At 70.7% G+C, this 57371-nt stretch carries 53 protein-coding genes (2 of these 53 cut by a window edge); 26 read left to right on the top strand and 27 right to left on the bottom strand.

Features of this window, described 5'->3' with window-relative positions; translation table 11 throughout:
* The 6 genes from IF54_RS0102260 to IF54_RS0102235 form a co-directional block, all read left to right on the top strand.
* Positions 1-100 carry the 3' end of an ROK family transcriptional regulator gene (locus IF54_RS0102260; RefSeq protein WP_030313856.1) on the top strand. 1100 nt of this gene lie to the left of the window's left edge, so only the last 100 of its 1200 coding nucleotides appear in the window; its start codon lies beyond the left edge, outside the window; it ends in the stop codon at positions 98-100.
* 133 nt (positions 101-233) lie between these two features.
* Complete coding sequence (locus IF54_RS0102255; protein ID WP_030313854.1) at positions 234-1322, top strand: sugar ABC transporter substrate-binding protein; 1089 nt, start codon at positions 234-236, stop codon at positions 1320-1322.
* Positions 1323-1597: 275 nt separating this feature from the next.
* The gene (locus tag IF54_RS0102250; protein WP_030313847.1) at positions 1598-2389 is read left to right on the top strand and encodes an ATP-binding cassette domain-containing protein; all 792 of its coding nucleotides are present in this window, start codon (positions 1598-1600) and stop codon (positions 2387-2389) included.
* Positions 2386-3705 carry a sugar ABC transporter permease gene (locus IF54_RS0102245; RefSeq protein WP_030313845.1) on the top strand — a complete coding sequence of 440 codons (1320 nt, stop codon included), beginning with the start codon at positions 2386-2388 and terminating at the stop codon, positions 3703-3705. Before IF54_RS0102250 ends, IF54_RS0102245 begins: the two co-directional genes overlap by 4 nt.
* A 130-nt stretch (positions 3706-3835) precedes the next feature.
* Positions 3836-5755: a 1-deoxy-D-xylulose-5-phosphate synthase gene (dxs, locus tag IF54_RS0102240; RefSeq protein WP_030313843.1), complete on the top strand. Its 1920-nt coding sequence runs from the start codon at positions 3836-3838 to the stop codon at positions 5753-5755.
* Positions 5756-5890: 135 nt separating this feature from the next.
* Complete coding sequence (locus tag IF54_RS0102235; RefSeq protein ID WP_030313840.1) at positions 5891-7384, top strand: amino acid permease; 1494 nt, start codon at positions 5891-5893, stop codon at positions 7382-7384.
* A 178-nt stretch (positions 7385-7562) separates the two neighbouring features.
* Here the strand turns inward: IF54_RS0102235 and IF54_RS0102230 are convergent, their stop codons facing one another.
* Positions 7563-7931, bottom strand: coding sequence for a hypothetical protein (locus tag IF54_RS0102230; RefSeq protein ID WP_030313837.1), 369 nt, complete (start codon positions 7929-7931; stop codon positions 7563-7565).
* Positions 7932-8001: 70 nt separating this feature from the next.
* Here IF54_RS0102230 and IF54_RS0102225 point away from each other — a divergent pair, with 70 nt between their 5' ends.
* Positions 8002-9030, top strand: coding sequence for a hypothetical protein (locus IF54_RS0102225; RefSeq protein WP_078851843.1), 1029 nt, complete (start codon positions 8002-8004; stop codon positions 9028-9030).
* Positions 9031-9186: 156 nt separating this feature from the next.
* Here the strand turns inward: IF54_RS0102225 and IF54_RS0102220 are convergent, their stop codons facing one another.
* From IF54_RS0102220 to IF54_RS0102205, 4 genes are all read right to left on the bottom strand, one after another.
* The gene (locus tag IF54_RS0102220; protein ID WP_030313835.1) at positions 9187-11313 is read right to left on the bottom strand and encodes a 3-hydroxyacyl-CoA dehydrogenase NAD-binding domain-containing protein; all 2127 of its coding nucleotides are present in this window, start codon (positions 11311-11313) and stop codon (positions 9187-9189) included.
* Positions 11310-12536: a thiolase family protein gene (locus IF54_RS0102215; protein WP_030313834.1), complete on the bottom strand. Its 1227-nt coding sequence runs from the start codon at positions 12534-12536 to the stop codon at positions 11310-11312. The genes IF54_RS0102220 and IF54_RS0102215 overlap by 4 nt, the downstream gene beginning before the upstream one ends.
* 118 nt (positions 12537-12654) lie before the next feature.
* Complete coding sequence (locus IF54_RS0102210; protein ID WP_030313832.1) at positions 12655-13692, bottom strand: LacI family DNA-binding transcriptional regulator; 1038 nt, start codon at positions 13690-13692, stop codon at positions 12655-12657.
* Positions 13689-16046 carry a glycoside hydrolase family 2 protein gene (locus tag IF54_RS0102205; RefSeq protein WP_030313830.1) on the bottom strand — a complete coding sequence of 786 codons (2358 nt, stop codon included), beginning with the start codon at positions 16044-16046 and terminating at the stop codon, positions 13689-13691. The genes IF54_RS0102210 and IF54_RS0102205 overlap by 4 nt, the downstream gene beginning before the upstream one ends.
* 163 nt (positions 16047-16209) lie before the next feature.
* Here IF54_RS0102205 and IF54_RS0102200 point away from each other — a divergent pair, with 163 nt between their 5' ends.
* Genes IF54_RS0102200 through IF54_RS0102190 form a run of 3 tightly spaced genes read left to right on the top strand, consistent with a single transcriptional unit; the run spans position 16210 to position 19297 of the window.
* Positions 16210-17529, top strand: a complete 1320-nt coding sequence (locus tag IF54_RS0102200; RefSeq protein ID WP_030313829.1) for an ABC transporter substrate-binding protein — start codon at positions 16210-16212, stop codon at positions 17527-17529.
* Positions 17529-18470, top strand: a complete 942-nt coding sequence (locus tag IF54_RS0102195) for a carbohydrate ABC transporter permease (protein ID WP_030313828.1) — start codon at positions 17529-17531, stop codon at positions 18468-18470. The genes IF54_RS0102200 and IF54_RS0102195 overlap by 1 nt, the downstream gene beginning before the upstream one ends.
* Positions 18467-19297, top strand: a complete 831-nt coding sequence (locus IF54_RS0102190; RefSeq protein WP_030313827.1) for a carbohydrate ABC transporter permease — start codon at positions 18467-18469, stop codon at positions 19295-19297. The genes IF54_RS0102195 and IF54_RS0102190 overlap by 4 nt, the downstream gene beginning before the upstream one ends.
* A gap of 79 nt (positions 19298-19376) precedes the next feature.
* Here IF54_RS0102190 and IF54_RS0102185 read toward each other — a convergent pair whose 3' ends face one another.
* The 3 genes from IF54_RS0102185 to IF54_RS0102175 form a co-directional block, all read right to left on the bottom strand.
* Positions 19377-20657 (bottom strand): ribonuclease D, encoded by a 1281-nt coding sequence (locus tag IF54_RS0102185; protein WP_078851842.1) that lies wholly within the window; start codon positions 20655-20657, stop codon positions 19377-19379.
* A gap of 155 nt (positions 20658-20812) precedes the next feature.
* A complete protein-coding gene (locus IF54_RS0102180) occupies positions 20813-21475 on the bottom strand; it encodes a response regulator transcription factor (protein ID WP_007385400.1) in 663 nt (220 codons plus the stop codon).
* Positions 21476-21710: 235 nt separating this feature from the next.
* Complete coding sequence (locus IF54_RS0102175; RefSeq protein WP_107047776.1) at positions 21711-22379, bottom strand: DUF3000 domain-containing protein; 669 nt, start codon at positions 22377-22379, stop codon at positions 21711-21713.
* 116 nt (positions 22380-22495) lie between these two features.
* On the opposite strand from IF54_RS0102175, the gene hemE reads away from it, so the two are divergent.
* Positions 22496-23551 (top strand): uroporphyrinogen decarboxylase, encoded by a 1056-nt coding sequence (gene hemE, locus IF54_RS0102170; protein WP_030313821.1) that lies wholly within the window; start codon positions 22496-22498, stop codon positions 23549-23551.
* Positions 23552-23557: 6 nt separating this feature from the next.
* On the opposite strand, the gene IF54_RS0102165 is transcribed toward hemE, so the two are convergent.
* Positions 23558-24385 carry a rhomboid family intramembrane serine protease gene (locus IF54_RS0102165; RefSeq protein WP_030313820.1) on the bottom strand — a complete coding sequence of 276 codons (828 nt, stop codon included), beginning with the start codon at positions 24383-24385 and terminating at the stop codon, positions 23558-23560.
* Positions 24386-24520: 135 nt separating this feature from the next.
* Here IF54_RS0102165 and IF54_RS0102160 point away from each other — a divergent pair, with 135 nt between their 5' ends.
* Positions 24521-24847 carry a hypothetical protein gene (locus tag IF54_RS0102160; protein WP_028808988.1) on the top strand — a complete coding sequence of 109 codons (327 nt, stop codon included), beginning with the start codon at positions 24521-24523 and terminating at the stop codon, positions 24845-24847.
* Between the two features lie 24 nt (positions 24848-24871).
* Here IF54_RS0102160 and IF54_RS0102155 read toward each other — a convergent pair whose 3' ends face one another.
* Complete coding sequence (locus tag IF54_RS0102155; RefSeq protein WP_030313819.1) at positions 24872-26266, bottom strand: FAD-dependent oxidoreductase; 1395 nt, start codon at positions 26264-26266, stop codon at positions 24872-24874.
* Between the two features lie 67 nt (positions 26267-26333).
* A complete protein-coding gene (locus IF54_RS0102150; protein WP_030313818.1) occupies positions 26334-27338 on the bottom strand; it encodes a DUF4349 domain-containing protein in 1005 nt (334 codons plus the stop codon).
* Between the two features lie 157 nt (positions 27339-27495).
* On the opposite strand from IF54_RS0102150, the gene hemG reads away from it, so the two are divergent.
* Together hemG and hemQ are read left to right on the top strand one after the other, a co-directional pair.
* On the top strand, positions 27496-28935 hold the full coding sequence (hemG, locus tag IF54_RS0102145) for a protoporphyrinogen oxidase (RefSeq protein ID WP_030313817.1): 1440 nt from the start codon (positions 27496-27498) through the stop codon (positions 28933-28935).
* Positions 28936-28940: 5 nt separating this feature from the next.
* On the top strand, positions 28941-29672 hold the full coding sequence (gene hemQ / locus IF54_RS0102140; RefSeq protein ID WP_030313815.1) for a hydrogen peroxide-dependent heme synthase: 732 nt from the start codon (positions 28941-28943) through the stop codon (positions 29670-29672).
* Here the strand turns inward: hemQ and IF54_RS0102135 are convergent, their stop codons facing one another.
* The 15 genes from IF54_RS0102135 to zapE all read right to left on the bottom strand — a co-directional run bounded on the left by IF54_RS0102135 (position 29673) and on the right by zapE (position 45523).
* Positions 29673-31373: an alpha/beta hydrolase gene (locus IF54_RS0102135; protein WP_234438898.1), complete on the bottom strand. Its 1701-nt coding sequence runs from the start codon at positions 31371-31373 to the stop codon at positions 29673-29675.
* A gap of 116 nt (positions 31374-31489) precedes the next feature.
* The gene (locus IF54_RS0102130; protein WP_030313812.1) at positions 31490-32281 is read right to left on the bottom strand and encodes a TIGR04222 domain-containing membrane protein; all 792 of its coding nucleotides are present in this window, start codon (positions 32279-32281) and stop codon (positions 31490-31492) included.
* Positions 32282-32413: 132 nt separating this feature from the next.
* A complete protein-coding gene (locus tag IF54_RS0102125) occupies positions 32414-33202 on the bottom strand; it encodes a DUF4142 domain-containing protein (RefSeq protein WP_030313810.1) in 789 nt (262 codons plus the stop codon).
* A 125-nt stretch (positions 33203-33327) separates the two neighbouring features.
* Positions 33328-34659 (bottom strand): DUF692 domain-containing protein, encoded by a 1332-nt coding sequence (locus IF54_RS0102120; RefSeq protein ID WP_030313808.1) that lies wholly within the window; start codon positions 34657-34659, stop codon positions 33328-33330.
* A gap of 185 nt (positions 34660-34844) precedes the next feature.
* Entirely contained in the window at positions 34845-35561 is a 717-nt protein-coding gene (locus IF54_RS0102115) for an aminoacyl-tRNA hydrolase (protein ID WP_030313805.1), read from the bottom strand.
* A gap of 16 nt (positions 35562-35577) precedes the next feature.
* Positions 35578-35757 (bottom strand): hypothetical protein, encoded by a 180-nt coding sequence (locus IF54_RS0102110; RefSeq protein WP_030313803.1) that lies wholly within the window; start codon positions 35755-35757, stop codon positions 35578-35580.
* Positions 35758-35766: 9 nt separating this feature from the next.
* Positions 35767-36618 (bottom strand): polysaccharide deacetylase family protein, encoded by an 852-nt coding sequence (locus tag IF54_RS0102105; RefSeq protein WP_030313801.1) that lies wholly within the window; start codon positions 36616-36618, stop codon positions 35767-35769.
* A 61-nt stretch (positions 36619-36679) separates the two neighbouring features.
* Positions 36680-38197 carry an FAD-dependent oxidoreductase gene (locus tag IF54_RS0102100; RefSeq protein WP_030313798.1) on the bottom strand — a complete coding sequence of 506 codons (1518 nt, stop codon included), beginning with the start codon at positions 38195-38197 and terminating at the stop codon, positions 36680-36682.
* A 21-nt stretch (positions 38198-38218) separates the two neighbouring features.
* Positions 38219-39115 carry a PPK2 family polyphosphate kinase gene (locus tag IF54_RS0102095; protein ID WP_030313795.1) on the bottom strand — a complete coding sequence of 299 codons (897 nt, stop codon included), beginning with the start codon at positions 39113-39115 and terminating at the stop codon, positions 38219-38221.
* An 81-nt stretch (positions 39116-39196) separates the two neighbouring features.
* On the bottom strand, positions 39197-40564 hold the full coding sequence (locus tag IF54_RS0102090; protein ID WP_030313793.1) for a PhoX family protein: 1368 nt from the start codon (positions 40562-40564) through the stop codon (positions 39197-39199).
* 101 nt (positions 40565-40665) lie between these two features.
* Positions 40666-41442: a slipin family protein gene (locus IF54_RS0102085; protein ID WP_030313791.1), complete on the bottom strand. Its 777-nt coding sequence runs from the start codon at positions 41440-41442 to the stop codon at positions 40666-40668.
* A 132-nt stretch (positions 41443-41574) separates the two neighbouring features.
* Positions 41575-43065, bottom strand: coding sequence for a SulP family inorganic anion transporter (locus IF54_RS0102075; protein WP_030313789.1), 1491 nt, complete (start codon positions 43063-43065; stop codon positions 41575-41577).
* Positions 43062-43640: a carbonic anhydrase gene (locus IF54_RS0102070; RefSeq protein ID WP_020133754.1), complete on the bottom strand. Its 579-nt coding sequence runs from the start codon at positions 43638-43640 to the stop codon at positions 43062-43064. The genes IF54_RS0102075 and IF54_RS0102070 overlap by 4 nt, the downstream gene beginning before the upstream one ends.
* A 211-nt stretch (positions 43641-43851) precedes the next feature.
* The gene (locus IF54_RS0102065; RefSeq protein WP_030313786.1) at positions 43852-44247 is read right to left on the bottom strand and encodes a hypothetical protein; all 396 of its coding nucleotides are present in this window, start codon (positions 44245-44247) and stop codon (positions 43852-43854) included.
* A gap of 199 nt (positions 44248-44446) precedes the next feature.
* Positions 44447-45523, bottom strand: coding sequence for a cell division protein ZapE (zapE, locus tag IF54_RS0102060; RefSeq protein ID WP_078851841.1), 1077 nt, complete (start codon positions 45521-45523; stop codon positions 44447-44449).
* 73 nt (positions 45524-45596) lie between these two features.
* Here zapE and IF54_RS0102055 point away from each other — a divergent pair, with 73 nt between their 5' ends.
* From IF54_RS0102055 to IF54_RS0102035, 5 genes are all read left to right on the top strand, one after another.
* Positions 45597-46484, top strand: a complete 888-nt coding sequence (locus tag IF54_RS0102055) for a pyrimidine reductase family protein (protein ID WP_234438897.1) — start codon at positions 45597-45599, stop codon at positions 46482-46484.
* A 180-nt stretch (positions 46485-46664) separates the two neighbouring features.
* Entirely contained in the window at positions 46665-47120 is a 456-nt protein-coding gene (locus tag IF54_RS0102050; RefSeq protein WP_020133750.1) for a hypothetical protein, read from the top strand.
* Between the two features lie 45 nt (positions 47121-47165).
* Positions 47166-48557 carry a UDP-N-acetylmuramate--L-alanine ligase gene (gene murC, locus IF54_RS0102045; RefSeq protein WP_030313780.1) on the top strand — a complete coding sequence of 464 codons (1392 nt, stop codon included), beginning with the start codon at positions 47166-47168 and terminating at the stop codon, positions 48555-48557.
* Positions 48558-48570: 13 nt separating this feature from the next.
* Positions 48571-48978 carry a peptide-methionine (R)-S-oxide reductase MsrB gene (msrB, locus tag IF54_RS0102040; RefSeq protein WP_020133748.1) on the top strand — a complete coding sequence of 136 codons (408 nt, stop codon included), beginning with the start codon at positions 48571-48573 and terminating at the stop codon, positions 48976-48978.
* Positions 48979-49088: 110 nt separating this feature from the next.
* Complete coding sequence (locus IF54_RS0102035) at positions 49089-50561, top strand: glycoside hydrolase family 3 N-terminal domain-containing protein (RefSeq protein WP_030313778.1); 1473 nt, start codon at positions 49089-49091, stop codon at positions 50559-50561.
* Positions 50562-50690: 129 nt separating this feature from the next.
* Here the strand turns inward: IF54_RS0102035 and IF54_RS0102030 are convergent, their stop codons facing one another.
* Positions 50691-50915: a hypothetical protein gene (locus tag IF54_RS0102030; protein WP_030313776.1), complete on the bottom strand. Its 225-nt coding sequence runs from the start codon at positions 50913-50915 to the stop codon at positions 50691-50693.
* Between the two features lie 556 nt (positions 50916-51471).
* Here IF54_RS0102030 and IF54_RS0102025 point away from each other — a divergent pair.
* The 7 genes from IF54_RS0102025 to IF54_RS39335 form a co-directional block, all read left to right on the top strand.
* Complete coding sequence (locus IF54_RS0102025) at positions 51472-52305, top strand: hypothetical protein (protein ID WP_030313773.1); 834 nt, start codon at positions 51472-51474, stop codon at positions 52303-52305.
* A 337-nt stretch (positions 52306-52642) separates the two neighbouring features.
* Positions 52643-53653, top strand: coding sequence for a peptidoglycan-binding domain-containing protein (locus tag IF54_RS0102020; protein ID WP_234438896.1), 1011 nt, complete (start codon positions 52643-52645; stop codon positions 53651-53653).
* On the top strand, positions 53650-54369 hold the full coding sequence (locus IF54_RS0102015; protein WP_030313768.1) for an ABC transporter ATP-binding protein: 720 nt from the start codon (positions 53650-53652) through the stop codon (positions 54367-54369). Before IF54_RS0102020 ends, IF54_RS0102015 begins: the two co-directional genes overlap by 4 nt.
* Positions 54370-54419: 50 nt before the next feature.
* On the top strand, positions 54420-55628 hold the full coding sequence (locus IF54_RS0102010) for an ABC transporter permease (protein WP_078851859.1): 1209 nt from the start codon (positions 54420-54422) through the stop codon (positions 55626-55628).
* 329 nt (positions 55629-55957) lie between these two features.
* Positions 55958-56245, top strand: coding sequence for a hypothetical protein (locus IF54_RS42630; protein WP_159002056.1), 288 nt, complete (start codon positions 55958-55960; stop codon positions 56243-56245).
* 116 nt (positions 56246-56361) lie between these two features.
* Positions 56362-56814, top strand: a complete 453-nt coding sequence (locus IF54_RS39340) for a peptidase inhibitor family I36 protein (protein ID WP_051735289.1) — start codon at positions 56362-56364, stop codon at positions 56812-56814.
* A gap of 299 nt (positions 56815-57113) precedes the next feature.
* On the top strand, positions 57114-57371 hold the 5' portion of the coding sequence (locus IF54_RS39335; RefSeq protein WP_051735288.1) for a hypothetical protein. 3960 nt of this gene lie beyond the right edge of the window; 258 of the gene's 4218 nt are visible here — the first part of the coding sequence; it begins with the start codon at positions 57114-57116; the stop codon falls past the right edge of the window.

Genomic DNA, 57371 nt, shown 5'->3' with positions numbered 1-57371 from the left:
TGCGGAGGTGCTCGGAGCACTCGCCCTCGCGCTCAGCGAGATGGGTGATTCGACCCTTTTGGACAGCACGCTGCACGCGGCGTCACCTGCGTTCACTTAGAGAACGCAGGAGGTCGTTGCCATCTCGTTAAGTATTTACTTCTTGACGTCGCACGTGTGGCCGAGTTGACTTCCAGCCACCTCGGCCGCAACGACGCGGCCTCGTCAGGGAGGTTTCTCAAGTGAACACGCTCATGCGTCGTGTGGCCGTATCCGTCGCCATCTCCGGGCTCGCCGTCTCGGTCGCCGCCTGTGGCAAGGCCGGCGACGACAAGACCAGCGACAGCAGCAGCTCGGGCTCCGGCGGCAAGTCGATCGGTCTGCTCCTGCCCGACAACGTCACCGCGCGGTACGAGAAGTTCGACAAGCCGTACTTCGAGGCCAAGGTCAAGGAGCTGTGCAGCGACTGCACCGTCTCCTACGCCAACGCCGCGGCCGACCCGGCCAAGCAGGCCCAGCAGATGAGCAGCATGGTCACCAAGGGCGTCAAGGTGATCGTCATCTCGGCGCAGGACTCCGCCGCCATCAAGTCCTCCATCGCCTCCGCGGTGAGCAAGGGCGTCAAGGTCGTCGCGTACGACCGTCTGGCCCAGGGCCCGGTCTCCGCGTACGTCTCCTTCGACAACGTCAAGGTCGGCGAGCTCCAGGGCCAGGCCCTGCTCGACGCCCTCGGCTCCAAGGCGACCCCCAAGGCCAACGTCGTCATGATCAACGGTGACGACGCCGACCCGAACGCCGCGCAGTTCAAGGAAGGCGCGCACAAGGTCCTCGACGGCAAGGTCAAGATCGCCTACGAGCAGTCCGGCCTCTGGAAGGACACCGTCGCCGCGCAGAAGATGTCGGCCGCCATCACCCAGCTGGGCGCCAAGAACATCGCGGGCGTCTACGCCGCCAACGACGGCATGGCCGGTGGTATCGCCAACACCCTCAAGGGCGCGGGCATCAGCAGCATCCCGCTGACCGGTCAGGACGCCGAGCTCGCCGCCATCCAGCGGATCGTCGCCGGCACCCAGTCCGCCACGGTCTACAAGGCCTACAAGCCCGAGGCCGACAACGCCGCCGAGCTCGCGGTCAACCTCCTCCAGGGCAAGGACATCAAGTCCCTGGCCGACACCGAGGTCACCAGCGGCTCCGGCGACAAGGTCCAGGCGAAGCTGCTGACCCCCGTCTCCGTGACCGTCAAGAACATCAAGGACACGGTCGTCAAGGACGGTCTCTACACCGTCGCCCAGATCTGCACCGCGGACTACGCCGCCGCGTGCAAGAAGGCCGGCCTTCAGTAGGACGCCCTGAGCCCTCGGGGCGCGTCCCGCACGGGACCCGCCCCGGCGGCAGGCACAGAGCCTGTCCGGTGCCCGCTCCGCCTTCATACCCCGCTGCGGGGCGGGCACCGGACGGAAGCATGGCGGACGCAGCCGTTGCCAAAGGGCACCGGCCGCGCGCATGTTCGACTTGTTAATCGGTGCTTACGGCGCGACTCGTCCCACGAGTGCCGAAAGCGCAACCTTCCGCGCATTACCCCAAGCGCGGCATCCCCGCCGGTCAGGCGGCGAAGGAGATGGTTCACGTGTCCGCTACGCCCGTGCTGGCGTTGCGCGGAGTCTCCAAGCGGTTCGGTGCGGTTCAGGCCCTCACCGACGTAGAGCTGGAGGTCCACGCCGGAGAAGTGGTCGCCCTGGTGGGCGACAACGGCGCAGGAAAGTCCACGCTGGTCAAGACGATCGCCGGCGTGCACCCCATCGATGAGGGCGTCATCGAGTGGGACGGCAAGCCGGTCAGCATCAACAAGCCCCACGACGCCCAGGGACTCGGCGTCGCGACGGTCTACCAGGACCTCGCCCTGTGCGACAACCTCGACGTGGTCGGCAACCTGTACCTCGGACGCGAGCTGCTGCGCCGCGGCGTCATCGACGAGGTCACGATGGAGAAGAACTCGCGTGAGCTGCTGAACACGCTCTCCATCCGCATCCCGAGCGTCCGCATCCCGATCGCGAGCCTCTCCGGTGGTCAGCGTCAGGTCGTCGCCATCGCGCGCGCCCTGATCGGTGACCCCAAGGTCGTCATCCTCGACGAGCCCACGGCCGCGCTCGGCGTCGAGCAGACCGCGCAGGTCCTCGACCTGGTCGAGCGGCTGCGCGAGCGCAACCTCGCCGTGATCCTCATCAGCCACAACATGGCCGACGTGAAGGCGGTCGCCGACACCGTCGCCGTGCTGCGCCTGGGCAAGAACAACGGCTCCTTCTCGGTGAAGGACACCAGTCAGGAAGAAATCATCTCCGCGATCACAGGTGCCACGGACAACGCCGTCACCCGTCGTGCGGGACGTCGCAACGCGGAGGCGGCAAAGTGAGCGACACGTCGAAGGTTTCCAAGGCGGAGACGGCGGAGGACCAGACCACGGTCGCTCCCGCCGACGACCCCACCGCCGCGCCGGTCTCGGTCGTCGACCCCCGGCTGCTGGTCCGCGAAGAGGGCCTCAAGGGCTACTGGACCGAGTTCACCCGCAAGGTCAAGGGCGGTGAGCTGGGCTCGCTGCCGGTCGTCGTCGGTCTGATCGTCATCTGGGCGATCTTCCAGTTCAAGAACGACCGCTTCCTGAGCGCCGACAACCTCTCCAACATCAGCTACTACCTCTCGGCCACCGGCATGATCGCCATCGGCCTGGTGTTCGTGCTGCTGCTCGGCGAGATCGACCTGTCGGTCGGTTCCGTCAGCGGTCTGGCCTCCACCCTGTTCGCGGTGTGGGTGGTCAACCACGGCATGAACGTCTGGCTGGCCCTCGTCCTGGCGATCGTCACCGGTGTCGCCATCGGTGCGCTGCACGGCTGGTTCTTCGCCAAGGTCGGTGTACCGGCGTTCGTCGTCACCCTGGCGGGTCTGCTGGGCTGGAACGGTCTGATGCTGTGGCTGCTGGGCTCCAGCGGCACCATCAACATCCCGTCCGACTCGGGTCCGATCCACCTGTTCGGCCAGAGCTCGTTCTTCATGGACCAGGCCATCATCGGCGCCTACCTGCTGGCCGGCCTCGCCGTCGTGCTGACCCTCGTCGGCAACTTCAGCGAGCAGCGGCGCCGCAAGGCCGCGGGTGTGCCCTTCCGGCCGACCGTCGAGATCCTGGTGCGCGTCGGCGCGCTCGCCGTCGCGGCCTTCGCGGCCGCCGCCGTGCTGAACAACGCCTCGGGTGTCTCCAACTCGCTGGTGATCTTCCTGGCGGCGCTGGTGGTCGTCGACTTCGTGCTCCGCCGCACCACGTACGGCCGTCAGGTCTTCGCGGTGGGCGGCGGCATCGAGGCCGCGCGTCGTGCCGGTATCAGTGTGCCGATGGTCCGCATCACCGTCTTTGCCATCTCCGGCGGTTTCGCGGCGATCGGCGGTATGTTCTTCGCCGGCCAGACCGCGAGCGCCACGCTCAGCGCCGGCGGCGGCAACACCCTGATGCTCGCCATCGCGGCGGCCGTCATCGGTGGTACCAGCCTCTTCGGTGGCCGCGGTTCGGTGTGGTCCGCCCTCCTGGGCATGCTGGTCATCCAGTCCATCACGACCGGTCTCGACCTGCTGAACATGAACGCCTCCATCCAGTACATGATCACCGGCGGCGTGCTGCTCGGCGCGGTCGTCATCGACTCCGTGTCGCGCAGGTCCCAGAAGGCCGCCGGTCGCGGCTGACGCCGTACGGACCTTCCGGAAAGATCCACTTGCCCGGCACCCAAAAGGTGCCGGGCAAGTTCGTTGTCGGAGAACATTAGACTCGACACGCCCGGCAAAGCTCGATCAGCTCTAATGCAAGGAGGCACGGGTGCAGCTGCTGACCCGTATCAGGGGACCGCGCGATCTGGACCGGCTCAGCCTTGAGGAGCTGGACCAGCTGGCGGAGGAGATCAGGAGCTTCCTCGTCGGTGCCGTCTCCAAGACCGGCGGCCACCTCGGCCCCAACCTCGGTGTGGTCGAGCTGACCATCGCGCTGCACCGGGTCTTCGACTCGCCCAAGGACCGGGTGCTCTTCGACACAGGGCACCAGTCCTACGTGCACAAGCTGCTCACCGGCCGCCACGACTTCTCGAAGCTGCGCTCCAAGGGCGGCCTCTCGGGCTACCCCTCGCGCGCCGAGTCCGAGCACGACGTCATCGAGAACAGCCACGCCTCGACCGTCCTCGGCTGGGCCGACGGCCTCGCCAAGGCCAACCAGGTGCTGAAACGGGACGACCACGTCGTCGCCGTCATCGGTGACGGCGCCCTGACCGGCGGCATGGCCTGGGAGGCGCTGAACAACATCGCCGACGCCAAGGACCGCCCGCTGGTCATCGTCGTCAACGACAACGAGCGCTCCTACGCGCCCACCATCGGCGGCCTCGCGAACCACCTGGCGACCCTGCGCACCACAGACGGCTACGAGCGCTTCCTGGCCCGCGGCAAGGACCTCCTGGAGCGCACCCCGGTCGTCGGCCGGCCCCTCTACGAGACCCTGCACGGCGCCAAGAAGGGCCTCAAGGACTTCATCGCGCCCCAGGGCATGTTCGAGGACCTCGGTCTGAAGTACGTCGGCCCCATCGACGGCCACGACATCGAGGCGCTCGAGTCGGCGCTGGCCCGCGCCAAGCGGTTCAACGGCCCGGTGATCGTGCACTGCCTCACCGAGAAGGGCCGCGGCTACAAGCCCGCCGAGCAGGACGAGGCCGACCGCTTCCACGGCATCGGCCCCATCCACCCCGACACCGGCCTGCCCATCAAGGCCGCCGCCGCCAGCTGGACGTCCGTCTTCGGCGACGAGATGGTCAGGCTCGGCCAGGAGCGGGAGGACATCGTCGCCATCACCGCGGCCATGCTCCAGCCGGTCGGCCTGAAGAAGTTCGCGGACGCCTTCCCGGACCGCATCTACGACGTCGGCATCGCCGAGCAGCACGCGGCCGTCTCCGCGGCGGGCCTGGCCACCGGGGGAGTGCACCCCGTCTTCGCCGTGTACGCCACCTTCCTCAACCGCGCCTTCGACCAGGTCCTCATGGACGTCGCCCTGCACAAGTGCGGGGTGACCTTCGTCCTCGACCGGGCCGGCGTCACCGGCGACGACGGCGCCTCCCACAACGGCATGTGGGACATGTCCATGCTCCAGGTCGTCCCCACGCTCCGGCTCGCCGCCCCGCGCGACGCCGAGCAGCTGCGCGCCCAGCTCCGCGAGGCCGTCCAGGTCGACGACGCGCCGACCGTGCTGCGCTACTCCAAGGGCGTCGTCGGCCCCGCCGTACCCGCCGTGGGCACGGTGGGCGGCATGGACGTCCTGCGCGAGCCCGGCACCGACACCCCGGACGTCCTCCTGGTCTCGGTGGGCGCCCTGGCCCCCATGTGCCTGGAGATCGCCTCGCTCCTCGACCGGCAGGGCATCTCCACCACCGTCGTCGACCCGCGCTGGGTCAAGCCGGTGGACGAGGCCATGGCCCCGCTCGCCGAGCGGCACCGCGTGGTCGTCACCGTCGAGGACAACTCCCGCGTCGGCGGCGTCGGCTCGGCGATCGCACAGGCCCTGCGCGACGCGGGCGTGGACGTCCCGCTGCGCGACTTCGGCATCCCGCCGCGCTTCCTCGACCACGCCTCCCGCGCCGAGATCATGGCCGAGATCGGGCTCACCGCGCCCGACATCGCCCGCCAGGTCACCGGCCTGGTCTCCAAGCTGGACGGCCGCTACGACGACGCCCGCACCGAAGTGGAATCCGCCCGGGACTGACCACCCGTATGGGCCGGTCCCGCCACTCTTGACAGTGGTGGGACCGGCCCATTCGCGTGAATCCCGCTGTGCCGGGGCATACGACCTACGCCCCCTCTCGATCATGTCGAGGACGACACAGCGTGGGAGGTCATCGTGAGCAGCACCCTCTTCCGGACGAAGAAGGTCGAACAATCAATCCAAGACACCGAGGAGCCGGAGCACGCGCTCAAGAAATCCTTGTCCGCGCTGGATCTGACCGTCTTCGGTGTCGGCGTCATCATCGGTACCGGCATCTTCGTCCTGACCGGCACCGTCGCCAAGAACAACGCCGGTCCGGCGACCGCCCTGGCCTTCGTGGTCGCCGGCGTCGTCTGCGCGCTCGCCGCGCTCTGCTACGCCGAGTTCGCCTCCACCGTCCCGGTGGCCGGATCGGCGTACACCTTCTCCTACGCCTCCCTCGGCGAACTGCCCGCCTGGATCATCGGCTGGGACCTCGTCCTGGAGTTCGCGCTCGGCACCGCGGTGGTCGCCGTCGGCTGGTCCGGCTACATCGCCTCCCTGCTCGACAACGTCGGCATCCATCTGCCGGAGGCACTCAGCGGGCGGGACGGCGCCCACGGCTTCGGCTTCGACATCCTCGCCGCGCTGCTGGTCCTGGTCCTCACCGGGATCCTCGTGCTCGGTACCAAGCTCTCCGCGCGGGTGACCTCGATCGTCGTCGCCATCAAGGTGACGGTCGTCCTGACCGTGATCGTCGCCGGCGCCTTCTTCATCAAGGGTGACAACTACAAGCCGTTCATCCCGAAGTCCCAGGCGGTCGAGGCGGGCGGCAGTCTCCAGTCCCCGCTCATCCAGCTGATGTTCGGCTGGGCGCCCTCCAACTTCGGCGTGATGGGCATCTTCACGGCCGCCTCGGTCGTCTTCTTCGCCTTCATCGGCTTCGACGTGGTCGCCACGGCCGCGGAGGAGACCCGCAACCCGCAACGGGACATGCCGCGGGGCATCCTGGGCTCCCTGCTCATCTGCACGACCCTCTACGTGGCCGTGTCGATCGTGGTGACCGGCATGCAGAAGTACACCGACCTGTCCGTCACTGCGCCGCTCGCGGACGCGTTCAAGGCCACCGGGCACCCGTGGTTCGCGGGCTTCATCAGCTTCGGCGCCGCGGTCGGCCTGACGACCGTCTGCATGATCCTGCTCCTCGGCCAGACCCGGGTGTTCTTCGCGATGAGCCGCGACGGCCTGCTGCCGACGTTCTTCTCCCACGTCCACCCGAAGTTCCGCACCCCGCACCGCCCGACCATCCTGCTCGGCGTGATCATCGCGATCGTCGCCGGCTTCACGCCGCTCAGCGAACTCGCCGAACTGGTCAACATCGGCACGCTGTTCGCGTTCGTGGTGGTGGCGATCGGCGTGATCATCCTCCGCAAGTCCCGCCCCGACCTGCCGCGCGCCTTCCGCACCCCGTGGGTCCCGGTCATCCCGATCCTGTCGGTCCTGGCCTCCCTCTGGCTGATGCTCAACCTGCCGGCGGAGACGTGGCTGCGGTTCGCGATCTGGATGGTGCTCGGGTTCGCGGTGTACTTCCTGTACGGCCGCACCCACAGCCGTCTGAACCGGCGGGCCGAGACGGAGGAGGCTGCGTAGGGTTCGTCGTCGGCTGCGGGGGCGCTGTGGCCGGTCGCGCAGTTCCCCGCGCCCTTGAGTGGATGCAGTGAGGGTCCGCCTGCCTGCACCCACCGCCTTTAGGGGCGCGGGGAACTGCGCGACCGGTCCCCACCGACCCGCAGCCGCCCGACGACCGGACGCGGCACTTCCCTGGGCGCTACGGCCGTACCGCCCGCGGCCCCGCCACCTCCGCCCCCAACTCCCCAACCCTCCGCCGCAGTTCACGATCCGCCGTGACCACCAGCACCGGCCGCTCACGGCCGGCCCGCGCCACCAGTTCCACCATGTGGTCGTCCCCGCTCCCCGGCGCCGACTCCACCCGCACCCCCGGCACCGAGGACACCCCCCGAGCCGCTCCCTCCACCACCAGCACGATCTCCACCGGCCCGGCCCGCCCCGGCACCCCGTCCGCCGCCAGCCGGTCCCGCAGTCGCTCCGCCGCGCCCCGCCGGTCCCGCCACCACCCGTCCGGCACCGAGCCGACGACATTCGCGGCGTCCACGACCACCAGCAGCACGTCACTCATGGCCCCAGCGTCCCATGCCCGGCCCGCCCGAACTCCTGACCGACTCCCGGATTAGAGTGGTCCCGTGTCGATGGTCCGTACAGTGAACGGCAACTGGCTCATCCGCGCCCGCGACGGCCGGCTCGGCGTCTACGTCACCCATGACGACGAAGTCCGGTGCCGGTCCGAGCGCGGCCCCGGCAGCGACACATGGTCGCCGTGGCGCAAGGTCGGCGGCGAGCAGCGCCTGCAACCGGGACTCGCCGTCGGACAGGGCGTCGACGGCTACGCACACCTCGTGTCCTGGCGCCCCACCAAGGCCGCCGAGGCGGGCCTCGTCCACTCCACCCACTTCCGCGTCCACCTCGCACCCCTCGACTGGACCCCGCTCGGCCACCCCGACAGGACGGGCGCGCGGACCGGTCTGCCCGCCGTGGCCGTCGACGCGGAGGGCCGGGCCCATGTCTTCGTCCGCAACCGCGGCAACGGCGTGCACGCCCTCGTGCAGAAGGAGCGCGGCGGCTGGAACGCCTGGGCGGATCTGAACGGGGCGGACGTCCATGAGCAACTGACCGCCGTGACGGGGGAGTCGGGACGGGTGGAGCTGTACGCCACCCAACCCACCGGCATCCTGCGCTGGGCTCAGGAGGAGGCCGGCGCGCCTCCCGTACCGGACGACCCGCTGCCGGGCCGCGTCGAACCGGGCACCCTGAGCGCGCTGCCCACCTCCAAGGAGCACGTCACGCTGTTCTTCGCGGATCCCGAGGGCATGCTCCACGCCTGGCGGCGGGGGACCGAGCCCGTTCCTCTGCTCGCCGCGGCCGGCCCCGGCCCGGTCGCCCTGCTGCGCTGCACGCTGGAGGGCCACGACTGCACGCTGCTCGCCCAGCGTTCGGCCTCCGGCCGAGTCGCCTTCGCCGCCTGCCCCACCGAGCAGGAGGCGGCGGGCCTGTGGTGGACGGAGTCCGGGCCGCAGCTGCCGGTGGGCACGGAAGTAGCCCTCGCCGAGGATGCGGACGGCCGTATCGTCGCGGCCACGATCACTCCCGACGGCGTTCTGCGGATCGCCCGGCAGAAGGACGAGCCGGGGCTGGCCCTGGCGGCCTGGCAGGAGGTCTGACGCCCCACCGGGGCGCGGGAGAACACGGTCCCGGAGCCTGTCCGGACCTGAGACCGGAGCCCGTCCGGACCTGAGACCGGAGCCCGTCCGGACCCGAGACGTGACAAGGGGCCCCCGCCGCAGCGGAGGCCCCCATCACGGCCGTACGAAAGTCACTTACGCGGGAACCGAAGCAAGGCCCGGGGCCAGGAACTTCTTGCCGTTCACGCGCTCGGAGACGCCCTCGCGGTCCAGGTACGGCGTGATGCCGCCCAGGTGGAAGGGCCAGCCGGCGCCCGTGATCAGGCAGAGGTCGATGTCCTGGGCCTCGGCGACGACACCCTCGTCGAGCATGAGCCCGATCTCCTGGGCGACGGCGTCCAGGACGCGGTCACGGACCTGCTCCTCGGACAGGACGACATCGCCCTGCTTGAGGAGCGCGGCGACCTCGGGGTCCAGCTCCGGCTTGCCGGAGTCGTAGACGTAGAAGCCGCGCTTGCCCGCCTTGACGACGGCCGCGAGGTTCGGGGAGACCGTGAAGCGGTCCGGGAAGGCCCGGTTGAGGGTCTCCGAGACGTGCAGACCGATCGCGGGACCGACCAGCTCCAGAAGGACCAGCGGGGACATCGGCAGGCCGAGCGGCTCCACCGCCTTCTCCGCGACGGCGACCGGCGTGCCCTCGTCGATGACGTTCTGGATCTCGCCCATGAAGCGGGTGAGGATGCGGTTCACGACGAACGCCGGGGCGTCCTTGACCAGCACCGCGGTCTTCTTCAGCTTCTTGGCCACCGCGAAGGCGGTCGCCAGCGAGGCGTCGTCGGTCTGCTCGCCGCGGACGATCTCCAGGAGCGGCAGGATCGCGACCGGGTTGAAGAAGTGGAAGCCCACGACCCGCTCGGGGTTCTTCAGCTTCGACGCCATCTCCGTGACGGAGAGGGAGGAGGTGTTGGTCGCCAGGATCGCGTGCGCCGGGGCGACCGCCTCGACCTCCGCGAACACCTGCTGCTTGACGCCGATCTCCTCGAACACGGCCTCGATGATGAAGTCCGCGTCGGAGAAGCCCTCGGCCTTGTCCAGCACACCGGTGACCAGGGCCTTGAGGCGGTTCGCCTTGTCCTGGTTGATACGGCCCTTGCCGAGCAGCTTCTCGATCTCGGCGTGGACGTAGCCCACGCCCTTGTCGACGCGCTCCTGGTCGATGTCGGTCAGGACGACCGGCACCTCCAGGCGGCGCAGGAAGAGGAGCGCCAGCTGCGAGGCCATCAGGCCCGCGCCGACCACGCCCACCTTGGTGACCGGGCGGGCCAGGTTCTTGTCCGGGGCACCGGCAGGGCGCTTGCCGCGCTTCTGCACCAGGTTGAACGCGTAGATGCCGGAGCGCAGTTCGCCGCCCATGATGAGGTCGGCGAGGGCCTGGTCCTCGGCGTCGAAGCCCTGCTGGAGGTCGCCGTTCTTGGCGGCCTCGATGATGTCCAGGGCGCGGTAGGCGGCCGGGGCGGCCCCGTGCACCTTGGAGTCCGCGACGAAGCGGCCCTTGGCGACGGCCTGGTCCCAGGCCTCACCGCGGTCGATCGCCGGACGCTCGACGACGATCTCGCCCTTGAGGACGGACGCCGTCCACAGCAGGGACTGCTCCAGGAAGTCCGCGCCCTCGAACAGGGCGTCGGCGATGCCCAGTTCGTAGACCTGCGCGCCCTTGAGCTGCTTGTTCTGGTTGAGGGAGTTCTCGATGATGACCGAGACGGCCTTCTCGGCGCCGATCAGGTTCGGCAGCAGCGTGCAGCCGCCCCAGCCGGGCACCAGACCGAGGAAGACCTCGGGCAGCGAGAAGGCGGGCAGGGCCGCGGACACCGTGCGGTACTGGCAGTGCAGACCGACCTCGACGCCACCGCCCATCGCGGCACCGTTGTAGTACGCGAAGGCCGGCACCGCGATACCGGCGAGGCGCTTGAAGACCTCGTGGCCGCCCTTGCCGATGGCCAGCGCGTCCTTGTGCTCCTTGAGCAGCTCGACGCCCTTGAGGTCGGCGCCCACGGCGAAGATGAACGGCTTGCCGGTGATGCCGACACCGACGATCTCGCCGGCCGAGGCCTCCTTCTCGACCTGGTCGATGGCGGTGTTCAGGTTCGCCAGCGACGCCGGGCCGAAGGTGGTCGGCTTGGTGTGGTCGAAGCCGTTGTCCAGCGTGATGAGCGCGAAGCGCCCCGCGTTGAACGGCAGGTCCAGGTGGCGTACGTGCGCCTGGGTGACGACCTCGTCCGGGAACAGCTCGGCCGCACCCTTCAAGAGCTCAGTGGTGCTCACTTGCTGCCTCCGGCGTCCTTGTGGTTCGGGTTCTCCCAGATGACCGTCGCGCCCATGCCGAAGCCGACGCACATGGTGGTCAGGCCGTAGCGGACCTCGGGCTGCTCCTCGAACTGACGGGCGAGCTGCGTCATCAGACGCACACCCGAGGAGGCCAGGGGGTGACCGAAGGCGATGGCGCCGCCGTACTGGTTGACGCGCTCGTCGTCGTCCGCGATGCCGTAGTGCTCCAGGAACGCGAGGACCTGGACCGCGAAGGCCTCGTTGATCTCGAACAGGCCGATGTCGGAGATCGACAGACCCGCCTGGGCGAGGGCTTTCTCGGTGGCCGGGATCGGGCCGTAGCCCATGACCTCCGGCTCGACGCCCGCGAAGGAGTACGAGATCAGGCGCATCTTGACCGGGAGGTCGTTCTCGCGCGCGAAGTCCTCGGAGGCGATCAGGGAGGCGGTGGCGCCGTCGTTCAGACCGGCCGCGTTGCCGGCGGTGACCCGGCCGTGCACGCGGAACGGGGTCTTGAGGCCGGAGAGGTTCTCCAGGGTGGTGCCCGGGCGCATCGGCTCGTCGGCGGTGACCAGGCCCCAGCCCGTCTCACCGGCCTCCGGGTTGGTGCGGCGCACCGAGATCGGGACCAGGTCGGCCTGGATCTTGCCGTTGGCGTACGCCTTGGCGGCCTTCTCCTGGGAGCGCACGGCGTACTCGTCGGCGCGCTGCTTGGTGATCGTCGGGTACCGGTCGTGCAGGTTCTCGGCGGTCATGCCCATGAACAGCGCGGACTCGTCGACCAGCTTCTCGCTGACGAACCGCGGGTTCGGGTCCACGCCCTCGCCCATGGGGTGGCGGCCCATGTGCTCGACACCACCGGCGACGGCGATGTCGTACGCACCGAAGGCGACCGAACCGGCCACCGTGGTGACGGCGGTCAGCGCACCGGCGCACATGCGGTCGATGGAGTAACCGGGCACCGACTGCGGCAGCCCGGCGAGGATGCCCGCGGTGCGGCCGATGGTCAGGCCCTGGTCACCGATCTGCGTGGTCGCGGCGATGGCGACCTCGTCGATCTTCTTCGGGTCCAGACCCGGGTTGCGGCGCAGCAGCTCCCGGATCGCCTTCACGACGAGGTCGTCGGCGCGGGTCTCGTGGTAGATACCCTTCGGGCCCGCCTTGCCGAACGGGGTGCGGACGCCGTCGACGAAGACGACGTCCCTGACGGTACGAGGCACGATGGCTCTCCTCCAGATGCGGGATCTGCACTGCTGCGATGCGCTGAGCGCGCGCTCAGGGCCCATGCTACTTATGAGTAACGTGACTGCCCACCCCTGGAGGCCGGAGCGGCGAAGGTCACACCCCGGGCGGCGCCGTGGAACCCCGGGGGGTCAGTACCGGAGTGGGCACCGGATGCGAGCCGGGCCCCTCCCCGGTGATCACCCCGAACAGCGTACGCGCCGCCTCCGCGCCGAATCCGTGCACGTCGTGGCTCATCGCGGAGAGTGTCGGGTGGGTGAGCCGGCACAGCTGGGAGTCGTCCCAGGCGAGCAGCGAGACGTCGTGCGGAACGCCCAGGCCCATCTCGGCCGCGACCGACAGGCCCGCGACCGCCATGATGTCGTTGTCGTAGACGATCGCCGTCGGCCGGTCCGGCGGGGCGGCCGTCAGCAGGGAGCGCGTGGCCCGCGCCCCGGCCTCGCCCGAGTAGTCGGTGGTGACCTGCCAGGCCCCGGCGAGCTCCAGCGTCCGCGCGGCCTCGTCGAAGGCTGCCGTGCGCATGGCCGTGTGACCGAGGGCCGCCGCGCCGCCCACCCGGGCGATCCGCCGGTGCCCGAGCGCCGCGAGATACCGCACGGCCTCCGTCACGGCGGTCGCGTCATCCGTCCACACCGAGGTCAGCGTGCCGGTGAGCGAGGGATGCCCCACGGCCACCACCGGCATCCCCAGCCGCTCGACGGCGGCGACCCGCGGATCGTCCGCCCGGAAGTCGACCAGGATCGAGCCGCCGATCTGCCGGCCGCGCCACCACGCCTCCTGGAGCCCGGCCTCCTCCTCCACATTCCGCACGAGCCGCAGCAGCAGCGAGCAGTTCCGCTCGATCAGCACGCTCTCCACGCCCGACACGAAGTCCATGTAGAACGGTTCGAGCCCCAGCAGCCGGGCCGGCCGGCAGACCGCGAGCCCCACCACGTCCACCCGCGACCCGGCCAGCGTCCGCGCGGTGGGGTTCGGCGCCCAGCCCAGCTCCCGCGCGGCCCGGAAGATCCGGTCCCGGGTCGCCTCCGACAGCCCCGGCTTGTGGTTGAAGGCCAGTGACACGGCCCCCTTGGACACCCCGGCGCGCGCGGCGACCTCCTTGATGGTGACGCGGGCGGCCGGCTGGGCTGTCATCGACTGGGCTCCATGCAGTACAGGGCGGAGCGGGCGGCGTCCGCGTCAGGAGTCTCCCAGCCGCTCACCCCGATGGTCACCCGCTCCCCGGGCAGCAGGGTGACGAGCCCGCGATCGGCCCGCGCGTCCGGGTGCAGCCGGTCGGCCTGGAGCAGCAGGTCCCGTACCAGGGTGCGGGCCGTCACGGTGACGGCACCCGGCGCCACGGCGACATCGAACTCGGGCCGGGGATAGGGGATGTCACGGTCGGGCGAGGGGAAGCGCAGGGCCCGCAGCCCGTCCGCGTCGGCCACCAGGAACTCCTTCGGGCCGGCGGGCTCCAGCTCGTCCGGCACCGGCACCTCGGCCACGGCCCGCCGCCCCGCCCGGAACTCCAGGCCCGCCTCGCCGAGCACCGCCCCCTCGACCGACACCCGCCGCAGCCGCAGGACACCCGTCCACTCCTCGCCCGCCTGGTTGACCACGGCCACCACCCGCTCGCGGACCGTCAGCAGCCGGTCCGCGTACAGCCGCCGCAGCTCGTGGTAGAGCGGCTTCTCCCGGCCGTCCCCGTCCACCGCCGCCCAACTCGTCACCGGCCAGCAGTCGTTGAGCTGCCACACCACCGTCCCCGCACACACCGGCCAGTGCGACCGCCAGTGCTCGATCCCGGCCGCCACCGCCCGTGCCTGGTTGACCTGCGTGAGGTAGTGCCAGCGGTCGAAGTCCCCCTCGGGAAAGGCGAAGTGCCGCTCCAGGCCGCGCCGCAGCTTGCTGTTCCCGTCCTCCGCCTTCTGGTGGTGCAGCATGCCGGGCGAGTCCGCAGCGAGCTCCTCCCCGGCCAGCGCCCGCCTCAGCGTGGCGTGTGCGGGCGGTGCCTGCCAGCCGAACTCGGCCACGAAACGCGGCACTTCACTGCGGTACGCGGCGTAGTCGAGCCGGTTCCACACCTCCCACGAGTGATGCGTCCCGTGCGCCGGGTCGTTCGGGTGGTGCTCCCAGGACCCGGACCAGGGACTGCCCGCCGTGTACGGCCGCGTCGGGTCCGACTCGGCCACCACCCGCGGCAGCAGGCCCAGGTAGTACCCCTCACCCCAGGAGTCCCCGGCGAGCCGCCCCTCCCAGCCCCAGTCCCGGAACCCCCACAGGTTCTCGTTGTTGCCGTTCCACAGCACCAGCGAGGGATGCGGCATCAGCCGTACGACGTTCTCCCGGGCCTCCGCCTCCACCTCGCCCCTGAGCGGCTGCTCCTCCGGATAGGCCGCACAGGCGAACGGGAAGTCCTGCCACACCAGCAGCCCCAACTCGTCGCAGGCGTCGTAGAAGTCCTCGCTCTCGTAGATCCCGCCACCCCAGACCCGCACCAGGTCCACCCCGGCGGCGGCGGCCTGCCCGAGCCGCTCCCGGTACCGCTCGCGGGTGATCCGGGAGGGGAACACGTCGTCCGGGATCCAGTTCACGCCGCGTGCGAAGAGCCGCTCACCGTTGACGACCAGACAGAAGCCGGTGCCGTGCTCATCGGCCGACCGGTCCAGCTCGACGGTCCGGAAGCCGATCCGGCGCCGCCACACGTCCAGCGGCCGGTCCTCGTGAAGCAGGGTCAACTCGACGTCGTACAGCGGTTGTTCACCGTAGCCGCGCGGCCACCACAGGCGCGCTTCCGGGACTTCGAGCCGTACCGTCCCCGAGGCCCTGTCGATCGCCGCGCGGGCTCGCACCCCGCCCACCACGGCCTCCACCGCCAGCGGCGCCTCCACCCGGGCCCGCTCCACCTCGACCGCCAACTCCACCACGCCCACGCCCTGTTCGACGCTCACCAGCGGCCGCACCCGGGCGATCCTGGCCGTCGACCAGCGCTCGATCCGCACCGGCCGCCAGATCCCGGCCGTCACCAGGGTGGGCCCCCAGTCCCAGCCGAACGAGCAGGCCATCTTGCGGAGGTACTGATAGGGCTCGGCGTACGCGCCCGGCCGCTCGCCCAGCTGCCCGCGCACCGCCTCGGCCTCGGCGTAGGCGGAGGCGAACCGCACGCTCAGCCGCCCGGACATCCCGGTCACGTCGAAGCGGTAGGAGCGGTGCATGTTCCGTGTCCGGCCGACGAGTTGGCCGTCCAGGCGGATCTCGGCCACGGTGTCCAGGCCGTCGAAGACGAGGTCGATCTGCTCGTGCCCGTTGCTCGGCGTGAGGTCCCGCTCGTACGTCCACTCCCGCCGCCCCACCCACGCGACCTCCCTCTCGCCCAGGCCGAGGAAGGGATCCGGGATCACCCCGGCCGCCAGCAGATCGGTGTGCACACAGCCCGGCACGACGGCGGGCAGCGTCCCGCCCTCGTGCCGCAGGATCCAGCCCTCGGTGAGCGGTGTGGCCTGAAGCATGTACACACTCCCTAAACCGATCAAGTCCCTTACTGCGGACACCTTTTGCCATGACGGCCATCCTTGGCGAGATAGCGACTTTACCGGTTAAGAAAACGTTGTCAGAGTTCCGAACCAGCCAACCCGCTCGTGCTCGTCCGTCCCGTGAACGGAGCTGATGCACATGAACCGCCGTACAGCCGTGTCCCTGGCCGTGGTCGCGAGTGCCGCCCTGCTGCTCCCGGGCTGCACCGGAACCGGGGGATCCGCGAAGGGCGCCGACGCCAAGGCCCCTGACGACCCGTCGAAGGTCACCGGCACCATCAAGGTCCTCACCGTCCGCACCGACCTCGTGCAGGACGGCACCCTGAAGAAGTACGCAGCCGAGTTCAGCAAGACCTATCCGAAGGTCAAGGTCGAGTTCGAGGGCCTCACCAACTACGAGGCCGAGGTCAAGATCCGGATGAACACCGAGAACTACGGTGACGTCCTGCTGATCCCCGCGGTCATCAAGAAGGCCGACTACCCGAGGTTCTTCGCCTCGCTGGGCACCCGGGCCGAGCGCGCCGAGAAGTACCGCTTCACCGACTACACCACCGTCGACGGCAAGGTCTACGGCCAGAGCCCGGCCGGCGTGGCCCCCGGGTTCGTCTACAACAAGCGGATCTGGAAGCAGGCCGGGGTCACCGAATGGCCCACCACCCCGGCCGAGTTCATCGCCGACCTCAAGGCCATCAAGGCGAAGACCGCCGCGATCCCGTACTACACCAACTTCGCGGCGGGCTGGACGCTCACCTCGTGGACGTACGTCGACGGCGCCGTCAGCTGCGACCCCGAGGCCACCACCAAGCTCGCCGAGGGCGACCCGTGGGCCAAGGGCGCCGACCTGCGCGTCGGCGACACCCTGCTCCACGACATCGTGAAACAGGGCCTGGTCGAGAAGGACCCGACGACCAGCAACTGGGAGGAGTCCAAGCCCCGTACCGCCAAGGGCGAGATCGCCACTCAGTGGCTCGGCACCTGGGCGATCGTGCAGTTCCGGGACGCGGCGAAGAAGGCCGGGGCCGACCCCGACGACATCGGCTTCATGCCCTTCCCGGCGCAGACCGGCGGCAGGTTCTGCGCGACCGTCTCGCCGGACTACAACCAGGCCGTCAACGTCCACTCCAAGTACAAGGAGGCCGCCCGCGCCTGGATCGACTGGTTCACCGACAAGTCCGGCTACGTCGAGGACAACCTGTCCATCTCCCCCCTCAAGGACGCGCCGATGCCCTCGGTTCTCAAGCCGTACGAGGACCGGGGCGTGAAGCTCATCGAGGTGGACGACACCCAGGGCGCCCGGGTCAAGCAGCTCGACAGCGATTCGGAGGTCGGCATCTACGCCCCCGAGTACCGCCAGAACCTCGTCGACCTCGCCCGTGGCGCACGCAAGGGCACCCTCGACAGCTTCCTCGGCGACCTCAGCAAGCGCTGGACGGATGCCCGGAAGAACCTGGGGTCGTGATGACGGACACCACCGAGAAGGCGGCCGTGGCGGTGAGCCCGGCCGCCCCCGTCCCGGCGCCCGCCTCGCGCCGCACCCGGGCGTGGCGGGGTGTCACCCCCTGGCTCTTCCTGATCGCCCCGCTCGCCCTGCTGATCACGTTCACGTACGCGCCGATCGTCAACATGCTGGCCTACAGCTTCACCGACTGGGACGGCGTGAGCCCCGTGCTGCACTACACGGGCGCGGCCAACTACCAGGAGGTCCTCACCCGCCCGGACCTCTTCGAGGTTTTCTGGGTGAGCGGCTACTACCTCGCCGCCTCCGCGGTCCAGATCGTGCTGGCCCTCTACTTCGCGACCGTGCTGAGTTTCAACGTCCGCTTCCGGAACTTCTTCAAGGGCGTGCTCTTCTTCCCGTACCTGATCAACGGGGTCGCCATCGGCTTCGTGTTCCTGTACTTCTTCCAGGACGGCGGCACCCTCGACTCGGTGCTGAGCCTGCTGGGCGTGCACACCGACCACGCCTGGCTCGGCACCCCTGTCTCCGCGAACACCTCACTGGCCGGCGTCTCGGTCTGGCGCTACCTGGGCCTGAACTTCGTGCTCTTCCTGGGCGCGATCCAGTCGATCCCGGGTGAGCTGTACGAGGCCGCCGAACTGGACGGAGCCAACCGCTGGCACCAGTTCCGCCACATCATCGCGCCGGGCATCAAGCCGGTCCTGACCCTGACCGTGATCCTGTCGATCTCCGGCTCCCTGTCGGTCTTCGAGATCCCGTACATCATGACCGGCGGCGCGACCGGCACCGAGACCTTCGTGATCCAGACGGTCAACCTGGCCTTCCGCTTCAACAAGACGGGCCTGGCCTCGGCGGCCGCCGTGGTCCTCCTGCTGATCATCCTGCTGGTGACCTGGGTGCAGCGGCGCCTGGTCCCCGACGACAAGGTGGACCTCGTATGACACGCCGTGGGATCGCCCGCACCCTGGTCCACCTGTCGCTGATCGCCGCGACCCTCGTCGTCCTGCTCCCGCTCGTCGTCGTCCTGCTGACCTCCCTCAAGTCGGAGAAGGAGATGGCGGACACGAGCGGTGCGCTGGAACTACCGCACGACCTGCTGAACTTCCACAACTACGGGGTGGCGTTCCGGGACGGCGAGATGCTCTCCGCCTTCACCAACACCACGATCATCCTGCTGGTCTCGGTCACCGGCACGGTCCTGATCGGCTCGATGACGGCCTACGCCATCGACCGCTTCACCTTCCGCTTCAAGAAGCTGGTGGTGGCGCTCTTCCTGACGGCCGCCCTGGTGCCCGGTGTGACGACCCAGGTGGCCACGTTCCAGATCGTCAACAGCTTCGGCATGTTCGACTCGCTGTGGGCCCCGATCGCCCTCTACATGGGCACCGACATCGTCTCGATCTACATCTTCCTCCAGTTCGTCCGCTCGATCCCGGTCTCCCTGGACGAATCGGCCCGCCTGGACGGCGCCAACGCCTTCACGATCTACCGCAAGATCATCTTCCCGCTGCTGAAGCCCGCGACAGCCACCGTGGTGATCGTGAAAGGCATCACCGTCTACAACGACTTCTACATCCCCTTCCTCTACATGCCCTCGGAAGATCTTGGCGTGATCTCGACGTCCCTGTTCCGCTTCAAGGGGCCCTACGCGGCCCACTGGGAGGTCATCTCAGCAGGCACGGTCCTGGTCATCCTGCCGACGCTGATCGTCTTCCTGGGCTTGCAGAGGTTCATCTACAACGGCTTCGTGCGAGGAGCGACGAGATGACTCCCCAGGGGCGCGGGGAACTGCGCGACCAGCCACAACGCGCCCGCAGCCGCCGTACACCGAGGAACCCCCGCGGCGGCTACGCGGACAGCGCAGCCACCAACACGGGAGTCACCTGCTCGACCTGCCAGGCACGCGCACCGAGCCCCGCCAACGCCGCCCCCACGGACTCGGCGCTCACGACACTCGGCGGCTCCCAGCAAACCCTCCGCACCGTGTCCGGAGTGATCAGGTTCTCCTGCGGCATGTTCAGTGACTCGGCCAGCGCCGACACCGCCGCTCGGGCCGCAGACAAGCGAGCCGCAGCGGCAGGGTCCTTGTCGGCCCAGGCGCGCGGCGGCGGAGGCCCGGTCACGGGCTGTCCCGGCTGCGGCAGCTGCACCTCGGCAAGGCCCCTGGCCCGGTCGACGGCGGCCTGCCACTGCTCCAGCTGCCGCCGCCCCATCCGATGCCCGAACCCGTTCAGTGCGGCGAGCGCGTGCACGTTCACCGGAAGCGCGAGCGCGGCTTCGACGATCGCCGCGTCGGACAGCACCTTGCCCGGCGACACGTCCCGGCGCTGGGCGATCCGGTCCCGCGCCTCCCACAGCTCCTTGACGACGGCCAGCTGCCGACGCCGCCGTACCTTGTGCATCCCGGAGGTCCGGCGCCACGGGTCCTTGCGCGGCTCGGCCGGCGGAGCGGAGGCGATCGCGTCGAACTCCTGAAGCGCCCACTCCAGCTTGCCCTGCCGGTCGAGCTCCTTCTCCAGGGCGTCCCGCAGGTCGACGAGGAGCTCCACGTCGAGGGCGGCGTAACGCAGCCATGGCTCGGGCAGCGGGCGGGTCGACCAGTCGACGGCGGAGTGCCCCTTCTCCAGGACGAAGCCCAGCACGCCCTCGACCATCGCGCCGAGCCCCACCCGGGGGAACCCGGCGATCCGCCCGGCCAGCTCGGTGTCGAAGAGCCGGGAGGGGATCATGCCTATCTCGCGCAGGCAGGGAAGGTCCTGGGTGGCGGCGTGCAGCACCCATTCGACACCGGAGAGCGCCTCGCCGAGCCCGGACAGGTCGGGACAGGCCACGGGGTCGATCAGCGCGGTGCCCGCGCCTGCACGGCGCAGCTGGACGAGGTAGGCGCGCTGTCCGTAGCGGTAGCCGGACGCCCGTTCGGCGTCGACGGCGACGGGCCCGGTGCCCGCGGCGAACGCGGCGATCACCTCGGCGAGCGCGGCCTCGTCGGCGATCACGGGCGGAATGCCCTCACGGGGCTCCAGCAGAGGGATCGGCGCCTCCGCGCCAGAGGATCCACCATCGTCCGGAGGGCCGCCTCCGGTGGTTCGCAGTGAAACGTCTGCTGCGGTCTCTTGGGCGTCGGTCACATGTCAAGGGTATCCGTGTATGGACAGCGCCTGCCGACGGAACGTTCCGTCGGCAGGCGCCTGAGGGTCGTAAACCAGTCAGCCCGGTGAAAGCTCTGGTTCACGTCCGTGAACAGCGAGGCTCGCAAGAGCCCCGGGTGAGGCGGGGGAGAGCCTCAGTGGATGATGCCGGTGCGCAGGGCCACCGCCACCATGCCGGCCCGGTCGCCCGTGCCCAGCTTGCGGGCGATGCGGGCGAGGTGGCTCTTGACGGTCAGTGCGGACAGGCCCATCGAGACGCCGATGGCCTTGTTCGACTGGCCCTCGGCCACCAGCCGGAGCACCTCGACCTCACGGCCGGAGAGCTCGCGGTAGCCGCCCGGGTGGCTCGGGGCACCCGGGGGGCGGCGGTGCATACGGGCGGCGGCGGCGCCGATGGGGGCGGCGCCCGGTCGGGTGGGGAGCCCGAGGTTGGTGCGGGTGCCGGTGACGACGTAGCCCTTGACGCCGCCCGCGAGGGCGTTGCGCACGGCGCCGATGTCGTCGGCCGCGGAGAGGGCGAGGCCGTTGGGCCAGCCCGCGGCGCGGGTCTCGGACAGCAGCGTCAGGCCGGAGCCGTCGGGAAGGTGGACGTCGGCGACGCAGATGTCTCTGGGGCTGCCGATGCGGGGACGGGCCTCCGCCACCGACGAGGCCTCGATGACATCGCGCACACCGAGCGCCCAGAGGTGACGGGTGACGGTGGAGCGGACACGCGGGTCGGCCACGACCACCATGGCGGTGGGCTTGTTGGGGCGGTAGGCGACCAGGCTTGCGGGCTGCTCGAGGAGAACGGACACCGGGCCTCCTGGGGTGCGGGACGGCTTGGAAGGTCACAGACGTCTTCGGCACCGAACCCGGCGTCCTTTAGAGAATGATCACGATCTAGTGAGTAACAATTAGTGCAATTCGGACGTGCGATCGATCGTTCGGTGAGCACATCGGGTCGTTCGATGACTCACTCCTGACTGAAAGTGGCCGTATCGACAAATTGATGCGCCATGTGGGTGGACGGTTCCGCTGGTCGGCGGGGGGTCAGCGGGCCTGGGGGTCCCGACGCTGTGGCAACGTCACCACCGACGCGTCACCCGGCCCGGCCGGCGGCAGGCCGGCGACCTGGGCCAGCAGATCGCACCAGGACGCCAGATGCGCCGCCGCGTCCGGCACCCCGCCCAGACCCTCACGGGGCGTCCAGGACGCGCGGATCTCGATCTGCGAGGCCGCTGGGCGCTCCGACAGCCCGCCGAAGTAGTGCGAGCTCGCGCGCGTGACGGTGCCGCTCGGTTCGCCGTACGACAGCCCGCGCCCCCCGAGCGCCCCGGTCAGCCACGACCAGCAGACCTCGGGCAGCAGCGGATCGGCCGCCATCTCCGGCTCCAGCTCCGCGCGCACCAGCGTCACCAGCCGGAAGGTGCCCCGCCAGGCGTCGTGCCCGTCCGGGTCGTGCAGCAGCACCAGACGGCCGTCGGCGAGGTCCTGGTCGCCGTCGACGACGGTGGCCTCCACCGCGTACGCGTAGGGCGCGAGCCGCTGCGGAGCCCGGGTCGGCTCCATCTCGATCTGCGGCCTCAGCCGACTGCCGCGCAGGGCCTGGACCGCGGCCTGGAAGGCCGGCGGAGCCGCACCGCTCCCCACCCGGTCCCCTTCCTTCGCCTCGTCCATCCCACCAGCGCCGTCCGACATTCGTCCCTGAGCCGCAGCCATGCGGGAAGGTTAAGGGGAAGGGCGGTGTGGTGCCGTCCTAGACACCCGGTCTCGGCGTCATGCACACACGGACACCGCGCACTCGGCACACGGCGCACCGTGCGAGACTTTCCGTCGTGAGTGCACTCGAGACGCCGCCCCCCGCCACGTACGACTCCGCCTTCCTCAAGGCATGCCGGCGCGAACCCGTGCCGCACACCCCCGTCTGGTTCATGCGGCAGGCCGGGCGCTCGCTGCCGGAGTACCGCAAGGTCCGCGAGGGCATCCCGATGCTCGAGTCCTGCGCCCGGCCCGAGCTGGTCACCGAGATCACCCTCCAGCCGGTGCGCCGGCACAACGTGGACGCGGCGATCTACTACAGCGACATCGTCGTCCCGCTCAAGGCCATCGGCGTCGACCTCGACATCAAGCCCGGCGTCGGACCGGTCGTCGAGCACCCGATCCGCACCCGCGCCGACCTGGCCCAGCTGCGCGACCTCACCCCCGAGGACGTCACCTACGTCACCGAGGCCATCGGGCTGCTCACCCGCGAGCTCGGCTCCACCCCGCTGATCGGTTTCGCCGGCGCGCCTTTCACCCTCGCGAGCTACCTCGTGGAGGGCGGCCCGTCCCGCACCTACGAGAACGCCAAGTCGATGATGTACGGCGACCCCGAGCTCTGGGCCGACCTGCTCGACCGCCTCGCCGAGATCACCGCCGCCTTCCTGAAGGTCCAGATCGAGGCCGGCGCCTCCGCCGTCCAGCTCTTCGACTCCTGGGCCGGCGCCCTCGCCCCCGCCGACTACCGCCGCTCGGTGCTGCCCGCCTCCGCGAAGGTCTTCCAGGCGGTCGAGCACTACGGCGTCCCCCGCATCCACTTCGGCGTCGGCACCGGCGAACTCCTCCAGCTCCTCGGCGAGGCCGGCGCGGACGTCGTCGGCGTCGACTGGCGGGTCCCGCTCGACGAGGCCGCCCGCCGCGTCGGCCCCGGCAAGGCGCTCCAGGGCAACCTCGACCCGACGGTCCTGTTCGCCTCGACGGCGGCCGTCGAGGCCAAGACCCGCGAGGTCCTGGACTCGGCCAAGGACCTGGAGGGCCACGTCTTCAACCTCGGCCACGGCGTGATGCCGTCCACCGACCCGGACGCGCTCACCCGCCTCGTCGAGTACGTCCACACGCAGACGGCCCGATAAGCGACCTCACCACGTGTGCCGGGGCCGCGCCTTCCTGCCGAACAGCAGGCCGCGCGGTTCCGGCGGCGGGGGAGTGCCGGCCTTCAGAGGCCAGGCGAGCAGCATCCCGGCGAGGAAACCGACCACGTGGGCCGCGTACGCGACCGTGCCCGCGGTGGAGACGCCCTCGCCCGACGAGTAGAACGCCTGGAGCACGAACCAGAACCCCAGCACCAGCCAGGCCGGCAGTCTCAGCGGCAGGAAGACCAGGAAGGGCACCAGGACCCACACCCTGGCCTTCGGATACAGCACCAGATAGGCGCCCAGGACCCCGGCGATGGCCCCCGAGGCGCCGATCAGCGGGTCGGACGAGTCCGCGTTGAGGACCGCGAAGCCGTACGAGGCCGCGTAGCCGCAGACGACGTAGAAGAGCGCGAAGCGCACATGCCCCATGCGGTCCTCGACGTTGTTGCCGAAGATCAGCAGGAACAGCATGTTGCCCAGCAGGTGCAGCCAGCCGCCGTGCAGGAACATCGCGGTCAGGACCGACAGCGCCGGGGACTTGTCGTAGTCCGGTGGGGCCACCACACACCCCGTCGTGCCCTGCGCGTTGGTGCCGACGTCGCCCGTGGGGACGAGCCTCGGCATCTGATGGTGGATCAGCTCCTGCGGGACGGCCGCCCAGTGGTCCAGGAACGCCTGGAGATGGCACAGCTGCGCCACGCTGCTGTCACCCGCCACGGAGCCGGCCAGGCCGGGCGTGAAGAGGAACACGAGGACGTTCGCGGCGATGAGCGCATACGTCACCACGGGGGTGCGGCGCACGGGGTTCACGTCATGGACGGGGATGACCACAAGAAAGTACTGCCCCCGATGTGTCCGGCGAATCGGGGCGGGCCGGTGAACACCCGCACGCACGCGTGCGTATGACTCCTCAACCGCCCGTGGCACGGGGAAGGCGGGCCACGGGGACTACGTGAGGAACAGGCGATGAACGACCGTATTACTCCTCCGATGCACGCGCTTCCCGACGGCGAGGCCGAACTGTCCCTGGTGGTGCGACTGCCGTGGGAGGACGTGGCCAGGCTCGGTCAGGAGGCCGGGAGGCTGGCGTCCCAGATGCAGCGTCCGGTGACGCTCGACGAGGCGGTGAGCAACCGGCTCAGGACCACGCGGCCGGCGGCCCACGCGAAGCCCGCGGGTGAGCAGCCGGCCGCGATGCCCGCCAGCACCAGTGCGTCCGTCTCGGCGCTGCCGCCCCGGCCGCCCGCCGACCAGGCCCGGCAGGCCATCGAGCGGATCAACGGGACGGCGTAGCCGCCGGGCAGCCCCGGGCAGCTCTCAGGTGGCCCGCACCTTCGCGGCGGCCTTCCTGGCCGCCACCAGCACCGGGTCCCACACCGGGCTGAACGGCGGCGCGTACCCCAGGTCCAGGGCCGTCATCCGCTCCACCGTCATCCCCGCCGTCAGGGCCACCGCGGCGATGTCGACCCGCTTGCCCGCGCCCTCCCTCCCGACGATCTGCACGCCGAGCAGCCGCCCCGTGCGGCGCTCGGCGAGCATCTTCACCGTCATGGGGGAGGCGCCCGGGTAGTACCCGGCCCGGCTCGTGGACTCGATCGTGACCGACTCGAATCGGAGGCCCACCCGACGGGCGTCCTTCTCGCGCAGCCCGGTCCTGGCGATCTCCAGGTCGCAGACCTTGCTGACGGCGGTGCCGACGACCCCGGGGAAGGTGGCGTAGCCGCCGCCCACGTTCATGCCGATGATCTGGCCGTGCTTGTTGGCGTGCGTGCCGAGCGGAATGTGCCGCTCCTGCCCGGAGACCAGGTCGAGGACCTCCACGCAGTCGCCGCCCGCCCAGATGTTCTCGTGGCCGCGCACCCGCATCCCGAGGTCGGTCAGCAGACCGCCGTGACCGCCCAGCGGCAGTCCCGCCGCCTTCGCCAGGGCCGTCTCGGGGCGTACGCCGACGCCGAGCACCACCACGTCCGCCGGATACTCGGCGTCCTCGGTGACCACGGCCCTCACCCGGCCGTCCTCGCCGGTGAGCACCTTGGTCACCTCGGCGTCGTTGACCATGGTGATGCCGAGGCCCTCCATCGCCCGGTGCACCAGCCGGCCCATGTCCGGGTCGAGCGTGGACATCGGCTCACGGCCCCGGTTGACGACCGTCACCTCGTAGCCGCGCTTGATGAGGGCTTCCGCCATCTCCACGCCGATGTAACCGGCCCCGACGACCACCGCCCTGCGGCCACGCGTGCGTGCCAGCGAGTCGATGAGCGCCTGGCCGTCGTCGAGGGTCTGCACCCCGTGCACACCGTCCGCGTCGACCCCGGGCATGTCGGGCCGGATCGGCCGGGCACCGGTCGCTATCACGAGCTTGTCGTACGACGTCCAGGACTCGTCCCCCGAATCGAGGTCACGCGCGCGTACCCGCTGCCGGTCCACGTCGATCCCGGTGACCTCGGTGCGCAGCCGCAGGTCGATGCCGCGGTCCCGGTGCTCCTGGGGCGTGCGGGCGATCAAATGGTCCCGCTCCTCGACGTCCCCACCCACCCAGTACGGGATGCCGCACGCCGAGTAGGAGGTGAAGTGCCCCCGCTCGAACGCCACGATCTCCAGTTCGTCGGGGCCCTTCATCCGCCGGGCCTGGGACGCCGCGGACATCCCCGCGGCGTCCCCACCGATCACGACCAGCCGTTCCCTCACGTCCCGCACACGACTCATGTCCATGCGAACACGCTACGAGAGCGGGGCATTTCACCGCGCTCGACCCCAGGCGGTACGCCGGGTGGCAGGGCTACTCGTCCTTCCCGCCCCGCTCCTGCGGGCCGTCCGGGTCCGGGGCCGGGCGGGCCGTCGGCAGGGGGCCCAGGGCGGTCGCGGCGCCGGCCGGGGCCGGGCGGCGGGGCAGGCGGGGGCGGATCAGCCGCAGCCAGACGAGCACGACCAGCGCGAGTCCCACCAGGAACGGCAGCACCGCGGCCAGCGCCATCACGATCCAGCGCAGCATGGTCACGAACGCGTCCCAGCCGCCCGTCAGCGCGTCGGCGACGCCCGGGTCGTCGTCCTTCTCGGCCTTCACGACCGGCTTCTCGGCCAGCGACAGCGTGATGGTGGCCAGCGTGGTGCGGTCCTTCAGGGACGCCTGGCGGGCGAGCAGCGATTCCAGGTCGGCCTCGCGGGTGCTGAGTTCGCCCTCCAGGGTGACCACGTCGCTCAGCTTGGTCGCCTTGTCCATCAGCTCACGGATCCGCGCCACGCTCGCGCGCTGGGTCGCGATCCGGCTGCTCACGTCGACGACCTGGTCCGTGACGTCCTGCGCGTTCGCGGTGCGCTCCAGCAGCTTGCCCGCGCCCTGGAGGTCGGCGAGGACCTCGTCGTACTTCTCGACGGGCACCCGCAGCACCACCTGCGTCTGCTCGTGCCCCTCCTCGTCCCGCGTGGTCGTCTCCTTGCCGACGAACCCGCCCGCGTTCTCGGTCGTGGCACGAGCCGCGTCCAGGGCCTTCGGCACGTTCTTGACCTGCACGGTCAGCGAGGCGGTGCGGATGATGTGGTTCACGCCGACCTTGGGCGCGGAGGTGGCCCGCTTGCCGCTCGCGGAGTCCTCGGCGCCGGCCCCGCTGCCGGAGTCGGACTGGGCCTGCGGTGCGTCGGCCCGTTCGGCACTGGCGGTGTCGGCGCCCTTGTCGTCGCCCGCGCTGCACCCGGCCAGCGCCAGAGCGCCCACCAGCAGGACCCCGGCCAGGGCCCGGCCGCGGTGGACGGAGCTTCGTGAACGGCGTGAACGTGGTGTGCGCATGAGCGTCCCCCCGAGGTTCGTGAACAGCTGACGGTCCTTCGACGCCGCAAGGGGGAAGAACGTTGGACTCCACCGGTCCCGATGCGGTCACGGTCAGGACTCGTGAAGGACACCGGGCCGCCGACGGGCTGTCAGTGGCGTCTGAGACGCTGGGGCCATGAACGGATCACAGGTGGTCGTCGTCGGAGCGGGCATCGCGGGACTGGCCGCGGCCCACCGGCTGGCCCGGCGCGGCGCGCGCGTCACCGTCCTCGAGGCGTCCGACCGGGTGGGCGGCAAGCTGCTGCCCGGAGAGATCGCGGGCGCGCGCGTGGACCTCGGCGCGGAGTCGATGCTGGCCCGCAGGCCGGAAGCGGTGGCCCTCGCCGAGGATGTGGGCCTCGCCGACCTCCTCCAGCCCCCGGCCACCTCGACCGCCTCCATCTGGACCCGGGGCGCCCTGCGCCCCATGCCCAAGGGCCATGTCATGGGCGTCCCCGGCACCGCCGACGCCCTCGCCGGAGTGCTGTCCGACGAGGGACTCGCCCGTATCGGTCAGGACGCGGAACTGCCCCGCACCGAGATCGGCGACGACGTGGCGGTCGGGGAGTACGTGGCGGCGCGCCTGGGCCGCGAGGTCGTCGACCGTCTCGTCGAGCCCCTGCTGGGCGGGGTCTACGCGGGCGACGCGTACCGCATCTCCATGCGCTCGGCGGTCCCGCAGCTCTTCCAGATCGCGAAGACCCACACCTCGCTCACCGAGGGCGTCCGCGAGATCCAGGCCAGGATGGCCGCCGACCAGCAGACCGGGCCCGTGTTCATGGGCATCGAGGGCGGCGTGGGCACCCTCCCGCTCGCCGTCGCCGACGCGATCCGCGCGCGGGGCGGCGAGATCGTCACCGGAGCCCGGGTGACCGAGCTGCGCCGCGAGGCGTCCGGCGGCTGGAAGGTCGTCGCCCAGGACCGTGTCCTGCACGCGGACGCGGTGATCGTCGCCGCCCCCGCCCCGGCCGCCGCGGCCCTCCTGCGCGCCGAGGCACCCGAGGCCGCCGGAGAGCTCGGCGGCGTCGAGTACGCCTCCATGGCCCTGGTCACCCTCGCCTACCGCCGCTCCGACACCGACCTGCCCGCGGGCAGCGGCTTCCTGGTCCCGCCGGTCGACGGACGCACCATCAAGGCGGCCACCTTCGCCTCCCAGAAGTGGGGCTGGATCGCCGACCAGAACCCCGACGTGGTCGTCCTGCGCACCTCCGTCGGCCGCTACGGCGAGGCGCGGATCCTGGAGCGCGACGACGCCGACCTGGTGGACGTCTCCCGCCATGACCTGCGCGAGGCGACCGGCCTCGACGCCACCCCCCTGGAGTCCCGCGTCACCCGCTGGACCGACGGCCTGCCCCAGTACCCCGTCGGGCACCACGCGCGCGTGGCCCGCATCCGGGAGCACCTCGCCAAGCTGCCCTCTCTCGCGGTGTGCGGCGCGCAGTACGACGGCGTCGGCATCCCGGGCTGCATCGCGAGCGCGCACGCCGCCGCCGACCAGATCGAGGGCGACCTGACCGCCGTCCGGGAGCTCACCGCCAACCCGGTGCAGAGCCTGCACGGGGGAGCGGGAGAATAGGTCCCATGAGCAACGACGCCCCTACCCCCGAGTCCGGCAGGGTCCCGAACAAGGGCAAGCTGGCCAAGGACCTCAACGAGGTCATCCGTTACACGCTCTGGTCCGTCTTCAAGCTGAAGGACGTGCTCCCCGAGGACCGCACCGGCTACGCCGACGAGGTCCAGGAGCTGTTCGACCAGCTCGCCGCCAAGGACGTCACGATCCGCGGCACCTACGACGTGTCCGGGCTGCGGGCCGACGCCGACGTCATGATCTGGTGGCACGCGGAGACCAGCGACCAGTTGCAGGAGGCGTACAACCTCTTCCGCCGCACCCGGCTGGGCCGCGCCCTGGAGCCGGTGTGGTCGAACATGGCGCTGCACCGCCCCGCCGAGTTCAACCGCTCCCACATCCCGGCGTTCCTGGCCGACGAGAACCCGCGCGACTACGTCAGCGTGTACCCGTTCGTGCGGTCGTACGACTGGTACCTCCTGCCCGACGAGGACCGCCGCCGCATGCTCGCCGACCACGGTAAGATGGCCCGCGGCTACCCCGACGTGCGCGCCAACACCGTCGCGTCGTTCTCGCTCGGCGACTACGAGTGGATCCTGGCGTTCGAGGCCGACGAGCTGTACCGCATCGTCGACCTCATGCGCCATCTGCGTGCCTCGGAGGCCCGTATGCACGTCCGCGAGGAGGTCCCGTTCTACACGGGCCGCCGCAAGGACATCGGCGACCTCGTGGCGGGCCTCGCCTGATCAGCGAGCGGGTGGGGCGGCCGCCGTCTTCTCGGCAGCCGCCTTTCCTTCAGCAGCCGTCGTTCCTTCGGCGGCCGTCTTGCCTCCCGTAGCCGCCTTCCCTTCAGCGGCCCCCGTTCCGGGGCCGACCCGGGGCTTCGGCTCCGGGTGCGGGGCGCAGGCGGCGCGCCGCACCGGGAGGCGGCCCTCCAGCAGATAGGCGTCCAGATAGCCGTTGACGCAGGGGTTCGGGCCGCCCGCGATGCCGTGCGTGCCCGCGTCCCGCTCGGTCACCAGCACCGACCCCGACAGCCGCCGGTGCAACTCGAGTGCCCCCTCATAGGGCGCGGCGGCATCCCGCTCGGCGGCGAGGATCAGCGTCGCCGGCAGCTCCGCGGACCCGGTCCGCACGTCCAGCGGCTCCTGCCGGGCCATAGGCCAGTAGGCGCAGGGGAGATTCATCCAGACGTTGTCCCACGTCTCGAACGGCGCCACCCGGGCCAGCCGGGTGTTGTCCCGGTCCCACACCTTCCAGTCCGTCGGCCAGGGCGCGTCGTTGCACTCGACGGCCGTGTAGACGGCGTTGGAGTTCTCGGCCTCCTTCGCCGCCTCCTGGTGCGGGCCCGCCTGCTGGATCAGCGGCTTGGGGTCGCCCTTGAGGTACGCCGACAGCGCCTGCGCGCGGTGCGGCCAGAAGTCGTCGTAGTACCCGACCGACAGGAACGCCCCCTGGAGCTGCCCCGGGCCCACCGTACCCCCGGCCGGCTCGGCGGCCAGTCGTGCGGCCGCCTTCTCGTAGCTGAGCAGAACCTTGTCCGCCGTGTTCCCGAGCCCGTACACGTCGTCGTGCTGGGCGGTCCACTCCCGGAAGTCCGCCCAGCGGTCCTCGAACGCGGCCGACTGGTCCAGGTTGTTGCGGTACCAGACCTGTTCCGGGTCCGGGTTCACCGCCGCGTCGAACACCATCCGCCGCACATGTGAGGGGAAGAGCGTCGCGTACAGCGCGCCGAAGTAGGTCCCGTACGACGCCCCCATGAACGTCAGCCTCGGCTCGCCCAGCGCCGCCCGCAGCACGTCCAGGTCACGGGCGTTGTTGAGCGAGGTGTAGTGCCGCAGCGCCGGGCCCGTCCGCCGGGCACACCCGCGTGCGTACGCCTTCGCCTCCGCGACACGCTCCTTCTTGTACGACTCCGAGGGGTGCGTCGGTGCCTGCGTGGGCGCGTGGAAGAACTGCTTCGGGTCCTTGCAGGACAGCGGCGCCGACCGCCCCACTCCGCGCGGGGCGTAGCCGACGAGGTCGTAGGCCGCCGCGAGCCCCTTCCACTCGGGCAGGGCGCCGATCAGCGGGAAGTACATGCCGGAGGCGCCGGGACCGCCGGGGTTGTAGACCAGGGCGCCCTGCCGGGGCACCCGGCGCTTGCTGTTGTGCGGGTCCTTGTGGGTGGCGCGGACCCGGCTGACGGTCAGCTTGATCTGCTTGCCGTCGGGATGCGCGTAGTCGAGCGGGACCGTGACCGTGCCGCACTGGACCCCGTCGGGCAGGTCCTCCACCGCGGGGCAGGCGCCGAAGCGGATCCCGGCCGTCTCGGCGCGCGCGGCGGCGACCGTGGTCCCGTACAGCTCCGCGGCGCCCGGGGCGGCCGGAGCGCTCCCGGCCGGGGCGGCGGCGAGCGTGGTCAGCAGCAAGGACCCGGCGGCCGTGTAGAGGGCGGGAGCTCTCATCGGTATCCCTTCGGTGCGCGGCAGCGACAAAAGGGATGTTTGGTTCGGCTGTGGTGGAAGGCAAGCACCGCCCCGCCGGTGTCGGCCCCAATGCCTCCGTGCGCCCCCGGGCGCGCTCAGTCGCGCGGGTCGGTCTCCCAGCCGTCGTGCCGCTGCTCACGGTGGGCGAAAGCGGCACGCAGATCGGGTTCGCCGACCGCGCTGATGCCGCGCACCGCGACGGAGGTGAGATAGGTCCGCTCGTCCGTGCCGCCGGTGCCCCGGCTCAGGGCGCCGAGCAGCCGCTGGCCCGCCGGGGAGGCCCAGCGCGAGTACGGGTGGACCTCGATCCTCGCGATGGCCAGGCAGCTCAGGCTCAGCGCGAGCGGCAGCGCGAACCAGAGGGCGACCAGATGCCGCGGCATCTCCGACGGGGCGGGCGCCAGCAGGGCGATCACGCCCAGCGCGACCACGGCCACCGAGGCCGACTGCACCTGGCGGACCCCCGACGCGATGCCGGACCGGGCGCCGGCGGGCACGGCGAGGCCCGCGTCCACGAGCCGGTCACCTAGCCCGCGCACGGCGTCCGCCGCGGCCGCTCCGGCGCGCACCGGCGCGATCCGCGACTGCCCCTCCGGTCCGATGGCCCCGAGGACCGTGCGTTCCATCTCGTCCCGGCCCCGCGGATCGACGACGGTCGCCCAGCCGGTGCGGGCCAGCAGCAGCCGTCGCTGCCGGGCCATCGAGACCAGTGTCAGATCGGCGACCCGCCGGGGGCCGCCGGACAGGAACGCGGCCTCGTACAGCGTCAGATCGTGCTCCCGGGCTTCCGCGTCCGCGGCCGCCGCGTGCACGGCGGCCAGGCACAGCCGCGTGCAGGCGGCACCGGTGGCGGCCCAGGCCAGCAGCAGGAGAAGAACCCAGAACATGCCGCGTTTCTATGCCAAAGGCTCGCGACCGCGCCATGGGCTGTTCACAATCCGGACGGAGTGTTGTCGGTGTGTGACGTTCCGTTTGTCCGGAAGTGGCCTGTGCCGGAAGCGATCTGTGCCGGAAGTGGCCTAGGACGGGGCGGGGGCCGGACTGGAGGCGGCCGGGGGAAGCGAGTACGTCGTCGCGTACGGCGACGGGGTGACCGGCACGACCACGCCCGGGTCGGTCGTCGGACCGGGCGGCGCGGGGGAGTTGACCAGGGGCGGCGCGCTGTCGCCGGCCAGATCCTGGGCCAGGGCCGCGAAGTCGACGTACCCGGTGGCCTCCAGGATCTTGATGTGGTCGAGGACGGTGCTGTTGGCGTCGTCGGCCAGGGCGCGGACCAGGGAGTTCTGGGTGCTCGCGCGGACCTCGGCGACGACCGAGAAGACCCTGCCGTGCGCGAGGCGCAGGATGTTCGCGAACTGGCGGTCGTAGTCGACGCCCTGGGCCTGGTTCAGCGACGCGAGCCACTGCTTCTGCTGGTCGTTGGGTTCGTTGGGCAGGGCGAGCCCGAGCTTCGCCGCCACGTCCCGCACCCGGGCGTCCAGGAAGGTGTGGCCCGCCACGAGGTGCTCACCGGCCGTCCGCACGGCCTGCGTCGTGCCCTTCTGCTCAGCCTGCTGACCCGCGGGCAGTTCCCAGAGCCCCGCCAGCCGCACCTTGGTGACGAAGTCCCGGTCCAGCGCGGAGAGCGGGCCGTACGGGGTCGTCACGGTCCCGGCCTTGAGCAGGCTCAGTCCCGTGTCCGAGCGGTCGGCGTACGACCAGATCGGGACGAGGATCGCCACGAGGGTCGCCGTCAGCCCGGCGATGATGACTCCGGTGCCGGTGAAGATGCCTCGGCCCTGGAGTGGCGGCCGTGGTCGCGCTCGCATGGTGCCTCCTGTTGCGGCACCGCACGCTAGTACGTTTCAGGTGCGGGGTGCACATATTACCGTCGGGTCAACGCCGACGGCCGTGCGCGCCCTGGGCGCCGACCACGGGACGCAGGGCGGCCCCCTCAGCGCCGCAGCAACACCTTGCGCGTGGCCCGGGCCAGCCGGACGGCGGGCCTGCGGGACCTCGGCGCGGGCCCCGACCGCTCCAGCCACCACTCCCGCACCTGACGCCGCGTCCTGGCCTCCGTCAACGCACCGCCGAACAGCAGGTGTTCGGCGAATGTCAACGCGTCCCGCCGGTACCCGTCCGCCATCGGCGACCCCTGCGCGTACGCCAGGAACGCCGGCCGGTAGCCCGCCCCCAGGATCAACGGCAGCTCCGGCGCCACCTTCGCCACCACGTCCGCCCGCTTCCCCGCGAGCGCCCGCGCCTGCACCCCCAGCCGCACCCGGTCGAACCCCTCCGGGGCCGGAGTCCCCGCCACCAGCGCGGACAACAGCGCGGTCTGAGCGAGCGCGAGCCGTTGCCGGGCGGCTTCGGCCGGAGCGCCGGCCGACGTCGTCGAGGACGCGGCACGCCCCGCACCGCCGGGCGGCCCCTGCGAGACCGTCGCCTGCCCCGCACCGCCGCCCCCCTTCTCCACGGCGTCCCGGATCGCCCTCAACTCCCCTTCCAGCTCGGTCGGTTCGGGGAAGTTCTCGTCCCGCTCCAGCAGCACCCCCGGAGGCGAGACCCGGGACGCGAGGTCGGTGAGGATGTCGAGGACCGGCTGCGGAACCGGGTGCGCGTGGCTGTCGTGCCACACCCCGTCCCGCTCGAAGCCGCCCGCGACATGGACGTACGCGAGGGCCTCCAGGGGGAGTTCGGCGAGCGCCTCGGCCGGGTCCTCGGCGCGGTTGACGTGGTTGGTGTGCAGGTTGGCCACGTCGATCAGCAGCCGCACCCCGGTGCGGTCGGCGAGGTCGTACAGGAACTGCCCCTCGGTCATCTCCTCGCCGGGCCAGGAGATCAGCGCGGCGATGTTCTCCACCGCGAGCGGCACCGGCAGCGCGTCCTGCGCGATGCGGATGTTCTCGCACAGCACGTCGAGGGCGTCCCGGGTGCGGGGGACGGGCAGCAGGTGCCCGGCCTCCAGACGCGGGGAGGCGGTCAGCGGGCCGCCCGCCCGCACGAACGCGATGTGCTCGGTGACCAGCGGCGCCCCCAGCGCCCCGACGCGCTCGGCGAGCGCGGCCAGCCTCCCGGCGTCGGGCCGCTCCGCCCCGCCCAGTCCGAGGGAGACACCGTGCGGGACCACCGTCACCCCGCGCTCGCGCAGCCGCCGCAGCGACTCGGGGAGATGCCCGGGGCAGACGTTCTCGGCCACGACCTCGACCCAGTCGATGCCCGGCATGCGCTCCACGGCGTCCGCGATCTCCGGCCGCCACCCGATCCCCGTGCCCAGTCGCTCCATGGTCCGTCCCCCTCCTCCGCCCGCTCCGGCCGCCGTCCGGGCGGCGTGACGGAGGTATGGCCCCGGGCGCCCGGTCCGAACCGTGACAGGGGAACCTTCAGAGCAACATTTGAGGTTGGGGAGGACGCACCTTCAGCCTCCCGTTGCGGGCCGTGCCCCCGGCCCCGGCCGAGCGGCCCCGTACGTCATCGCAGCGCCGGATGATCGGCGACCACCGTGCAGCTGCCTGGCGCGATCTCGGTGAAACCGGCGTCACGGACCAACGGCAGCCCGCTGGTGGTCAGTTCGCCCCAGCGGCCGGGGTCCGCGGTGCGCACGGCGAGCGGGAACCCGGCGTCCCGCCAGCCGGCCTTCTCCTCGTCCGACAGCTCCCACCAGGCGAGTTGGGCGCCGTGACCGGCCTGGGCCATCGCCTTGCCGGCCGACATGTCGAGATCCGGGTTGAGCCACAGCACCGGGGCCGCGGGGTCCGCCGCCACCGGGAGCTCGGGGTCGTCCAGGTCGGTGCCGGAAACCTGGAGCCTGGCCAGTTCCTTGGGCCAGCCGTCGAGCGGCACCGGCGGGAACACCCGCACCTCGGCCGACTTCCCCGTCACCGTGATCCCGGGCAGCGCCTCGGCCCGCCGCCACTCGGCCCCCCTGGCCCGCCGTACGACCTTGCGGATCCGGGCGTCCTGCCAGTCCCGCACGGTCTCGGCCCACTCCCCGTCGCCGACGGAACGTTCGTCGCTCAGCAGCACGAGCACGGCGCGGGCGGCGGTCTCCAGGGCGTCGGTGCGAGCGGGCGGCGCCGCCTTCTCGATCCGGACGACCAGCGGCAGCACGAACTGCGGCGCCTGGTCGCGGGCGGTCTGCTCGGTACGGAAGGGGCTGTCGGTGGAGGGCGTCACGTCGTTGCTCACCGGACAACCCTAAAGCTCACCCGGAACAGGCCGTCCGCTGAGCCTCCTGCCACTCGCAGACCGGGCACAGGGTGATCCCCTTGTACGACTCCGGGTACTCCGTGGGCTTCCGGCACAGCACGCACTCCGCGTACGGCGGCCCCTCGGCGACCGGCGGCTTCGGCACGTTGCCGATCGTGCAGTAGTCCTCGCTCATGCCTCCAGCCTAGGACCCTCCAGCCCACGACCCTCCAGCCCAGGACCCGATCAGCTGGGACACCTTCACGAACCGGAAGCCCCGCGCCCGCAGCTGAGGCACCACCGTCCGCACCACCCGTTCCGTCGTCGGCGCGGCACTGCGCGTGCAGTGCAGGACCACGACCGACCCCGGCCGCACCCCCTCCAGCACCTGCCGGGCCACCGCCTCCGCGTCCGTCGCGAACGCGTCGCCGCTCACCACGTCCCACTGGACCGCGGTCACCCCGGCCGGGGTCAGCTCCCTCAGCGCCCGCCGGTCGTAGCAGCCGCCGGGGAAGCGGAAGTACGGCCGCGCGTCCGGCACCCCGGCCTTCCGGAGCGCCGTGTAGGCCCGCTCCACGTCCGTCAGCATCCGGTCCGCCGGCACCGTCGGCAGCCCGTAACAGTCGCCGGTGAAGGCGTAGTGGCTGTAGGAGTGGTTGGCCACCTCGAAGAGGGAATCGCGCCCGATGGAACGCGCCTGGTCCGGATACTCCTCGGCCCACCGCCCGGTCATGAACACGGTGGCCGGCACCTTCAGCGCCCGCAGCGCCGAGATCAGCCCCGGATTGTCGAAGTGCTCACCCGCCGCCGCCCGCGCCCCTTGGTCCGCGGTCATGTCGGCGTCGAAGGTGAGCGCGACCGTCCGCCCGTGCGCCCGGGACCCGTTCCTGAAGACCGGGGTCAGACCGCCCGGACCGGGGGCGAGGGTGGGCGGCGCGCTGGTCGCCGAGGGGGCCGGGCGGGCCATTCGGGGCGCCGGGTGGACGGTGGCGGCACAGGCCGTGAGAGCGGTGCCGAGGAGACAGGCGGCCGTCACGCGTCGTACAAGAGTGATCACCTTACGAAAATAGGACGAACCATCTTATTGTCGTCTTAGCCCCGGCCGGGGCGTCACCCGCTCAGATGTCCCGCCGCTCCAGCGGCTTGGTCGCCGGGCCCTGGATCACCTTGCCGTCGGTGTCGAAGCGGGAGCCGTGGCAGGGGCACTCCCAGGCGTCCTCGGCGCCGTTGAAGGAGACCAGGCAGCCCATGTGCGTGCAGCGTGGCGAGACCGCGTGCAGGGCGCCCTCGTCGTCGCGGTAGACCGCGACCCGGTCGCCGTTCACGCGGACCACCGCGCCCTCGCCGGGCGGCAGGGACTCCAGCGGCGGGGACGGGCGCAAACGGTCGCCGACGAAGTGCCGGGCCACCTGTGCCTGGTGCTTGAGGAAGGACGGGGCCTCGCGGACCTGCGAGCGCAGCCGGCGCGGGTCGTACAGCTCGCTCCACGCGCATTCCTCGCCGGTGATCTGCGCCGTGAGCAGACGGCCCGCCATGATGCCGCCGCTCATGCCCCAGCCGCCGAACCCGGTGGCGACATAGGTGTGCCGGGCGCCCGGGTGCAGCGGGCCGACGAGCGGCACCGTGTCCGTGGGGTCGTTGTCCTGGGTGGCCCAGGCGTGGGTGAACTCGACGCCGGGGAAGTGCCGGGCGGCCCAGGCCGAGAGCTCGTCGAAGCGGGCCCGGGTGTCCCCGGTGCCGGGCGTGAAGTGCTCGCCGGTGACGATGAGCAGCCGCCGGTCCTCGTCCCAGGGAGCCGTGCGCACCGAGCGGGTGCCCTCGTCCGGCGTGATGAACATGCCGTCCGGATCCCGCTCCCGCTCGATCGTCCCGGCGACCACCAGCTCGCGGCGCGGGGAGAGCCGGGTGAACAGCAGGGCCCGGTCGAAGATCGGGTAGTGGGTGGCGACCACGACGTCCCGGGCCGTCACCGTCGCCCGGGTGTCCGTCGTCAGCCGGCACGGCTCGCCCTCGTCGAGACCGACGACGACGGTGTGCTCGTGAACCGCCGCGCCGGAGGCGACCAGGTCCTCGACCAGGGCCAGCAGGTACTTGCGCGGATGGAACTGCGCCTGGTCCTCGACCCGCACCGCTCCCGCCACCGGGAACGGCAGCCCGGTCTCCGTCACGAACGACGCCGGCAGCCCCGCCTCCCGGGCGGCCTCCGCCTCGGCCCGCAGTTCCTCGACCCGGCCCTCGTCACCGACATAGGTGTAGGCGCTGCGCCGCTCCCAGTCGCAGTCGACACCCAGCTCCCGCGCGATCTCGGCGGCCCGTTCGACCGCCTCGCTCTGCGAGCGCGCGTACAGCCGGGCCCCCTCCCGGCCGCGGGTGCGGCGCAGTTTGTCGTAGACCAGGGTGTGCAGGGCGGTGAGCTTGGCGGTGGTGTGCCCGGTGACCCCGGCCGCCACCCGCCCGGCCTCCAGTACGGCGACCCGCAGCCCCGCGTGCGTCAGCTCCCAGGCCGTGCTCAGCCCGGCGATGCCGGCGCCGATCACGGCCACGTCGACGTCGAGGTCCTCGGTCAGTGGCGGCAGGGGGCCGCCGGGTGCCGTCTCCAGCCAGTACGAGCCCTTGACGTGTCGGTTCTCGGTCATGCCGGCCGAGTACCCAGGGAATCACTCTTCCAGCAGCCGCCTGCGGGCCTGCGCCACATCGAAGTCCGCCTTCGGGTACTGCGGGTCCAGCTCGGACAGGTGCTCCAGGAGAAGACGGCTGACCGCCCAGTTGCGGTACCACTTGCGGTCGGCCGGCACCAGGTACCAGGGCGCGTGCCGGGTGGAACAGCGCTCCAGGGCGATCTGGTACGCCCGCTGGTAGGCCGGCCACAGGGCGCGCTCGTCGATGTCCGAGACGTTGAACTTCCAGTGCTTGTCCGGGCGGTCGAGACGCTTGAGGAGGCGGTCGCGCTGTTCTTCGTACGAGATGTGCAGGAAGCATTTGACGACGGTGACGCCGTCGTCGGCGAGAGCCTTCTCGAAGCGGTTGATCTCGTCGTAGCGGCGCTCGATCTCGGCGGCCGGGGCGAGTTCGCGCACCCGGGCGATCAGCACGTCCTCGTAGTGGGAGCGGTCGAAGATGCCCAGCTCACCGGCCTGCGGCAGGGCCTTCTTGACCCGCCAGAGGAAGGGGTGCCCCAGTTCCTTCGGCGTGGGTGCCTTGAACGCCTGGATACGGCAGCCGGAGGGGTTGAGCAGGCCGATGACGTGCTTGACCGTGCCGCCCTTGCCGCTGGTGTCCATGCCCTGGAGCACCAGCAGCACCCGGCGCCGGTCGCCCGCCGTGCCCGCCGCCCACAGCCGTTCCTGGAGGTCGGCGAGCGGATCGGCGAGCGCGGCCATCGCGTCGAGACCGGCCTTCTTGTCCCGAGGGCCGGCCGGGATCTCCCGGGCGTCGTAGGAGGCCAGGTCCACCGCCTTGCCGCCCGGCACGCGCAGCAGCTCGCGCAGGGAGACGTCCGCACCGGCCTTCGAGCCCTTCTTCCCCGCGTGGGCTTTCGAGCCCTTCTTGGACATGGGACACCCCTTCCGGTCCGGGTCCGGTCCCTCGATCCCGCGCCGGGGGACCGGGGCGCGCCGGCCGTCCCTGAGGGGCGGCTACCTGCGCCAGGGTCCCGTCACCGCGAAGGTGGTCCCGGGCGTGTAGCAGTTGACGTACATCGTCTGCCCGTCGGGGGAGAAGGTGACGCCGGCGAACTCGCCCCATTCCGGTGCCTCGGGCGTGCCGATGTTCTGGGCGTTGCGGGCCATCGCGTAGACCTCGCCCTGCCGGGTCACGCCGAAGACGTGCTGGGCCCCGTTGCCGTCCTCGCACACCATCAGGCCGCCGCTGGGGGCCAGGCAGATGTTGTCCGGGGACTCGCCGGGCAGCTGCACATCGGTGTCCGGGCCGAAGACGATCACCAGGGTGAGCCGGCGCGCCGAGGGGTCGTAGCGCCAGATCTGCCCGAAGTGGGAGGCGGCCGAACCGTCGGAGCTGCGCGCGAACGACGACACGAAGTAGACGGAGGTCCCGCCCCAGTAGCAGCCCTCCAGCTTCTGGGCGTGGGTGATGCCCTTCGGGCCGAAGTCCTGGAGCCGGACAGGGGTTTCGGTGGCCAGCGGGTCCGGTACGTCGACCCACTCGATGCCCTCGAAGCAGGCCCCGGTCTCCTGGATCACCGACAGGTCGGGCACGCCGGGCACCCGCATCGCCTGGAGCCGGCCGCCGGCCCGCAGCGAACCGGGGCCGCCCTCGGGCCGGTTGGGCAGGAACCGGTAGAAGAGGCCGAAGGGCTTGAGGAAGGCGTCCTCGGTCTCGTAGACGATGCCGCGCTTCGGGTCGATCGCGATCGCCTCGTGCTGGAAACGGCCCATCGCGGTCAGCGGTACGGCGCCCGAGCGGTGCGGGTCGACCGGGTTCACCTCGAAGATGAAGCCGTGGTCCTTGGTGTAGCCGTTGGTGCCGGCCTTGTCCTCGGTCTCCTCGCAGGTCAGCCAGGTGCCCCACGGGGTGGGCCCGCCCGCGCAGTTGACGGCGGTGCCGGCGATGGCGACCCGCTCCGACAGCACGTTGTTGCGGGAGTCCAGCGTGAGGGCCGTACAACCGCCCTTGCCCGCGGGGTCGTAGGTGAGGCCCTCGACCGTGGGGACCGGGAGGGGCGCGGTGGGGCGGTTCTCGTGGTTGCGGACCAGGTGCACCCGGCCGTGTCTGCCGGGCAGCGCGGTCATGCCGTCGTGGTTGGAGGGAACCTTTCCCTCACCCGAACGCAGCTGGTCGCCCTCGCGGGAGAGGACCTGGTAGCGGAACCCTTTCGGCAGGTCCAGCAGGCCCTTCGGGTCGGGGACGAGGGGGCCGTAGCCGGTGTGGCCGAGGGACTGGGCGGCGGCGGTTCCCGCGAAGAGCTCGGACAGGGCCCCGGTGAAGGCGATGCCGACCCCGAGGGCCCCTGAGCGGGCGAGGACTTGACGTCGTGTTGCGGACATGGCGGTGCGACCTTCCTGCTGGCGGACAGGAACTGTGACGCCGCTGTGTCTATCACCTGGGTCGGCCCTCGGGAACCACGCGCGTAGCGTGTCCCCTTCCGTCACTGCCCGGTCGGGTGCTCCTGCGCGCGCTCCAGGAAGCGCAGCAGCTCCACCGGGAACGGCAGGACGAGCGTGGAGTTCTTCTCGGCGGCCACCGCGACGACCGTCTGGAGCAGCCGGAGCTGGAGCGCGGCGGGCTGCTCCGACATCTCCTTGGCGGCCTCAGCGAGCTTCTTGGAGGCCTGGAGTTCGGCGTCGGCGTTGATGATCCGGGCCCGCCGCTCACGGTCGGCCTCGGCCTGCCGGGCCATCGACCGCTTCATCGCGTCCGGCAGTGACACGTCCTTGATCTCGACGCGGTCCACCTGCACGCCCCAGCCGACGGCCGGGCTGTCGATCATCAGCTCCAGGCCCTCGTTGAGTTTCTCGCGGTTGGACAGCAGGTCGTCCAGTTCGCTCTTGCCGATGATCGAGCGCAGCGAGGTCTGGGCCATCTGGGAGACGGCGAACTTGTAGTCCTCGACCTTGACGAGGGCGCTCGCCGCGTCGACGACCCGGAAGTAGACGACCGCGTCCACGCGCACGGTCACGTTGTCCCGGGTGATGCCCTCCTGGGCCGGTACCGGCATCGTGACGATCTGCATGTTCACCTTGTGCAGCCGGTCCACGAACGGCACGATCGCCGTGAACCCGGGGTCCCGTACCTCGCCCGCGAGGCGTCCGAGGCGGAAGACCACCCCGCGTTCGTACTGCTTGACCACCCGGGCCGCCGCCGCGAGGTAGACGCACCCGGCGGCGGCGGTCGCCGCGGCCGCCGCCAACAGTTCTGGGAGCATTCCGACCTCCTCAGAGAGGTCCTTCTGTCTGCTCCTGCCACGATATGCCCGGTGCCTGGTCCGAAGCCATGACGGCTTCGGACCAGGCGGTGAGGTCCGAGGCCGTCATGGCTTCGGACCAGGTGGTGAGGGCTACGGGGCGGTAGCCCTCACCGGCTCCGGCTCGGTGACGCGCACCGGTTCCGTGCCGACCGAACTGTGCCGTTCGGCCCAGTTCTCCAGTGCCGTGCGGCAGGCGTGGTCCAGGTGGTGCAGGCCCGAGAGGTCCAGCTCCACGGGCCGGTCCTGGGGCAGCGACTCCAGGCTGTCGAGGATCTTCGGCAGCCTCAGGAAGGTCGCGTTGCCCGACAGGTGGGCCTGGATCGGGCCCGCGCCCTTGTCGACGATCTCGAGCTTGAGGTGCGAGGCCTCCCAGGCGGTCTTGGCGACGGACAGCGCCAGACCGATCAGCACGCCCTCGAACATGTTGACCGCGACGATCGAGACGGCGGTGGCCACCAGGATCAGCGCCTCACCGCGGTGGCTGCGCCACAGCGGCACGATGGCCCGGAAGGGGATCAGCTTGAAGCCCGCGTGGACCAGGATGCCGGCGAGCGCGGGCAGCGGGATCAGGGCGAGCGCGGAGGGCAGCAGGGCCGCGAACAGCAGCAGCCACACACCGTGCATGACCCGGGACGCCTTGGTCCGCGCACCCGCCTGGACGTTGGCGGAGCTGCGCACGATGACCGCGGTCATGGGCAGGGCGCCGAGCGCGCCGCACACCGCGTTGCCCGCGCCCTGGGCCATCAGTTCCTTGTCGTACTCGGTGCGCGGCCCGTCGTGCAGCCGGTCCACCGCGGCCGCGCTGAACAGCGACTCGGCGGAGGCGATCAGCGTGAACGCGAGGATGGTCCCGAAGATCGCCGGGTTGGCGAGCTCACCGAAGGCCTCCGAGCCCGGGGGCTGGATGGAGCCGAGCAGGCCGTTCACCTCGACGGTGGCGATCGACAGGCCGAAGACCTGGGTGACCGCGGTGGCCAGCAGGACGGCGGCGAGGGCGCCGGGCACGGTCTGTGCCTTCCCGGGCAGCTTTTTCCAGAGGACCAGCACCGCGACGGTGCCCGCCCCGACCGCGAGCGAGGTGAGCGCGGTGCCGCTGCCGAGTGCGTCGACCACGGCACCGGGCAGCCCCAGGATTTTGTCGACCCCGGTGGTGGGCGCCTTCAGGCCGGCCGCGGAGTACAGCTGGCCGGCGATGAGCACGAGGCCGATGCCGGCCAGCATGCCCTCGACGACCGAGACGGATATCGCCCGGAACCAGCGCCCCAGCTTCAGGGCGCCCATCGCGAGCTGGATCAGCCCGGCGGCCAGCACGATCACCCCGAGCGCGGGCAGCCCGAACTCCTGCACCGCCTCGAAGACGAGCACGGTCAGACCGGCGGCGGGCCCGGAGACCTGGAGGCTGCTGCCCCGCATGACTCCGGTGACCAGCCCACCGACTATGCCGGTGACCAGGCCGAGTTCGGCCGGGACGCCGGAGGCGACGGCCACGCCCACGCAGAGCGGGAGCGCGACCAGGAAGACGACCAGGGAGGCGGCGAAGTCCTGCCGCAGGTGAGGGAATTTGGTCAGCACGGCGATCACAGACCCTCGAACGCGTCGGACTCGGTGCGGTGGACGCGGACGGCGCCGGTGTGCACCTCGTAGTACCAGGCGTGCAGGGTCAGTTGCTCTTCCGCCAGCTTCTTGTCGATGAACGGGTAGGACCGCAGCCGCAGGATCTGGGCCAGGACGTGGCTCTGCACGCCCTCGGCGACCTCCGGGTCCTCGGCCGCGCCCGCCGGACGCGGGGTGGCGTGGTGCAGCCAGTCGCGGACGGCCGGTACGGCGTCCAGGTCGTCGCCGCGGACCAGGGCGCCGACGGCCCCGCAGTGCGAGTGCCCGCAGACCACGATGTCGCGGACGCCCAGCACCTCCACGGCGTACTCGATGGTGGCCGCCTCGCTGGTGGGGTGCTCGGAGGCGTAGGGGGGAACGATGTTGCCCGCGGTGCGCAGCTCGAAGAGCTCTCCCGGGCGGGCGCCCGTGATCAGGGCCGGGACGACCCTGGAATCCGAGCAGGTGATGAACAGAACCTGGGGGGACTGGCCTTGGGCCAGCGGGGCGAACTCCTCAGGGCGCTGTCCGAACGTACGGGCGTTGTCGATGAGGGGCTGCATGTGGTGACTCCTCCTGGCGCGCCGTGGGGGGCGCGTCGGGCTTGCCGAGTGCGCGGCTGCGCGTCGGCTCGCATGACAGTGATTCAGGTGAGGTGGGGGACTTCGCTGCCGAGAGCGGCGGAGAACGGCGGAGAGCAGCGGAGCGCGGCTGTCAGCAGGTGTGGACAGCTGTCAGCGGTCGTCAGCGGCTGTCGGCAGTTGTCAGTGGCTGTCAGCAGCGGAAGACCTGAAGTGCCGCCGGAGCGTGGGCTGTCGAGGGTCTCGACAGGGGGAATCCGCTCGGTACGGAGTGGTGCCCGGGTGTCGTCGCCGACTCCTGGGCCAGTGCCGCGCGGTCGGGCCCCTGGGGTGCGAAGTCGACGGCGCGGTGCCGGTCGCGTGCGCGCAGGGGACCGGTCGGGTCGCCCGCGGGGTTGCAGTGGCGCTTCGTGGCGGCTTCGATGCGCAGCGTGCTGCCGGTGGGTTTGGTTCCGGCAGGAGCTTTGGCCTCGACTTGACGAACCGTGTGCGCGGTTGCGAAGCCCTCGGTGGGTGCGAAGAACTGGAGGGCGAACAGGACAGCCGTGAGGGCCGCGAGCGCGGTGCGTACCGCTCCACCTCGAAACATGCGCCCCCCTCCCGTAGTTCACATCTCTAGTCCAGACCAACGCCTGGTCAACGGCTGGTCAAGAAACACCTTAGCCCGGCAAAGTTGTTTGCTGGGTTAACTTAACGTTTCCAGCTGAAGAGAGGCTGAAGCGCGCCGGGTCGCTGTCGCGAACTGGCCCTTGACGTGCGATGTTTCGCTGTGGTGGGGCGAGCTGTGGTCAGGCGACGAGCCCCTTGGCGTCGCGGGCCAGCGCGGTGAGTCGGGATATCGCGCGGAAGTACTTCTTGCGGTAGCCGCCGTTCAGCATCTCCTCGCTGAACAGCCGGTCGAAGGGCAGCCCGGAGGCCAGGACCGGCACCTCGCGGTCGTAGAGACGGTCCGCGAGCACCACGAGCCGCAGCGCGGTCGACTGGTCCGGCACCGGCTGGACGTCGGTGAGGCACACCGCCTTCAGACCGTCGGTCAGGGCGCCGTACCGGCTCGGGTGGACCTTCGCGAGGTGGGTCAGCAGGCTCGGGAAGTCGTCCAGCGAGGCGCCCTCGGTGGCGTACGCCGCCGTCCTGACCTCCTCGTCGGTGAACGGCGCCGGCGCCTCGGGCAGCCCGCGGTGGCGGTAGTCCTCGCCGTCGATGCGCAGCGGGCGGAACTGTGCCGCGAGGCCCTGGATCTCGCGCAGGAAGTCGGCGGCCGCGAACCGGCCCTCGCCGAGCTTGCCCGGCAGGGTGTTGGAGGTGGCGGCGAGCGCCACACCCGCGTCGACCAGCTTGCCGAGCAGCGTGGAGACCAGAACGGTGTCGCCCGGGTCGTCCAGCTCGAACTCGTCGATGCACAGCAGACGGTGGCCGGAGAGCGTCTGCACCGTCTGCTGGAAGCCGAGGGCGCCGACCAGGTTGGTCAGCTCGACGAAGGTGCCGAAGGCCTTGAGGGAGGGCTCGGCGGGAGTGGCGTGCCAGAGGGAGGCCAGCAGGTGGGTCTTGCCGACGCCGTAGCCGCCGTCGAGGTAGACCCCGCGGGGGCCTGCCGGCGCCTTGGCCGCCTTGGCCCTGCCGAAGGCATTGCCGAGTCCGAGGAAGCCGCGCTTGCCGCCGCCGACCGCGTGGGCGCCGCCGAGACCCGCCGCGAAGCCCTCCAGGACCCGCACGGCCTCGGTCTGGCTGGGCTGGTTCGGGTCCGGGATGTAGGTGTCGAAACGCACCGAGTCGAACCGCGGCGGCGGCACCATCTCGGCGACCAGCCGGTCCGCGGGGACATGCGGCGCGCGGTCGCACAGGGATGGCGGGGCGGTGTCGGTCATCGAACCGGACCCGGACGCGGCGGGGGAAGTAGACACGGTTCACCATGCTAAGCGCCGTGCCAGACTGCACGACATGCGACGCCTGTTCCCTGTGACCGACGAGACAGAGATCCGTAGCCCCGAGACGGGGATCCGCAGTCCCGCTACAGAGGTCCGTAGCCCAGAGACAGAGATCCGCAGTCCCGCGACAGAGATCCGTAGCCCCGAGGCGGAGGCCGGTCACGAGTGGGGCCTCGACGAGCTGGCCGCCGCCTACGCGTACCCCGCGCTCGGACCGGGCGCAGGGCCCGGGGCCCCCGAGGTCTGGCTGCGCGCCAACATGGTCTCCACCCTCGACGGGGCCGCCCAGCACGAGGGCCGTTCGCAGCCCATCTCCACCGCGACCGACATGCGGATCTTCGGCACCCTTCGGGCGCTGGCGGACGTGGTGGTGGTCGGTGCGGAAACGGTCCGCCAGGAGGGGTACCGGCCGGCACGCGCGCGTGCGGAGTTCGCGGTCGCGCGGGAGGCGGCCGGACAGGGGCCGGCCCCGGCGATCGCCGTGATCAGCGCGAGCCTGGACCTGGACTTCTCCCTGCCGCTGTACACCTCGCCCCTGGTGCCCACGCTGATCCTCACCGGCGCGGCGGCGGCCCCCGACCGGATCGCCGCGGCCGAGAAGGCCGGAGCGCGGGTGGTGATCGCCGGCGACGGTGTCGGCGTGGACCCCGCGCGGGCCGTGCGGGCGCTGGCCGACCTCGGGCACACCCGGCTGCTCACCGAGGGCGGCCCCCGGCTGCTCGGGCAGCTGGTGGCCGCCGGGGTGCTCGACGAGCTCTGTCTGACCCTGTCGCCGATGCTCACCGCGGGGGACGCGCAGCGCATCGCCGGGGGCCCGTCGGTCGCGGTCCCGGCGAGGTTCGCGCTGGCCTCCCTGCTGGAGGAGGACGGATTCCTCTACAGCAGGTATCGCCGGCCTTGACCGCGGGCGTATGGGTATAGGGGTTCGATCGGTACCGCTGTCGCCGACATCGGCGGAATCTGTCGTTCCGTTTGATGTCCGGCGGGCACACTGAGTCCGGCAGTACCCGTGCGATCACGGGGCAGGATGGTTTCCGCAACGCGCAGAGAAGGGGACGCCCCGGTGTTCACAAGCGTTTTGATGATCGAGAAGGCCCTGACGTCCGCCGACGTGGAGTTCGTCACCACCTTGCACGGGGACGAGTCCGTCGCGTTCCACGTGCTGCTCCAGCCGCGGGGTGATCAGGCGGACCGGCTGCTGCGGGCCATCGACGACGTGGCGCTGGGCGAACTGGACGAGGCCGTGCGGGAGCGCGAGACACCCGAGGGCGAGGACGCCAAGGGGGTCGGCGAGCAGGCCCTCGCGGTCTCCCTCCAGGCGCTCAGAGCCTCCGGCAGCGAGGCCGAGGGGCGGCTCATCGAGGACCACCCCCTGGACGCGCTGAAGTCCCTGGTCGACGAGATCGGCGCGGACGAGGTGATCGTCCTGACCGACCCCCACTACGTGGAGGAGTTCTTCCACCGCGACTGGGCGTCCCGGGCCCGTCACAAGGTGGGCGTTCCGGTGCTGAAGCTGTTCTCGCACAGCAAGGCATAGGCTGAGCCCCGCACTCGTACCGCACCACTTTGGGGAGACACACGCATGGCACCCGGCCTTCCTACCGCCATGGACCGACCGCACTTCATCGGGATCGGTGGGGCCGGGATGTCGGGGATCGCGAAGATCCTCGCGCAGCGCGGGGCCAAGGTGGCGGGCAGCGACGCCAAGGAGTCGGCGACCGCCGAGGCGCTGCGGGCGCTGGGCGCGACCGTGCACATCGGGCACGCGGCGGAGCACCTCGCCTCCGACGCCACCTGTGTGGTCGTCTCCTCGGCGATCCGGGCCGACAACCCCGAGCTCGCCCGGGCCGCCGAACTCGGCATCCCGGTCGTCCACCGGTCCGACGCCCTCGCCTCCCTGATGGACGGCCTCCGGCCGATCGCCGTTGCGGGCACGCACGGCAAGACGACCACGACCTCGATGCTGGCCGTCTCCCTGTCCACGCTGGGCCTGAAGCCGTCGTACGCGATCGGCGGGGACCTCGACGCCCCCGGCTCCAACGCCCTGCACGGCGAGGGCGAGATCTTCGTCGCCGAGGCGGACGAAAGCGACCGCAGCTTCCACAAGTACGCCCCCGAGGTCGCGATCGTCCTCAACGTCGAGCTCGACCACCACGCCAACTACGCCTCCATGGACGAGATCTACGAGTCCTTCGAGACGTTCGTCGGCCGGGTCACCGAGGGCGGCACGCTGGTGGTCAACGCGGACCACGAGGGCGCCCGGGAGCTGACCCGCCGGGTCACGGCGAGCGGTGTGCGCGTGGTGACGTACGGCGACGCCGAGGACGCGGACGTGCGGGTCCTCTCGGTGGTTCCGCAGGGCCTGAAGAGCGAGGTCACCGTGCTCCTCGACGGTGCCGAGCTCACCTTCGCGGTCTCCGTCCCCGGCCGCCACTACGCGCACAACGCGGTGGCCGCGCTGGCCGCGGGCGTGGCCCTCGGGATCCCCGCCGCCGAACTCGCGCCCGCCCTGGCCGCCTACACCGGCGTCAAGCGGCGCCTCCAGCTCAAGGGCGAGGCCGCCGGGGTGCAGGTCGTCGACTCCTACGCCCACCACCCCACCGAGATGACGGCCGACCTGGAGGCCATGCGCGCGGCCGCCGGTGACGCCCGCATCCTCGTGGTCTTCCAGCCCCACCTGTTCTCACGGACCCAGGAGCTCGGCAAGGAGATGGGCCAGGCGCTGGCGCTGGCCGACGCCTCGGTCGTCCTGGACATCTACCCGGCCCGCGAGGACCCGGTCCCCGGGGTGACGAGCGAGCTGATCATCGAGGCGGCCCGGGCCGCGGGTGCGGACGTGACGCCGGTCCGCGACAAGGCGGACGTGCCGTCGGTGGTCGCGGGAATGGCGAAGGCCGGTGATCTCGTTCTCACCATGGGCGCGGGTGACGTCACCGACCTGGGCCCGCTGATCCTGGACCGTCTCGCGCAGTAAGGGGCTGAGCTTCATGTCGTACGACGTCGAAAAGCCGGACGAGCAGTGGCGAGCGGAGCTGACGCCGGCCGAGTACGCCGTACTCCGCAAGGCCGGGACCGAGCCGGCCTTCACCGGTGAGTACACCGACACCAAGACCACCGGTGTGTACTCCTGCCGCGCCTGCGGCGCCGAACTCTTCACCTCCACCACGAAGTTCGAGTCGCACTGCGGCTGGCCGTCCTTCTACGACCCGAAGGACACCGACGCGGTCGAGCTCATCGAGGACCGCTCCCACGGGATGGTCCGCACCGAGGTGCGCTGCGCCCGCTGCGGCTCGCACCTCGGGCACGTGTTCGAGGGTGAGGGGTATCCGACCCCCACCGACCAGCGCTACTGCATCAACAGCATCTCGCTGCGGCTGACGGCGGACGAGAGCTGACGGCGGACGAGAGCTGACGCCGGACGAGGGCTGACACCGGCACCCCCGGAGTGAATGACCGAACCATTGGTCTGTTGACTTTCGGCTGATCGAGCCAGAGGATTCCGGGGGTGACCCACACCGAGCACCCGTCTGTCCGCACCGCCCTGCCCGTCGACCTCGACGAGGCCGCACACCGCTGTCTCGTCGCCGGGTTCGAGGGGACCACCGCCGTCCCCGACACGCTCAAGCGGCTCATCGACCGCGGCCTCGGCGGGGTCATCCTGTTCACCCGCAACGTGCGCGACGCGGAGCAGGTGCGCCGCCTCACCGACACCCTGCGGGCCCTGCGCCCCGACCTGCTGGTCGCCATCGACAACGAGGGCGGCGGCATCGGGCACCTGGTGGCCGCGGGCGCCCCGGAGGTCCCCGGCTCCTACGCCCTCGGCGTCGTCGACGACCCGGCCCTGACCGCCCGTTGCGCCGACGCGCTCGCCGGTCACCTGGCCGCCCTCGGCATCACCGCCTCCTACGCCCCCGTCGCTGACGTGCAGCGGAAGGCCGACAACCCGATCGTGCGCACGCGGGCCTTCGGTGAGGAGAGCGGGCTCGTCTCCCGGCACCTGAGCGCCTGGATCGCCGCGACCGAGGCCCGCGGCATCGCCTCCTGCGCCAAGCACTTCCCCGGCCACGGCGGCACGCTCACCGACAGCCACCACGAACTCGCCGTCGACCCGCGGCCGTACGAGGAACTCGACCTCGAACCCTTCCGGGCCGCGATCGCCGCGGGGGTGCCGATGCTGATGAGCGCACATGTCGTCTTCCCGGCGCTCGACGCGAACCGGCCGGCCACGCTCAGCCGGCGGATCCTCGGGGATCTGCTGCGGCACGAGTTCGAGTTCGAGGGGGTGCTGGTCAGCGACGCGCTGGAGATGAAGGCCATCGCCGACCTGTACGGGGAGGCCGCGGGGGCGCGGATCGCCCTCGCCGCCGGGGCCGACCAGGTCATCGTCGCCGTACCCGATCTGCGCGTCACCCTGGAGTGCCGGGACGCCGTGCTGGAGGCGCTGCGGGAAGGGGTGCTGGCCGAGGAACGGGTCCGGGAGGCGGCGGGGCGGGTGCAGCGGCTGGTCGAGCGGTATGCGACACCGGCGGCGGCGGTCGCCCCGTGGGACGCGGAGGCGGGGCTGGAGGCGGCTCGGCGGGCCGTCGGGGCGCCTTCCTTGGGGGTGCGGGGGGCGCATGTCGTGGATCTGTTCCCGGCGCCGCATCCGGCGTTGAACTGGGGTGGGGAGGATCTGCTGACCCAGGTGCTGGTGGTCGATCCGACGGCCACGGGGACGGCGGTGGCGGGGGAGCCGGCGGATCTGGAGGGCGTGGCTGCGGAGATTCTGGCCAAGGCCGGAGGGGCCCCGCTCGTCGTGGCCACATGTGATGCGGGGCTGTATGCCTGGCAGCGGCGCCTGAGGGATGTGCTCGTCGCCCGGCGGCCCGGGGCGGTCGAGGTCGCCACGGGGCTGCCGGACGGGGGTGCGGTGTGTTCTTACGGGCGGGGCAAGGTCAATCTGCGGGCGGTGGCTGAAGCGGTGGTCGGGGCGCGGTGATTCGCCGCGGGCCGGTGTGGCTGGTCGCGCCCGCGCGGCGGAGCCACAGATCGATACAGCCTGCGCCCCCGAGGCGCCATGTCACTCGGCGCCGTCTCGCAGCCAAGACCCCGCCTTGGGTGCCCAGGTTCACGGCGTCCCTCCCCCGAACCAGGTCGTGAAGCGGATGCGCTCTTCGCCGCACCGATCGCTGCTGGAGGCTTGGGCGCTGCTCGGACTGAAGGTGGAGCCGTACGGTCCGGAGGTCAGCGTGCAGGCTTCCCGCACAGGCTGGAACGCGTAGTAGCCGAATGCCGCCAGTGCCACGACCAGCAGGGGCGTCAGCCAGTAGCGGCGTGGTATCGGGGAAGACATGAGGTGATGCTATCGGCGAACTGGAAGTGCCTCTCACCCTCGCCCGGAGTGGTGTGCGAAAAATTCCGATTCGGGTGCTTTCGGAGATATTCCGCAAAGACAGGTTCAAGTTCCTGGAGCTGTGAAGTCGCAGGCCATCGGAGACAGTCCGGGAAAAATCGGCTCCATTCGCTCAGCGGGCGCTTGCCATCCATGCTGATTGCTGGTGATCAACTGGAGATTCCTTTGCCGCCGATTGAGGGAAAAAAGGCCTGCAAAGCCTGTCGCCCGCGGGCCATGCCACCATCTGCTGCGGTCGCACACATCGGAGTCGACGCGGTGTCACGGGGGGTGGCTGATGTCCCGTCAGCAGGTATACGAGAGCTTCTGGTTGCTCGGTCGTGGGCGGGTTCTTCTCGCCGGCCTCAGGCCAGACAGTCCTTGAGGTGGGAGCAAAGTGGCCGGCAGAAAACCAATTCGCGGGGTGATGGCCGCACTCACTGTCGCGGGGTTCATGGTCTCGACCAGCGCCTGCGAATCGTCTGACACCACAACGCGGCAGCCAGGAGCAGACCTTGTGGCCACACAAGCATCACCGACCGCCACGCCCACACTTTCTTCCACCAACTCGGTCACGCTGCCCGTCGAGGACTACCTGCTGAAGAACGACGAGGACGCGGAGATGCTCTACGCGTCGAAAATCCTCGTTCGGCAGTGCATGGCCCGCTTCGGTTTTGACTACGCCGTCGACCCGGGGTGGAAGTCTCCCAGTGACCCGAAGGGAGATGCGGCCAATATGGCTCGACGTTACGGGGTTTCCGATGCGACGACTGCGGCACGTTACGGCTACCACCTGCCCACGAACGTCCTGCCGGCCCCACCGGCCGACGCGCAGCCGATGAGTGATGCCGCACGTGACGTGTTCTTGGGGGACAACCCGCGGGCTGACGGCGGCGGTCTGCACGTGAAGCAGTACCAAGGGCAGAAGATCCCGGCTCATGGATGTTCCGGCGAGGCGGAGCGAAAGCTGGGCACAGGGCTTGACGAACGGTTGCCTGAGAGCATCAACGACGCCAGTTTCCAGCAATCCATGGCAGCACCCCAGGTGAACGGCGCTTTCCGATCGTGGTCGGCGTGCATGCGGAAGAACGGTTATACCTTCAGCACGCCTTTGGAACCGCTCAGAACCCGTTTGTCCGCCTCGCCGACGGCTTCCGAGATTCACATGGCGGAATCGGACGTGGCGTGCAAGAAGAAGACGAACCTCGTCGGTATCTGGGTCGCCGTGGAATCGACCGTCCAGAAGTCGCTGATCGAGAAGAACCAGGAAGGCCTGACCCAAGTGCGGTCAACCGCTCGTCAGACACTCGAGCGCTCCGCGAAGGTCATCGCCGAGGGGGCGTCCTCGTGAACCACTCGCCGATACCGCCGTGCACCGGCGGCGAGACCGTCGGGAGAGACACGTGAACGTGTTTCTCTCCACTGAGGAGGCGGGCGGTCCGACGTCGCCGGACGGTGCGGACGCAGGCTCACGGCTGGTACGTCGCCGCAGGTGGACGGTAGTGGCCGCGTGCTTCTCGGCCGTGCTGTCGGCGAGTGGTGTGTACGCGACGCAGTGGGTGCAGTCGCCGGCGGAAGCCGCCGCTCGTTCCCAGGCGCCGAAGGCAACCGTCATCACGGCCCCGGTGGTGCGTCAGGTCCTGCGGAACACCCTGGTCTTTCGCGGGTCCTTCTCGGACGGAAGAACCGTGTCGGCCACTCCCACCGCTGTCGCTGTCACCCAGCCCACTGCACAGCCGTCCGCACTCGTGGTCACGGGCGTCTTCGCGCGGCCCGGCCAGCGGGTGAACGCGGCGCAGCCGCTGGTGGAGTACGACGCGCGTCCCGTCTTCGCGCTGCCTGGGTCCTTTCCCATGTATCGCGATCTGACCGTGGGCGAAGAGGGCAAGGACGTCGTCCAGTTGCAGAGGGCACTGCACGCCACGGGCCGGACGACCGGTCCCGATCCGTCCGGCATGTTCGGCGCCGGTACGGCGGCCGCCGTGCGGCACATGTACGCCGCGATGGGTTACGCGCCGCCGCTCGCCACACCCGCTGAGGCCGTCTCCGCGGGGACAGCCGGGTCCCGGAAAGCCGAGCCCGAGGCCGACGTGACCCTGCCGTCGTCCGAAGTCGTTTTCGTACCCTCACTGCCTGCGCGGGTGGTGTCCGTGCCTGTCCACGTGGGTGACGCAGTCAAGGGCCCGGTCATCACTCTCGCCCGCGGCGACATGACGCTCACCGGATTCCTCGATCCCTCCGAACGCGGCCTCGTCACGGCCGGAGCGAAGGCCGACATCCTGGCGGAGGCGACCGGCGCCCATGCCACGGGAGCGGTGGCGTCGGTGGGTGCCTTGGTCACCCCCGACACCGGGAAGGACAACGGGGCGTCGGACAACAGCGCCGCAGCCGCGCGGCCGGACGGCGCCTACGTACCGGTCAGGGTCGAAGGCAGCGGGTCGTGGGACCGCAGGTTCGCCGACCAGGACGTCCGTATCACCCTCACAGCGGCCGCAACGTCGCGGGCCGTCACCGCCGTTCCCGAAGCGGCCATCACGGCGGGCGCGGACGCCCGGTCCACGGTCACCGTGGTGACCACCTCGGTCGGGCAACGCACCGTGCCGGTGACGACAGGAGTCTCGGCCGACGGTCTGGTGCAGGTCACACCGGCGCGTGGCTACAGCCTCCGGGCCGGAGAGCGCGTGGTGGTGGGCACATGACCGCTACCGCCTCTCCTCCGGTGCTGGACCTCCAGGGCGTCAGCAAGGCCTATCCCGGTCCGCCGCCGGTCACCGCCCTCCATCCGACGCACCTTCGCGTCGAGACCGGTGACTTCCTGGCCGTCGTGGGCCCGTCCGGGTCCGGCAAGTCGACTCTTCTCAACCTCATGGGGCTGCTGGACCGCCCCACCCACGGCACCTACCGGCTCTCCGGCACCGACGTGGCGACCCTGACCGAACGGGACCGCGCCGCGCTGCGCGGGCGCCGGGTCGGGTTCGTCTTCCAGGCCTTTCACCTGTTGCCCCACCGCACCGCGCTGGAAAACGTCGCGCTCGCACGGCTCTACGTCACCGCGCGCGGCGAACACCGACAGGCCGACGCGGCGCGTGCACTGGGCCGGGTCGGCCTCGGCCACCGGCTGGACGCGCTGCCTGGCCGATTGTCGGGAGGCGAGAGGCAACGGGTGGCCATAGCGCGTGCCGTGGTCAGTGCACCGGACATCCTGCTGTGCGACGAACCGACGGGAAACCTGGACTCGGTGACAGCCGGCACCGTGATGGACCTGTTGGCGGAGCTCAACCAGGCCGGGGTCACCATCGTCGTCATCACCCACGACCCGGCTGTGGCACAGCGCGCACGACGACAAGTCACCATGCTGGACGGCCGTTTGAGCGAGCCGGCACCGGGCGGCCGGAGTGCGGGAGGCCGTCAGTGAGGTGGCGACGCCACGAAGGGTCGGCCGCCACCCGGCTCACCTGGCGCGACATGGTGGCCGAGGCGCTGACCGGCGTCGTCGAGCGGCCGGGGCGCTCCGTGCTGACGTTGCTCGGAACCGTCCTGGGAGTGGGTGCCTTCGTCTCCGTGCTCGGTCTGACCTCCACCGCCACCGGACAGATCGGCAGATCGTTCAGCCTCTTGCAGGACACCACGGTGACCGTCGACGACACCGGGGCCACGCCACAAGACTCCCTTGCGGCTCAGGGCAGCGGCATGGACTTCCCGGCCGACACCGATCAACGACTGGGGCGCCTCAACGGCGTCGTGGACGCCGGTGTCTGGTGGAACGCACCGCTGCGGCACCCCATCGTCTCCGCGCGGCCCGACGTCACCGCGGACGCAACCACCGACAGCGATCGCACCGGTCTGCGTGTGCTCGCGGCCTCTCCCGGGACGCTGCGCGCCATGCAGCCGACGCTGTCCACCGGGACCCTGTTCAACGAGTTCCATCAGCGGCGCGAGGAACGGGTCTGCCTCCTGGGGACCGCTGCGGCCCGCCTGTTGGGTATCACCCGGGTCGACAACCAACCCGCTGTCTTCATCGACGGAACGGCCTACACCGTCCTCGGCATCATCTCGACCACCCGGCGCCTGCCTCAGAGTCTGCTCTCGGTGCTCATCCCTTCCAGCTCGGCACTGAACGCCTACGGCCCCCCGACGGACGATCCCGCCCAGGCGCTGATCCGGACTCGGACCGGGGCCGCAGCGCTGATCGCTCGGCAGGCACCCCTGGCGCTGCTGCCCGCCCACCCCGGCCTCCTGCACGCCGTCCCGCCGCCCGACCCGCACCAACTACGCGACCAGGTCGACACCGACCTGTCCGGGCTGTTCCTCGCCCTCGCGGCGATCTGTCTGCTCGTGGGAGCGGTCGGTATCGCGAACACCACGCTCGTGTCCGTCCTGGAAAGAAAGGGTGAGATCGGCCTGCGCCGGGCCCTGGGCGCCCGCCGCCGTCACATCGCGGCCCAGTTCCTCACCGAGTCCACCTCTCTGGGGGTCCTGGGCGGTCTGACCGGCACGGCCATCGGGGTCGCCGTCGTCCTCGGCACGGCCCTGGTCCGCCACTGGACCGCCGTCCTTCAGCCCTACGCGGTACTGCCCGCCCCGCTCATGGGAACGGTCGTCGGGTTCCTCGCCGGGCTCTATCCAGCCCTGCGCGCAGCCCGCGTCGAACCCCTGGAAGCTCTCCGTCACTGAGCCACCAACCCGTTCCGTGCGATCCATCCGACGAGGGAGACCCAGGATGACCGTGTCCCGTCGACTACTTGCCCGCAAGGCCCAGGTTGGCCCCGTCGCGCAGATCCGAGAACCCCTGAGCTATCACGGCTGCCGGGTCGAGGCAGGCTCGGCGGACGTCCGGTGCCGTGGGCCCGGTCGCGCACCCCAAGGAGGCGTACTCGCGCACGGCCTCCTGGATTTTCCGCGCACTGGAGTCCAACGTCGCAAATCCCGCGTGTCCGTGGATTTCGCGCAAGGCCAGGTCGGCGGCATCGGATGTGGCGTCGGCCGCCGCCTGACATGTGGCGGTGAAGAGCTGGGGTGATGTCGGTGAACACGAGGACTCCACACCGGAACCAAGTTTTTCCTCGTCTGCCGATATGCGCCCCTCGAGAGAATTCTTCACGTTCTCGGCGATCTGCGCCTTCGTTGGTGCGGGTGATTCGCTCGACCGCGAAGCAAGACTCCCGGACGGCCGAGCGGCACTCTTCTCGTCTCCGGAACCACTGCATCCCGCACAAAAAACAGCCACCAGGCCGAGCGACGCCGTCACCCGCACTGCGTATCGCTTCATCATTGACCCCTTCGAATGGTGATCGCCACCCTACCGGAAGAATTTCGAACGAAATTAAAGGGGTTCTAAAAACACTGTCGGGCAATTGACGTCAATCCGTAACACCTGAAAATCTCCAGTACATTCGAAAGGATTCCTGTGCGTCTCGGACTCGCATTTGGCGCAGCCATCTTCACCGTCGCCGCCCTCCTGTGCACTGCTCCGCCGGCGGCAGCCCTGGGCAACGGCGACTACACCACCTGCTCGCACTACGAGGGCACACTCTGCCTGTTCTACAACTCCAATCTCGGTGGTTCCCGAGTCGGAATTTTCGGACAGGTTCCGAATTACGGCGTCATCGAGCCCGCGTGCAGCGACCAGGGCTGCCCGGCTTATATCTTCATGACCAGCGGAAGCGGCGAATCCCAGCACGTGAAGAACAATGCGGCCTCAGCCTACAACGAGGCCAGTTGGGTCTATTGGGTCTACTACAACAGCAACTACAGCGGCCCGCGAGATCAGTGGGATCCCGAGGGGTACGGCACGTTCTACGGAAACCTCAACGCGACGTACAACGAAAACGCCTCGCAGCTGGCGAACGCCGATCTTTGAGTAGCTACTCGGACCCCTTTGTGGGGCATCGATGTCCGCATTACTGCCACGCAGAAAAAGGAATGTGAGTGAAAAGGTCATGGAGACGCCGACGAATACCGCTGGTTCTCACCGTGGTGACCGCGCTGGCGACACCCGCGGCGACACAAGCGCAAGCAAGCCAGCAAGCGCCTGACTCCGCACAAACACAGACCAGTTCGGCCCCCAAGGCGCCCAATGCGCCCAAGTCCTCTGCGATTCCCCCGTCCCTGCGGGACTCGGTCCTTGGCAAGGGTTGGAAAGCCGCCACGGACAGGGCTGTGACCGCCGCCGCCGACAGCGACGGGCTCCACCTCCTGGTCGCTGACAGCCGGACCGGCTACGCCTGGAAGACGGCCGCCGTCCTGAGTGAACCGCAACTCCCGGCCGACACCTGGGTCGGCAACGAGTGCGTCATGGACGACCACCACGCGGCCGTCGCCTACGCTCCGCGCACCTTCACCAACCATGAGGACACGATGCTCGGCGGCGCGTTCACCGCGATCGTCGACCTCGACAAGGGCAGCGTCACCAAACTG

The organism is Streptomyces sp. NRRL B-3229, from assembly GCF_000719505.1.
In the GTDB taxonomy this organism is placed as follows: domain Bacteria; phylum Actinomycetota; class Actinomycetes; order Streptomycetales; family Streptomycetaceae; genus Streptomyces; species Streptomyces griseorubiginosus.
The sequence above is the reverse complement of the archived record's forward strand: the minus strand, read 5'-3'. Positions and strand labels throughout refer to the sequence as shown.

Bases quoted from the DNA above. Each gene is read 5' to 3' on its own strand.
- IF54_RS0102255 (WP_030313854.1), top strand. From the start codon at position 234: ATGCGTCGTGTGGCCGTATCCGTCGCCATCTCCGGGCTCGCCGTCTCG.
- IF54_RS0102250 (WP_030313847.1), top strand. From the start codon at position 1,598: ATGGTTCACGTGTCCGCTACGCCCGTGCTGGCGTTGCGCGGAGTCTCC.
- IF54_RS0102230 (WP_030313837.1), bottom strand. From the start codon at position 7,931: ATGAGTGACGTGCTGCTGGTGGTCGTGGACGCCGCGAATGTCGTCGGC.
- IF54_RS0102225 (WP_078851843.1), top strand. From the start codon at position 8,002: ATGGTCCGTACAGTGAACGGCAACTGGCTCATCCGCGCCCGCGACGGC.
- IF54_RS0102210 (WP_030313832.1), bottom strand. From the start codon at position 13,692: ATGACAGCCCAGCCGGCCGCCCGCGTCACCATCAAGGAGGTCGCCGCG.
- IF54_RS0102205 (WP_030313830.1), bottom strand. From the start codon at position 16,046: ATGCTTCAGGCCACACCGCTCACCGAGGGCTGGATCCTGCGGCACGAG.
- IF54_RS0102200 (WP_030313829.1), top strand. From the start codon at position 16,210: ATGAACCGCCGTACAGCCGTGTCCCTGGCCGTGGTCGCGAGTGCCGCC.
- IF54_RS0102195 (WP_030313828.1), top strand. From the start codon at position 17,529: ATGACGGACACCACCGAGAAGGCGGCCGTGGCGGTGAGCCCGGCCGCC.
- IF54_RS0102190 (WP_030313827.1), top strand. From the start codon at position 18,467: ATGACACGCCGTGGGATCGCCCGCACCCTGGTCCACCTGTCGCTGATC.
- IF54_RS0102175 (WP_107047776.1), bottom strand. From the start codon at position 22,379: ATGGCTGCGGCTCAGGGACGAATGTCGGACGGCGCTGGTGGGATGGAC.
- IF54_RS0102160 (WP_028808988.1), top strand. From the start codon at position 24,521: ATGAACGACCGTATTACTCCTCCGATGCACGCGCTTCCCGACGGCGAG.
- IF54_RS0102155 (WP_030313819.1), bottom strand. From the start codon at position 26,266: ATGGACATGAGTCGTGTGCGGGACGTGAGGGAACGGCTGGTCGTGATC.
- IF54_RS0102150 (WP_030313818.1), bottom strand. From the start codon at position 27,338: ATGCGCACACCACGTTCACGCCGTTCACGAAGCTCCGTCCACCGCGGC.
- hemG (WP_030313817.1), top strand. From the start codon at position 27,496: ATGAACGGATCACAGGTGGTCGTCGTCGGAGCGGGCATCGCGGGACTG.
- hemQ (WP_030313815.1), top strand. From the start codon at position 28,941: ATGAGCAACGACGCCCCTACCCCCGAGTCCGGCAGGGTCCCGAACAAG.
- IF54_RS0102135 (WP_234438898.1), bottom strand. From the start codon at position 31,373: ATGAGAGCTCCCGCCCTCTACACGGCCGCCGGGTCCTTGCTGCTGACC.
- IF54_RS0102130 (WP_030313812.1), bottom strand. From the start codon at position 32,281: ATGTTCTGGGTTCTTCTCCTGCTGCTGGCCTGGGCCGCCACCGGTGCC.
- IF54_RS0102125 (WP_030313810.1), bottom strand. From the start codon at position 33,202: ATGCGAGCGCGACCACGGCCGCCACTCCAGGGCCGAGGCATCTTCACC.
- IF54_RS0102120 (WP_030313808.1), bottom strand. From the start codon at position 34,659: ATGGAGCGACTGGGCACGGGGATCGGGTGGCGGCCGGAGATCGCGGAC.
- IF54_RS0102110 (WP_030313803.1), bottom strand. From the start codon at position 35,757: ATGAGCGAGGACTACTGCACGATCGGCAACGTGCCGAAGCCGCCGGTC.
- IF54_RS0102100 (WP_030313798.1), bottom strand. From the start codon at position 38,197: ATGACCGAGAACCGACACGTCAAGGGCTCGTACTGGCTGGAGACGGCA.
- IF54_RS0102095 (WP_030313795.1), bottom strand. From the start codon at position 39,115: ATGTCCAAGAAGGGCTCGAAAGCCCACGCGGGGAAGAAGGGCTCGAAG.
- IF54_RS0102090 (WP_030313793.1), bottom strand. From the start codon at position 40,564: ATGTCCGCAACACGACGTCAAGTCCTCGCCCGCTCAGGGGCCCTCGGG.
- IF54_RS0102085 (WP_030313791.1), bottom strand. From the start codon at position 41,442: ATGCTCCCAGAACTGTTGGCGGCGGCCGCGGCGACCGCCGCCGCCGGG.
- IF54_RS0102070 (WP_020133754.1), bottom strand. From the start codon at position 43,640: ATGCAGCCCCTCATCGACAACGCCCGTACGTTCGGACAGCGCCCTGAG.
- IF54_RS0102065 (WP_030313786.1), bottom strand. From the start codon at position 44,247: ATGTTTCGAGGTGGAGCGGTACGCACCGCGCTCGCGGCCCTCACGGCT.
- zapE (WP_078851841.1), bottom strand. From the start codon at position 45,523: ATGACCGACACCGCCCCGCCATCCCTGTGCGACCGCGCGCCGCATGTC.
- IF54_RS0102055 (WP_234438897.1), top strand. From the start codon at position 45,597: ATGCGACGCCTGTTCCCTGTGACCGACGAGACAGAGATCCGTAGCCCC.
- IF54_RS0102050 (WP_020133750.1), top strand. From the start codon at position 46,665: ATGATCGAGAAGGCCCTGACGTCCGCCGACGTGGAGTTCGTCACCACC.
- murC (WP_030313780.1), top strand. From the start codon at position 47,166: ATGGCACCCGGCCTTCCTACCGCCATGGACCGACCGCACTTCATCGGG.
- msrB (WP_020133748.1), top strand. From the start codon at position 48,571: ATGTCGTACGACGTCGAAAAGCCGGACGAGCAGTGGCGAGCGGAGCTG.
- IF54_RS0102030 (WP_030313776.1), bottom strand. From the start codon at position 50,915: ATGTCTTCCCCGATACCACGCCGCTACTGGCTGACGCCCCTGCTGGTC.
- IF54_RS0102015 (WP_030313768.1), top strand. From the start codon at position 53,650: ATGACCGCTACCGCCTCTCCTCCGGTGCTGGACCTCCAGGGCGTCAGC.
- IF54_RS0102010 (WP_078851859.1), top strand. From the start codon at position 54,420: ATGGTGGCCGAGGCGCTGACCGGCGTCGTCGAGCGGCCGGGGCGCTCC.